At 67.5% G+C, this 57,185-nt stretch carries 50 protein-coding genes, 1 tRNA gene and 1 pseudogene (2 of these 52 cut by a window edge); 29 read left to right on the top strand and 23 right to left on the bottom strand.

What is annotated here, in order from left to right:
- Both KXD96_RS24375 and KXD96_RS24370 read left to right on the top strand, forming a co-directional pair.
- Positions 1 to 264, top strand: partial view of a zinc finger domain-containing protein gene (locus KXD96_RS24375; protein WP_260745534.1) — the 3' portion only. Its footprint begins 204 nt before the window's first position; the window shows 264 of its 468 coding nt (coding positions 205-468); its start codon lies beyond the left edge, outside the window; the stop codon is at positions 262 to 264.
- 86 nt (positions 265 to 350) lie between these two features.
- Positions 351 to 1,100 (top strand): SDR family oxidoreductase, encoded by a 750-nt coding sequence (locus KXD96_RS24370; protein WP_260740926.1) that lies wholly within the window; start codon positions 351 to 353, stop codon positions 1,098 to 1,100.
- An 85-nt stretch (positions 1,101 to 1,185) separates the two neighbouring features.
- Here KXD96_RS24370 and KXD96_RS24365 read toward each other — a convergent pair whose 3' ends face one another.
- Positions 1,186 to 2,505 carry a DUF2236 domain-containing protein gene (locus KXD96_RS24365; RefSeq protein WP_260740924.1) on the bottom strand — a complete coding sequence of 440 codons (1,320 nt, stop codon included), beginning with the start codon at positions 2,503 to 2,505 and terminating at the stop codon, positions 1,186 to 1,188.
- A gap of 91 nt (positions 2,506 to 2,596) precedes the next feature.
- Here KXD96_RS24365 and KXD96_RS24360 point away from each other — a divergent pair, with 91 nt between their 5' ends.
- On the top strand, positions 2,597 to 3,172 hold the full coding sequence (locus KXD96_RS24360; protein WP_260745533.1) for a TetR/AcrR family transcriptional regulator: 576 nt from the start codon (positions 2,597 to 2,599) through the stop codon (positions 3,170 to 3,172).
- Positions 3,173 to 3,178: 6 nt separating this feature from the next.
- Here KXD96_RS24360 and pgi read toward each other — a convergent pair whose 3' ends face one another.
- Entirely contained in the window at positions 3,179 to 4,843 is a 1,665-nt protein-coding gene (gene pgi, locus KXD96_RS24355; protein WP_260740923.1) for a glucose-6-phosphate isomerase, read from the bottom strand.
- Between the two features lie 107 nt (positions 4,844 to 4,950).
- Positions 4,951 to 5,283 carry a chorismate mutase gene (locus KXD96_RS24350; protein ID WP_260740920.1) on the bottom strand — a complete coding sequence of 111 codons (333 nt, stop codon included), beginning with the start codon at positions 5,281 to 5,283 and terminating at the stop codon, positions 4,951 to 4,953.
- Positions 5,284 to 5,837: 554 nt separating this feature from the next.
- Here KXD96_RS24350 and pcrA point away from each other — a divergent pair.
- Complete coding sequence (pcrA, locus tag KXD96_RS24345) at positions 5,838 to 8,171, top strand: DNA helicase PcrA (protein WP_260740916.1); 2,334 nt, start codon at positions 5,838 to 5,840, stop codon at positions 8,169 to 8,171.
- A gap of 97 nt (positions 8,172 to 8,268) precedes the next feature.
- Here the strand turns inward: pcrA and KXD96_RS24340 are convergent, their stop codons facing one another.
- Together KXD96_RS24340 and KXD96_RS24335 are read right to left on the bottom strand one after the other, a co-directional pair.
- Entirely contained in the window at positions 8,269 to 8,844 is a 576-nt protein-coding gene (locus tag KXD96_RS24340; protein ID WP_260740913.1) for a hypothetical protein, read from the bottom strand.
- 1 nt (position 8,845) lies between these two features.
- On the bottom strand, positions 8,846 to 9,889 hold the full coding sequence (locus KXD96_RS24335) for a M23 family metallopeptidase (protein ID WP_260740912.1): 1,044 nt from the start codon (positions 9,887 to 9,889) through the stop codon (positions 8,846 to 8,848).
- 324 nt (positions 9,890 to 10,213) lie between these two features.
- On the opposite strand from KXD96_RS24335, the gene sucC reads away from it, so the two are divergent.
- Genes sucC through KXD96_RS24320 form a run of 3 tightly spaced genes read left to right on the top strand, consistent with a single transcriptional unit; the run spans position 10,214 to position 13,873 of the window.
- On the top strand, positions 10,214 to 11,377 hold the full coding sequence (gene sucC, locus KXD96_RS24330; RefSeq protein ID WP_260740910.1) for an ADP-forming succinate--CoA ligase subunit beta: 1,164 nt from the start codon (positions 10,214 to 10,216) through the stop codon (positions 11,375 to 11,377).
- Positions 11,378 to 11,389: 12 nt separating this feature from the next.
- Positions 11,390 to 12,292, top strand: coding sequence for a succinate--CoA ligase subunit alpha (gene sucD / locus KXD96_RS24325; protein ID WP_260740907.1), 903 nt, complete (start codon positions 11,390 to 11,392; stop codon positions 12,290 to 12,292).
- Positions 12,293 to 12,352: 60 nt separating this feature from the next.
- Positions 12,353 to 13,873, top strand: coding sequence for an acetyl-CoA acetyltransferase (locus KXD96_RS24320; protein ID WP_260740903.1), 1,521 nt, complete (start codon positions 12,353 to 12,355; stop codon positions 13,871 to 13,873).
- Between the two features lie 91 nt (positions 13,874 to 13,964).
- Here KXD96_RS24320 and KXD96_RS24315 read toward each other — a convergent pair whose 3' ends face one another.
- Positions 13,965 to 14,813: an LLM class F420-dependent oxidoreductase gene (locus KXD96_RS24315; RefSeq protein WP_260740900.1), complete on the bottom strand. Its 849-nt coding sequence runs from the start codon at positions 14,811 to 14,813 to the stop codon at positions 13,965 to 13,967.
- Between the two features lie 257 nt (positions 14,814 to 15,070).
- On the opposite strand from KXD96_RS24315, the gene KXD96_RS24310 reads away from it, so the two are divergent.
- The 7 genes from KXD96_RS24310 to KXD96_RS24280 are packed head-to-tail and all read left to right on the top strand — an operon-like array spanning position 15,071 to position 23,844.
- Entirely contained in the window at positions 15,071 to 15,940 is an 870-nt protein-coding gene (locus KXD96_RS24310; protein ID WP_260740898.1) for a DUF5336 domain-containing protein, read from the top strand.
- 39 nt (positions 15,941 to 15,979) lie between these two features.
- Positions 15,980 to 17,326 (top strand): DUF6350 family protein, encoded by a 1,347-nt coding sequence (locus KXD96_RS24305; protein ID WP_260740897.1) that lies wholly within the window; start codon positions 15,980 to 15,982, stop codon positions 17,324 to 17,326.
- A gap of 21 nt (positions 17,327 to 17,347) precedes the next feature.
- Positions 17,348 to 17,995: a phosphoribosylglycinamide formyltransferase gene (gene purN, locus KXD96_RS24300; RefSeq protein ID WP_260740894.1), complete on the top strand. Its 648-nt coding sequence runs from the start codon at positions 17,348 to 17,350 to the stop codon at positions 17,993 to 17,995.
- Complete coding sequence (gene purH, locus KXD96_RS24295; protein WP_260740892.1) at positions 17,992 to 19,575, top strand: bifunctional phosphoribosylaminoimidazolecarboxamide formyltransferase/IMP cyclohydrolase; 1,584 nt, start codon at positions 17,992 to 17,994, stop codon at positions 19,573 to 19,575. The genes purN and purH overlap by 4 nt, the downstream gene beginning before the upstream one ends.
- A 40-nt stretch (positions 19,576 to 19,615) precedes the next feature.
- A complete protein-coding gene (locus KXD96_RS24290; RefSeq protein ID WP_260740889.1) occupies positions 19,616 to 21,001 on the top strand; it encodes an ATP-binding protein in 1,386 nt (461 codons plus the stop codon).
- Positions 20,994 to 22,979 carry a VWA domain-containing protein gene (locus KXD96_RS24285; protein WP_260740886.1) on the top strand — a complete coding sequence of 662 codons (1,986 nt, stop codon included), beginning with the start codon at positions 20,994 to 20,996 and terminating at the stop codon, positions 22,977 to 22,979. The genes KXD96_RS24290 and KXD96_RS24285 overlap by 8 nt, the downstream gene beginning before the upstream one ends.
- Positions 22,980 to 22,995: 16 nt before the next feature.
- Positions 22,996 to 23,844, top strand: coding sequence for an aldo/keto reductase (locus KXD96_RS24280; protein ID WP_260740883.1), 849 nt, complete (start codon positions 22,996 to 22,998; stop codon positions 23,842 to 23,844).
- Between the two features lie 14 nt (positions 23,845 to 23,858).
- On the opposite strand, the gene KXD96_RS24275 is transcribed toward KXD96_RS24280, so the two are convergent.
- The 7 genes from KXD96_RS24275 to KXD96_RS24245 form a co-directional block, all read right to left on the bottom strand.
- Positions 23,859 to 24,461 (bottom strand): DUF1707 domain-containing protein, encoded by a 603-nt coding sequence (locus KXD96_RS24275; protein WP_260740878.1) that lies wholly within the window; start codon positions 24,459 to 24,461, stop codon positions 23,859 to 23,861.
- Between the two features lie 106 nt (positions 24,462 to 24,567).
- On the bottom strand, positions 24,568 to 25,347 hold the full coding sequence (locus tag KXD96_RS24270; protein ID WP_260740876.1) for an enoyl-CoA hydratase family protein: 780 nt from the start codon (positions 25,345 to 25,347) through the stop codon (positions 24,568 to 24,570).
- Positions 25,347 to 26,513: an acyl-CoA dehydrogenase family protein gene (locus KXD96_RS24265; RefSeq protein ID WP_260740875.1), complete on the bottom strand. Its 1,167-nt coding sequence runs from the start codon at positions 26,511 to 26,513 to the stop codon at positions 25,347 to 25,349. Before KXD96_RS24265 ends, KXD96_RS24270 begins: the two co-directional genes overlap by 1 nt.
- Positions 26,510 to 28,501, bottom strand: coding sequence for a biotin carboxylase N-terminal domain-containing protein (locus KXD96_RS24260; protein WP_260740873.1), 1,992 nt, complete (start codon positions 28,499 to 28,501; stop codon positions 26,510 to 26,512). The genes KXD96_RS24265 and KXD96_RS24260 overlap by 4 nt, the downstream gene beginning before the upstream one ends.
- A 5-nt stretch (positions 28,502 to 28,506) precedes the next feature.
- On the bottom strand, positions 28,507 to 30,102 hold the full coding sequence (locus tag KXD96_RS24255) for an acyl-CoA carboxylase subunit beta (protein ID WP_260740870.1): 1,596 nt from the start codon (positions 30,100 to 30,102) through the stop codon (positions 28,507 to 28,509).
- A 73-nt stretch (positions 30,103 to 30,175) separates the two neighbouring features.
- A complete protein-coding gene (locus tag KXD96_RS24250) occupies positions 30,176 to 31,324 on the bottom strand; it encodes an acyl-CoA dehydrogenase family protein (protein ID WP_260740869.1) in 1,149 nt (382 codons plus the stop codon).
- Positions 31,321 to 33,030: an acyclic terpene utilization AtuA family protein gene (locus tag KXD96_RS24245; RefSeq protein WP_260740866.1), complete on the bottom strand. Its 1,710-nt coding sequence runs from the start codon at positions 33,028 to 33,030 to the stop codon at positions 31,321 to 31,323. Before KXD96_RS24245 ends, KXD96_RS24250 begins: the two co-directional genes overlap by 4 nt.
- Before the next feature lie 295 nt (positions 33,031 to 33,325).
- Between KXD96_RS24245 and rpmF the strand changes: the two genes are divergently transcribed.
- The 6 genes from rpmF (at position 33,326) to KXD96_RS24215 (ending at position 38,520) form a co-directional block, all read left to right on the top strand.
- Complete coding sequence (gene rpmF / locus KXD96_RS24240; protein WP_007168835.1) at positions 33,326 to 33,499, top strand: 50S ribosomal protein L32; 174 nt, start codon at positions 33,326 to 33,328, stop codon at positions 33,497 to 33,499.
- A gap of 66 nt (positions 33,500 to 33,565) precedes the next feature.
- Positions 33,566 to 34,255 carry a two-component system response regulator MprA gene (mprA, locus tag KXD96_RS24235; protein WP_260740821.1) on the top strand — a complete coding sequence of 230 codons (690 nt, stop codon included), beginning with the start codon at positions 33,566 to 33,568 and terminating at the stop codon, positions 34,253 to 34,255.
- A gap of 16 nt (positions 34,256 to 34,271) precedes the next feature.
- A complete protein-coding gene (locus tag KXD96_RS24230) occupies positions 34,272 to 35,822 on the top strand; it encodes a HAMP domain-containing sensor histidine kinase (RefSeq protein ID WP_260740819.1) in 1,551 nt (516 codons plus the stop codon).
- Between the two features lie 76 nt (positions 35,823 to 35,898).
- A complete protein-coding gene (locus KXD96_RS24225) occupies positions 35,899 to 37,368 on the top strand; it encodes a S1C family serine protease (RefSeq protein ID WP_260740816.1) in 1,470 nt (489 codons plus the stop codon).
- On the top strand, positions 37,368 to 37,925 hold the full coding sequence (locus KXD96_RS24220) for a molybdenum cofactor biosynthesis protein B (protein WP_067921405.1): 558 nt from the start codon (positions 37,368 to 37,370) through the stop codon (positions 37,923 to 37,925). Before KXD96_RS24225 ends, KXD96_RS24220 begins: the two co-directional genes overlap by 1 nt.
- A gap of 172 nt (positions 37,926 to 38,097) precedes the next feature.
- Positions 38,098 to 38,520, top strand: coding sequence for an MscL family protein (locus KXD96_RS24215; protein ID WP_260740801.1), 423 nt, complete (start codon positions 38,098 to 38,100; stop codon positions 38,518 to 38,520).
- Positions 38,521 to 38,527: 7 nt separating this feature from the next.
- On the opposite strand, the gene KXD96_RS24210 is transcribed toward KXD96_RS24215, so the two are convergent.
- The 3 genes from KXD96_RS24210 to KXD96_RS24200 all read right to left on the bottom strand — a co-directional run bounded on the left by KXD96_RS24210 (position 38,528) and on the right by KXD96_RS24200 (position 40,283).
- A complete protein-coding gene (locus KXD96_RS24210; RefSeq protein WP_260740799.1) occupies positions 38,528 to 39,193 on the bottom strand; it encodes an SAF domain-containing protein in 666 nt (221 codons plus the stop codon).
- 66 nt (positions 39,194 to 39,259) lie between these two features.
- Entirely contained in the window at positions 39,260 to 39,595 is a 336-nt protein-coding gene (locus KXD96_RS24205; protein ID WP_260740797.1) for an FmdB family zinc ribbon protein, read from the bottom strand.
- An 88-nt stretch (positions 39,596 to 39,683) separates the two neighbouring features.
- Entirely contained in the window at positions 39,684 to 40,283 is a 600-nt protein-coding gene (locus tag KXD96_RS24200; protein WP_260740793.1) for a 5-formyltetrahydrofolate cyclo-ligase, read from the bottom strand.
- Between the two features lie 89 nt (positions 40,284 to 40,372).
- Between KXD96_RS24200 and KXD96_RS24195 the strand changes: the two genes are divergently transcribed.
- The 7 genes and pseudogenes from KXD96_RS24195 (at position 40,373) to KXD96_RS24165 (ending at position 46,906) form a co-directional block, all read left to right on the top strand.
- On the top strand, positions 40,373 to 41,281 hold the full coding sequence (locus KXD96_RS24195) for a UTP--glucose-1-phosphate uridylyltransferase (protein WP_260740792.1): 909 nt from the start codon (positions 40,373 to 40,375) through the stop codon (positions 41,279 to 41,281).
- 29 nt (positions 41,282 to 41,310) lie between these two features.
- Complete coding sequence (gene glp / locus KXD96_RS24190) at positions 41,311 to 42,606, top strand: gephyrin-like molybdotransferase Glp (protein WP_260740789.1); 1,296 nt, start codon at positions 41,311 to 41,313, stop codon at positions 42,604 to 42,606.
- Positions 42,607 to 42,627: 21 nt separating this feature from the next.
- Positions 42,628 to 43,281: a GNAT family N-acetyltransferase gene (locus KXD96_RS24185; protein ID WP_260745532.1), complete on the top strand. Its 654-nt coding sequence runs from the start codon at positions 42,628 to 42,630 to the stop codon at positions 43,279 to 43,281.
- A gap of 180 nt (positions 43,282 to 43,461) precedes the next feature.
- Positions 43,462 to 44,463 (top strand): gephyrin-like molybdotransferase receptor GlpR, encoded by a 1,002-nt coding sequence (gene glpR / locus KXD96_RS24180; protein ID WP_260740788.1) that lies wholly within the window; start codon positions 43,462 to 43,464, stop codon positions 44,461 to 44,463.
- A gap of 50 nt (positions 44,464 to 44,513) precedes the next feature.
- Positions 44,514 to 44,586 (top strand) — tRNA-Ala (locus tag KXD96_RS24175).
- Positions 44,587 to 45,200: 614 nt separating this feature from the next.
- Positions 45,201 to 46,190, top strand: coding sequence for a spirocyclase AveC family protein (locus tag KXD96_RS24170; RefSeq protein WP_260740786.1), 990 nt, complete (start codon positions 45,201 to 45,203; stop codon positions 46,188 to 46,190).
- Between the two features lie 55 nt (positions 46,191 to 46,245).
- Positions 46,246 to 46,906: pseudogene (locus KXD96_RS24165) on the top strand (hypothetical protein).
- Positions 46,907 to 46,946: 40 nt separating this feature from the next.
- On the opposite strand, the gene KXD96_RS24160 reads toward KXD96_RS24165, so the two are convergent.
- The 5 genes from KXD96_RS24160 to KXD96_RS24140 all read right to left on the bottom strand — a co-directional run bounded on the left by KXD96_RS24160 (position 46,947) and on the right by KXD96_RS24140 (position 52,746).
- Entirely contained in the window at positions 46,947 to 47,492 is a 546-nt protein-coding gene (locus KXD96_RS24160; RefSeq protein ID WP_260740783.1) for a nuclear transport factor 2 family protein, read from the bottom strand.
- A 39-nt stretch (positions 47,493 to 47,531) separates the two neighbouring features.
- The gene (locus KXD96_RS24155) at positions 47,532 to 49,241 is read right to left on the bottom strand and encodes an FAD-dependent monooxygenase (protein ID WP_260740781.1); all 1,710 of its coding nucleotides are present in this window, start codon (positions 49,239 to 49,241) and stop codon (positions 47,532 to 47,534) included.
- Between the two features lie 82 nt (positions 49,242 to 49,323).
- Positions 49,324 to 51,228 carry an acetoacetate--CoA ligase gene (locus KXD96_RS24150; RefSeq protein WP_260740779.1) on the bottom strand — a complete coding sequence of 635 codons (1,905 nt, stop codon included), beginning with the start codon at positions 51,226 to 51,228 and terminating at the stop codon, positions 49,324 to 49,326.
- A gap of 74 nt (positions 51,229 to 51,302) precedes the next feature.
- Positions 51,303 to 52,157 (bottom strand): fumarylacetoacetate hydrolase family protein, encoded by an 855-nt coding sequence (locus KXD96_RS24145; RefSeq protein WP_260740776.1) that lies wholly within the window; start codon positions 52,155 to 52,157, stop codon positions 51,303 to 51,305.
- A 16-nt stretch (positions 52,158 to 52,173) separates the two neighbouring features.
- Positions 52,174 to 52,746 (bottom strand): VOC family protein, encoded by a 573-nt coding sequence (locus tag KXD96_RS24140; RefSeq protein ID WP_260740774.1) that lies wholly within the window; start codon positions 52,744 to 52,746, stop codon positions 52,174 to 52,176.
- A gap of 250 nt (positions 52,747 to 52,996) precedes the next feature.
- Between KXD96_RS24140 and KXD96_RS24135 the strand changes: the two genes are divergently transcribed.
- Both KXD96_RS24135 and KXD96_RS24130 read left to right on the top strand, forming a co-directional pair.
- Entirely contained in the window at positions 52,997 to 53,665 is a 669-nt protein-coding gene (locus KXD96_RS24135; RefSeq protein WP_260740772.1) for a TetR/AcrR family transcriptional regulator, read from the top strand.
- A 419-nt stretch (positions 53,666 to 54,084) separates the two neighbouring features.
- Positions 54,085 to 55,305, top strand: coding sequence for an acyl-CoA dehydrogenase family protein (locus KXD96_RS24130; protein ID WP_260740770.1), 1,221 nt, complete (start codon positions 54,085 to 54,087; stop codon positions 55,303 to 55,305).
- 127 nt (positions 55,306 to 55,432) lie between these two features.
- Here KXD96_RS24130 and KXD96_RS24125 read toward each other — a convergent pair whose 3' ends face one another.
- Together KXD96_RS24125 and KXD96_RS24120 are read right to left on the bottom strand one after the other, a co-directional pair.
- Complete coding sequence (locus KXD96_RS24125) at positions 55,433 to 56,680, bottom strand: HNH endonuclease signature motif containing protein (protein WP_260740769.1); 1,248 nt, start codon at positions 56,678 to 56,680, stop codon at positions 55,433 to 55,435.
- 62 nt (positions 56,681 to 56,742) lie between these two features.
- Positions 56,743 to 57,185: the final stretch of a PDR/VanB family oxidoreductase gene (locus tag KXD96_RS24120; protein ID WP_260740767.1), read on the bottom strand. It continues 532 nt past the right edge of the window; only the last 443 of its 975 coding nucleotides appear in the window; its start codon lies off the right edge, out of view — the gene reads right to left on this strand; it ends in the stop codon at positions 56,743 to 56,745.

The raw sequence follows: 57,185 nt of genomic DNA, 5'->3' as shown, positions 1-57,185 counted from the left end.
GAGCAGCTCACCACGCTGCACGACGCGATGGTCACCGTCCTGCGGGACGCGGTGAGCCGATCCGTGGGCCAGGGCGCGGCCACGCTCAAAGGCGAGAAGCGCTCCGGGCTGAGGGTGCATGCCCGCACCGGCCTGCCCTGCCCGGTGTGCGGGGACAACGTTCGCGAAGTGTCGTTCGCGGACAAGTCTTTTCAGTACTGCCCGACCTGCCAGACCGGCGGCAAGGTGCTGGCCGACCGGCGGCTGTCACGGCTGCTCAAGTAGGCGCTCGAGCGTCGACTTGTTGTGCCGAGAACCGCCTTTCCAGCCCGACAACCCGACGTTGGACCGGCACTGGATATGCTGCCCGGGTGACTCGTCAGAAGATCCTCATCACGGGCGCCAGTTCCGGCCTGGGCGCGGGCATGGCGCGCGCGTTCGCCGCCAAGGGCCGCGACCTGGCGCTGTGCGCCCGGCGCACCGACCGGCTCGATGAGCTGAAAGCCGAGCTGTTGCAACGGTATCCGGGTATCAAGGTCGCCGTGGCCGCCCTGGACGTCAACGACCACGAGCAGGTGCCGAAGGTCTTCGGCGAACTGAGCGACGAGCTTGGCGGGATCGACCGAGTCATCGTCAACGCCGGCATCGGCAAGGGCGCGAAGCTCGGCTCGGGCAAGCTGTGGGCCAACAAGGCGACCATCGAGACCAACCTGGTGGCCGCCCTGGTGCAGATCGAGACCGCGCTGGAGATGTTCCACAACAGCGGTTCGGGCCATCTGGTGCTGATCTCCTCGGTGCTCGGCAACAAGGGCGTGCCGGGCGTCAAGGCCGCCTACGCCGCGAGCAAGGCCGGCTTGAGCTCGCTGGGTGAATCACTGCGCGCCGAATACGCCAAGGGCCCCATCAAGGTTTCGGTGATCGAGCCCGGCTACATCGAGTCGGAGATGACCGCCAAGTCGAACAGCACAATGTTGATGGTTGACAACGAGACCGGCGTCAACGCGCTCGTCGCCGCCATCGAACGCGAGCCCGGCCGGGCGGCGGTGCCGTGGTGGCCGTGGGCGCCGCTGGTGCAGGTGATGCGGGTGTTGCCACCGCCGCTCACCAAGTGGTTCGCCTAGCTGTAAAGCGTTGGCCGCGAGCGTCCGTGTCTGTACACGAAACGCCGCGCGATCACGTACAACTGTGGACGCTCGCGCGCCAAGGTCAGTGCGGGACCGGTGTGTAATGCGCTGCGTCGCTGGTGAATTCGGGCTTGCCGTAGGTCGCCAGCCGTAGCTTGAGCAGCCCGATGACGTAGGCGTCGGTGATGTCCCGCAGCACGGGGACGCGGCTGGCCTGGCTCACGGCGGTGAAACGTCCGATGATGAACGGCGCGGTGAGGGCGACGCGGATGAGGTCCGTCGGGCCCATTGAGACGCCCATTGCCTCGGCGACGTCACGGTCGCCGCCGCAGAACGTGCGGACGAAGGTGAGCTTGGAAAAACTCTTCTCGACCGCCTCGGCGCAACGGTCGAACAGGGTGGTGTCGGGCCGCAGATAGGCCGCCATCGTCCCGCGGACGAGTTCGCGGCAGACGTCGTCGAATCCGTCCCGCAGCAGCGCCGAGCGCGCGTGCATGACGTGCATGATGTCCGCGGGTTCGGACGGCAGGAGTTCCTCGGGCAGGCCGAGCAGAAAGCAGCGGTACCTGGCGAATTCGACGACGGCGCGCTCTTCTTTGGTGAACTTTGTCCGGCCCTGCTGGCGCGCCTTGCGGGCCAGCAGGTACTGGCCGATCATGCCGGCCGGCATCTGGTCGACCTGCGGCACGGGCATGCCGTACACGGCGGCATCCCACTTGTCGGATTTCTTCAGCGCGTTGTAGCGCACCATCGAGTGCATCAGCCGGACCATGGCGGCGGCCTCGAAGCCCGGGCCGTAACGGTCCAGCGCACCGGGCAGGGTGGTGACGGCGAAGAAACTGGCCGTCTCGTTGACCCGCCGGGCGGCCCGCTTGCCCGAGAGCGCGCCGGTCAGGGCCATCGGCAGCGCGGCGTAGGTGTTGGTGAAGGTCGCGATGAAGGCTCCTCGCGTGATGAAGGGGGCCAGCAGGGCCGCGGGGATCCGCTCCTGGCGGGCGCCCTCGCGCACCAGGTCGAAGTCGATCCACGCCGGGGTGGCCTCCATAGCGGCGATGAACGAACCCAGCTCCGGGGGCGCGTCGGGCGCCGCCTCGATTCCCTCTCGGCAGGCCGTCTTGAGCATGTCGATCAGCTCCGCGACGCTATGCGAGGCCATCAGTGCCGCATAGGGATCGGCGACGACGTCGCCGAGCAGGGTGGCCGTGCTGATCAATTCCATGACGCGCTCGTCTTCCAGGATCGGCGCGCGGTCGGCGACCCAGGTGGGCAGGGCCGAGTCCGCGCCGGGCTCCGTGGCGAGGCGATCCGGTCGCTGGTCGAAGTCGAAGTCACCGTAGAGATCGGGCTGCAAATCGCGCTGGCTGTGGACTCGCCTGGCGAGTTCGGGGTAGTACGTGACCATCGCTGCCTCCCGTTACTAACACTTAGTGAGCAATACTCACAAGTTGTTAGTTATGCTGTCAAGCATGAGCGCGGGCAACCCGAAGCGGCGGATGACCGCCGAAGGGCGGCGCGAGCAGATCCTCGACGTCACGCACGCGATCGTCGACGCCGAGGGGTTTTACGCGGCCACACCGAACCGCATCGCCGAGGCGGCCGGCATCAATCGGTCGTTGATCTATCAGCTGTTCGGGGACCCGGCGGGACTCTTCGTCGCACTAATCGACCGCGAGGCCGCCCGGGCCGGCGCCCAGTTCGCCGAGGCGGTCTCCGGCTTGGATGCCGTCGCCGAGAATCAGTCGCTCGTGGTCGCGTTCGACGGCGTGCTGGCCGCGGTCGACGCCCACCCGGCAACCTGGCGGCTGTTCTTGTTCCCACCGCAGGGCGCTCCGCCGGAGTTGTATGCGCGGCTGGCTCAATCCCAGGCCGTCGTGCTGGAGTTCTTCGTCACCGAGCTGCTGCGCATCAATCCGTACGTGCACGATCCCGAATACACCGCGCGGATCCTGCACGCCGCCGGACGCGAACTGCTGCAGCTCCACCTCAGTGACCCGCAGACCGCGACGGTGGAACGCTTGCGCACCTTCGTACGGCGACTCGGCTCCGACGTCATGAGCCGAACCGGGTGAGGGCTACTAGCTGGTGCGCCCGCGTTCGGTCCGGTAGCGGCGGACCAGCGCGTCGGTCGAGCTGTCCGACTGCGGTGGCGGCGAGCCGTCCGACGTGATCACCGGGAGCAGCGCTTTCGCCTGCGTTTTGCCCAGTTCCACGCCCCACTGGTCGAACGAGTCGATGCCCCAGATGACGCCCTCGGTGAAGACCTGATGCTCGTAGAGCGCGATTAATTGGCCCAGCACTGACGGGGTGAGCCGATCGGCCAGGATCGACGTCGACGGCCGATTGCCGGGCATCACCTTGTGCGACACGATGTCGGCCGGCGTGCCTTCCGCGGCGATCTCCTCGGCGGTCTTACCGAACGCCAGCACTTGGGTCTGGGCGAAGAAGTTGCTCATCAGCAAGTCGTGCATGCTGCCGGTGCCGTCGGCGGTGGGCAGGTCGTCGATGGGCTGGCTGAAGCCGATGAAGTCGGCCGGCACCAGCCGGGTGCCCTGATGCAGTAATTGGTAGAAGGCATGCTGGCCGTTGGTTCCCGGCTCGCCCCAAAAGATTTCGCCGGTGTCGGTGGTGACCGGAGTGCCGTCGGCGCGCGTCGACTTGCCGTTCGATTCCATGGTCAGCTGCTGTAGGTAGGCGGCGAATCGCGCCAAGTCGTTGGAATAGGGCAGTACCGCGCGCGATTGGGCGCCCATGAAGTTGGAGTACCACAGCCCGATCAGCCCGAGCAGCACCGGCGCGTTGGCCTCCAGCGGCGCGGTCTTGAAATGCCGGTCCACGATGTGGAATCCGGACAGGAAATCGGCGAAGGCCTCCTTGCCGATCGCTGCCATCACCGAGAGGCCGATCGCCGAGTCGACGGAGTACCGTCCGCCGACCCAGTCCCAGAACCCGAACATGTTGTCGGTGTTGATGCCGAAGTCGTCGACCAGGCGCTTGTTGGTGGAGACCGCCACGAAATGCTTGGACACCGCGGCGTCACCGAGCGCATCGGTCAGCCAGCGGCGCGCCGCGGTCGCGTTGGTCAGGGTCTCCAGCGTGGAGAACGTTTTCGACGCGACGATGAAAAGCGTTGTGGCGGGGTCCAAGTCGGCCAGGGTGGCGATGAGGTCGGCCGGGTCGACGTTGGAGACGAAGCGGGCCGAAATCCCGGCGTCGGCGTAGTGGCGCAGCGCCTGGTAGACCATCACCGGACCCAGGTCCGACCCGCCGATGCCGATGTTGACCACGGTGCTGATTCTTTTTCCGGTGGCCCCGGTCCATTCACCGCTGCGTAACCGGTCGGTGAAGTCGCCCATCCGGTCCAGCACGGCGTGTACGTCCTCGACGACGTTGTGGCCGTCGACGATCAGTTCGGCGTCCCGGGGCAGACGCAGCGCGGTGTGCAAAACCGCCCGATCCTCCGAGACGTTGATGTGGGCGCCGGCGAACATCTGGTCGCGACGCTCTTCGAGGTTAGCCGTCCGCGCCAGATCGACCAGTAGCCGCAGTGTCTCTCGGGTGATGCGGTGTTTGCTGTAGTCGATGTAGAGGTCGCCGACCGAGACGGTGAGCTCACGCCCGCGGTCGGGATCCTCGTCGAAGAACTGGCGCAGATGGGTCGCGCCGATTCGGTCGTGATGCCTGCGCAGGGCGTCCCACGCTGCGGTGGCGGTGATGTCGGGGAGGCTTCGCGCGGAGGTCATAGTTCGACCCTAATGACGGTCGCAAGCGCGGCGTAGCCGGGCGCGGCGGGCCGTCACCATGGGGTCTAGCGGTCGCAAGCGCGACGCAGTCCGGCGCGACGGCCGACTCAGTGGCCGAGCCGGCCCCGGCCCAACCGCAGCAGCAGGATCGCGAGGTCCTTACCGTCGGGACCGAGCTCGCTGTAGCGTTCGATCACCTTCATTTCGCGGCTGTGGACGAGCCGCGTGCCGCCGGAGGCCATCCGTACCTTGCCGATCGCCTGCGACACCTCGGTGCGCCGCTTCACCGCGGCGAGGATCTCGGCGTCGAGCCGGTCGATCTCATGGCGCAAGTCGTCGATGCTCAACTCTTCGGCGTCGACCTTTTGTGGGGTTTGCACCGTCTCAACCTTCATCTCTGCTAACTCCGCATTCTCGGGATGTGGGGGTTGTGGTCTCATCCGGTTTCGGGCCTCACAAAAGAGAGGAGCCCCGATCTCCGGAAGCGGACCACGGGGCTCTTTTGAAGCAGCTAGACCACGGGGACCGCGAACCGGTACCCGTAAAAAAATCGGCGGCTGTTCGGGACGCCAGGCTGCCGATGGCACTGCGCGTTGAGCACCAAACGAGTGTGCCACTAAAAACGGCTCCCGCGCAAAAAGGCGTGCTTGAACTGGCCATTAGCCCGTCCGTGGCCCGGCGGGACTGTCGGTGTGTTTGGTTGCGCCGGTGCCCGTGCGGGGATCGCCCGCGGGTGTGGATTCCGTTAACGCGGGGCCGAATTCGGCGCTTATGGCGGATTGCGCGAGATTGGCGGCGACGCAAACTCGGACGCATTTATGGGCGCTTTTCGACCCGGGTGTAATAAGCGGCCATTTCCGGCCAGGTCGCGTATTGGACCGCGAAACACCCAATTTTGCAGGTGCGGATTTTCCGGGCGAAGGGCGTTCGGGGCACTAGCCTGGTCTGATGCCTGGCCGCGTGTGTCGGTGGGCGGCGGTAAGTTTGGACCAACATGAGTGTGTATGTAACCGATGCCAATCTGGCCTCCGAAGCAGACCAGCTGCTCGAAGGTCTCAACCCGCAACAGCGCAAGGCGGTGGTGCACGAGGGCTCGCCGCTGCTGATCGTGGCGGGCGCCGGCTCGGGCAAGACCGCGGTGTTGACGCGCCGCATCGCCTATCTGATCGCGGCGCGCGGCGTAGGGGTCGGCCAGATTTTGGCCATCACGTTCACCAACAAGGCCGCGGCCGAGATGCGCGAACGCGTGGTGCGGCTAGTCGGCAACCGCGCCCGCGCCATGTGGGTGTCCACCTTCCACTCGACGTGTGTCCGCATCCTGCGCAACCAGGCGTCGTTGATCGAGGGCCTCAATTCCAACTTCTCGATCTACGACGCCGACGATTCCCGCCGCCTGCTGCAGATGATCGGGCGCGACATGGGGCTCGACATCAAGCGCTATTCGCCTCGGCTGCTGGCCAACGCCATATCCAACCTGAAGAACGAATTGATCGACCCCGCCGACGCGGTGGCCAGGCTGACGGATGACTCCGACGACCTGGTTCGCACCGTGGCCTCTGTCTACGGCGAATACCAGCGACGGCTGCGGGCTGCCAACGCGCTGGACTTCGACGACCTGATCGGCGAAACGGTCGCGGTGCTGCGGGCCTTCCCGCAGATCGCCCAGCACTACCGCCGGCGATTCCGTCACGTCCTGGTCGACGAGTATCAGGACACCAACCATGCGCAGTACGTGCTGGTGCGGGAACTGGTCGGTCACGGCGCCACCGAATCTCCCGACGACGTGCCGCCGGCCGAATTGTGCGTCGTCGGCGACGCCGATCAGTCGATCTATGCCTTCCGCGGCGCCACGATTCGCAACATCGAGGACTTCGAACGCGACTATCCGGACGCGACAACCATTCTGCTGGAACAGAATTACCGTTCGACGCAAAACATCCTGTCGGCGGCCAACTCCGTGATCGCCCGCAACTCCGGGCGCCGGGACAAACGGCTGTGGACCGACGCGGGTGCCGGTGAGTTGATCGTCGGCTACGTCGCGGACAACGAGCACGACGAGGCCCGGTTCGTCGCCGAGGAAATCGACGCGCTCGCCGACCGGGGCGAGATCACCTATAACGACGTGGCCGTGTTCTATCGCACCAACAACTCGTCGCGGTCCTTCGAAGAGGTGTTCATCCGCGCCGGCATTCCCTACAAAGTCGTTGGGGGCGTGCGGTTTTACGAGCGCAAAGAGATTCGCGACATCGTGGCCTATCTGCGGGTGCTGGACAACCCCGGTGACGCGGTCAGTATGCGGCGCATCCTCAACACCCCACGCCGTGGCATCGGTGATCGTGCCGAGGCCTGCGTGGCGGTGTACGCGGAGAACACCGGCGCGAGTTTCGCCGACGCGCTGGTGGCCGCCGCCCAAGGCAAAGTGCCCATGCTCAATTCGCGCGCGGAGAAGGCGATCACCGGTTTCGTTGAACTGCTCGACGAGCTCCGGGGCCGCCTCGACGAGGATCTCGGCGATCTGGTCGAGTCGGTGCTCGAACGTACCGGCTACCGCCGCGAGTTGGAGTCCTCGACCGATCCCCAGGATCTGGCCCGCCTGGACAACCTCAACGAACTCGTGAGCGTGGCACACGAATTCAGCACCGACCGGGCCAACGCGGCCGCGTTGGACGAGTCGTTGCAGGCCCCGGACGATGAGGACGTGCCGGACACCGGCGTGCTGGCGGAATTCCTGGAACGGGTATCGCTGGTTTCCGACAGCGACGACATCCCCGACGACGGAGCCGGCATGGTCACCCTGATGACGCTGCACACCGCCAAGGGGCTGGAGTTCCCGGTGGTGTTCGTCACGGGCTGGGAGGACGGGATGTTCCCGCACATGCGTGCGCTGGACGACTCGACGGAGCTGTCCGAGGAGCGGCGGCTGGCCTACGTCGGCATCACCCGCGCCCGTCAGCGGCTGTATCTGAGCAGGGCCATCGTCCGGTCCTCCTGGGGGCAGCCGATGCTCAACCCGGAATCCCGCTTCCTGCGGGAGATTCCGCAGGAACTCATCGAGTGGCGGCGCACGGCGCCGGCCCCGTCATTCAGCGCTCCGGTGAGTGGCGCGGGCCGGTTCGGTACGCCGCGCGCGGCGCCGACGCGTTCGGGCGCGGGCAAGCGACCGCTGCTGGTGCTCGAGCCCGGCGACCGGGTGACGCACGACAAGTACGGGCTGGGCCGCGTCGAAGAGGTTTCCGGCGTCGGCGAATCGGCCATGTCGCTCATCGATTTCGGCAGCGCGGGACGGGTCAAGCTGATGCACAACCACGCGCCGATCAGCAAGCTCTAAGGAGGCGCGGCTGCGGACCATCAGACGATTCCGGAACTTGATATCGCCGGTGATATCGGATTTGAAAGTCGCCTAATGGTCTCACCCGCGGGGCGGGTCAAGCCTCCACCCAGCGTTTGGTTCGCGGGTGCATCGCCAGCACCACGCTGGCGATCGGCAGCAGCGGCAGCAGGTGCACGACCCACGCGACACGGGCACCGGCGATGAAAACACCCAGGTAGGTCAGCACCGCGACGAGGGCGCCGGTCACGATGAGGTAGCGCCCGAAGGGGCGGTGCTGCAGCAACAGGATCACGCCCGACACCGTGGCCGCGGCGAACACCAGGGCCAGGAATGCGATCGCGATGCAGAACAGCCGGTCGCTTCGCCACCAGCCGGCGATCAGGTCGGTCGCGACCACCGACGTGGCCCAACCACTGACGATGCTGACGGCGCAGGCGGCGACGGCCGTCCGGTCGCTGGGCTCAGTGGCCGGCGCACCCGGAGTTGGTTGGCGTCCCGCGCGGGGAGCGCCCTGGTACGGCGGTGGCTGGGTGGGGATGTGGGTGGTCGGGAATTCCGGCGTTATGGGGATCGCTCCGGTGGGTGCCCGGCGGATGATGCGAGTTTGCGAGTCCGATGGCGTCGACTCGGACGGCTGCGGACCGGGGGATGGTTGATTCGGCGCGGTCACCTCAACCAGCGTAGTTGCCGACCATAAGACCTCGCTTAGCCAGCCACGGCACGGGGTCGATTCGTTCGGTGCCGCCCTGGAGCACCTCGAAATGCAGGTGCGGGCCGGTGGAGTTGCCGCGGTTGCCCATGGTGGCGATCTGGTCGCCGGCCATCACGCGCTGGCCGACGCTGACCAGCGTGGTGTTGACGTGGCCGTAGAGGGTGACCGTACCGTCGGCGTGGCGCAGCTTGACCAGTGCCCCGTAGCCGGCGGCCGGGCCGGCATCGATGACGACGCCGTCGGACACGGCGTAAATGGGTGTCCCGATCGAGTTGGCCAGGTCGATGCCGGCGTGCAGCACGCCCCAGCGGTAACCGAAGTTGGAGGTGAAGATGCCCTTCGTCGGCATCACGTAGAGCGGCTGCTGCAGCCGCGCCTCACGTTGGGCTCGGTCGTTAGCGAACGCGATGCCCTTGGCGAGCTCCTGGTTGTGCAGCGCGGCGCTCGCCGCCGGCTCGAGGGCGACCACCTGGGGGCCGCGGATGGTGTTGGTGCCCGATCCACCGATGAGCGCCGACGCGTTCGCGGTGAGCACGGCCTCGGTCTTGGGCGAATCGGCGTGGCTGGTGGCCGTGTGCGCCGCCGCGGCGGCCGCGCCGGCGGCCATCGCCGAGATGAGCAGGCGGCCCCTGGCCGCGCTGGTCGGTTGCTTGCGATGCTGCCCGCGGTGTCGGGCCACACCAACGACGTCGGTGGCGTGCGGGCGACCCCGTCGCGGCTCGGGTCCGACAACCACACGCGGCAGCAGCTCGGTCACGGGTGCGGCCAGCCACAGCGGTGCCGGGTCGTCGGCCTCGTTCAGGTCATCGAGCTCGGGCGCCAGCAACACCTGCGCTTCGTTGTCGAAGGTGGAGTCGTTGCTGTAGTCGAGGTCGCCGAGGTCGCTGACCTCGTCGCGCCAATCCAGGTCGTCGAAGTTGAAGCCGTCGAGTGGGAGGATTTCGGTGACTTCGTTGCGATGCGGTTCCGTCCCCCGGCCGCCTGCCGCGCGACCAACCCTCACCACGCCTGCTGTATCAGCAGTAGAAGGAGCTAAACGGTGCTGGGACAAGCTGAAATGCCCTCGTATCGTGACCATAACGTTATCTGGACCCTAGGAAGGTATCCGCTGACTCGCGGAGCTGGCAACCTCGTCGCGCTATCCGACCCGAAATTGTGATTTGGGTCACGGACCGGGTATGCAGCTACGCCGTGAGCTGTGCCACATCGCCGGACGCGCCGGAAACAGCCGGTTGGACGGTGGATACAGTTCGTCCGTGCGAGTTGCGGAATGCGGCACCGCCCACCAAGAGGCCTAGTAGTTGAGTCGAGCGAAGACAGAGAGTCCATGGACCTTTTCGAGTATCAAGCCAAAGAATTGTTCGTCAAGCACAACGTACCGACCACGCCGGGGCGGGTGACCGACACCGCCGAGGGCGCAAGGGAAATCGCGACCGAGGTCGGCGCGCCGGTGATGGTCAAGGCGCAGGTCAAGGTCGGCGGCCGCGGCAAGGCGGGTGGCGTCAAGTACGCGGCGACACCGGAAGACGCCTACCAACACGCCAAGAACATCCTCGGTCTCGACATCAAGGGACACATCGTCAAGAAGCTGCTGGTCGCCGAGGCCAGCGACATCGCCGAGGAGTACTACATCTCCTTCCTGCTCGACCGCGCCAACCGCACGTACCTCGCGATGTGCTCGGTCGAGGGCGGCATGGAAATCGAAGAGGTCGCCGCCACCAAGCCCGAGCGGCTGGCCAAGGTCCCGGTGAACGCCGTCAAAGGTGTCGACCTGGCAACCGCGCGGTCCATCGCCGAGAAGGGGCACCTGCCGGCCGAGGTGCTCGACGCCGCCGCGGTGACCATCAGCAAGCTGTGGGAGCTCTTCGTCGCCGAGGATGCCACCCTGGTCGAGGTCAACCCGCTGGTGCGCACCCCCGACGACCAGATCCTCGCGCTGGACGGAAAGGTCACCCTGGACGCCAACGCCGACTTCCGCCAGCCCGGCCACGCCGAATTCGAGGACCGCGACTCCACCGACCCGCTCGAGCTCAAGGCCAAGGAACACGACCTCAACTACGTGAAGCTGGACGGCGCGGTCGGCATCATCGGGAACGGCGCGGGCCTGGTCATGTCCACGCTCGACGTGGTCGCCTACGCCGGCGAAAAGCACGGCGGCGTCAAGCCGGCCAACTTCCTGGACATCGGCGGCGGCGCGTCGGCCGAGGTGATGGCCGCCGGCCTCGACGTCATCCTGAACGACAAGCAGGTCAAGAGCGTGTTCGTCAACGTGTTCGGGGGTATCACCTCGTGCGACGCCGTCGCCAACGGAATCGTGACCGCGCTGAAGATGCTCGGTGACGAGGCCAACAAGCCGCTCGTGGTCCGCCTCGACGGCAACAACGTCGACGAAGGCCGACGCATCCTGGCCCAAGCCAACCACCCGCTGGTGATCCAGGCCGACACCATGGACGCCGGCGCCGACAAAGCCGCCGAGCTGGCGAGCAAGTAAGGGAGCCAAGCGATGTCGATCTTTCTGAACAAGGACTCCAAAGTCATCGTCCAGGGCATCACCGGCGGCGAGGGCACCAAGCACACCGCGCTGATGCTGAAGGCGGGCACCCAGGTGGTGGGCGGCGTCAACGCCCGCAAGGCGGGCACCACCGTCTCGCACGTCGACGCGAAAGGCAGGGACGTCGAGCTGCCGGTGTTCGGCACCGTCGCGGAAGCGATGAAGGAGACCGGCGCCAACGTGTCGGTCGGCTTCGTGCCGCCGAAATTCGCCAAGGACGCCATGATCGAGGCCATTGACGCCGAGATTCCGCTGCTGGTCGTCATCACCGAGGGAATTCCGGTGCAGGACACCGCTTATGCGTGGGCCTACAACGTCGACCAGGGCCAGAAGACGCGCATCATCGGGCCCAACTGCCCGGGCATCATCACGCCGGGCGAGGCGCTGGCCGGCATCACCCCCGCCAACATCAGTGGACCCGGCCCCGTCGGGCTGGTGTCCAAGTCAGGCACGCTGACCTACCAGATGATGTACGAGCTGCGCGATTTCGGGTTCTCCACCTCGATCGGCATCGGCGGTGACCCGGTGATCGGCACCACCCACATCGACGCCATCGAGGCCTTCGAGAAGGACCCCGACACCAAGGTCATCGTGATGATCGGTGAGATCGGCGGCGACGCCGAGGAGCGTGCGGCCGACTACATCAAGGCGAACGTCTCCAAACCGGTCGTCGGCTATGTCGCGGGATTCACTGCGCCCGAAGGCAAGACGATGGGCCACGCCGGTGCCATCGTGTCCGGCTCGTCGGGAACCGCGGCCGCCAAGAAGGAGGCCCTGGAGGCCGCCGGCGTCAAGGTCGGCAAGACTCCGTCGGCGACCGCGGCATTGGCCCGGGAGATCCTGCAGAGCCTGTAGGGGTTGCCGAGCGGGCCCCCGATTAGGCCCGGGGACGGGCCTGCGGTAGATAGTTGGTCTATGAATCTGGACCCGAACACCCCCGTCGTCGTCGGCGTGGGGCAGGCCGCCGAGCGCATCGACGACCCGACCTACCGCGGGATGTCGCCCGTCGAACTTGCCGCGGCGGCGGCTCGGGCCGCCGTCGACGACTGTGGTGCCGGGGACGTCGCGGCGGTGATCGACACCGTGGCCGGTGTCAGGCAGTTCGAGATCTCCGGCATTATCAATGCGCCGCTGGGGCGTTCGAACAACTACCCGCGATCCGTGGCCAACCGCATCGGCGCCTCGCCCGCCCGCGCGATCCTCGAGATCGTCGGCGGCCAGGGGCCTCAGCACCTGATCAGCGAGCTGGCCGGGGAGATCGCGGCGGGCCGCTCCCAGGCCGCGATGGTGTTCGGTTCGGACGCGACGTCGACGCTGCGCTACTTCGCCAAAGCCGAAGCCAGGCCCGACTTCACCGAGACGGTCGACGGTGACCTCGAAGACCGGGGCCAGGGCATCGAGAAGCTCGTGTCGCGCTACACCGTCATGCACGGGCTGACCAGCGCGCCGATCCAGTACGCGCTGTTGGAGAATGCCCGCCGGGCCGGGACCGGGTTGGGGCCGGCGGAGTACCGCCGGCGGATGGGCGAGCTCTTCGCGCCCTTCACCAAGATCGCCGCCAGCAATCCGTTCGCCGCCGCGCCGGTGGAGCGCACGGTCGAGGAGCTGATCACCGTGACCGAGCGCAACCGGATGATCGCGGAGCCGTACCCGCGGCTGATGGTCGCCCGCGACCAGGTGAACCAGGGCGCGGCCGCGCTGCTGATGTCGGTCGGCGCGGCGCGTCGCCTCGGGGTGCCCGAGGAGAACTGGGTGTACCTGCACGGCCACGCCGACCTCGAAGAGCAGGCGCTGCTGCAGCGCCCCGATCTCGGGCATGCGCCGTCGCACGTCCTGGCCGTCCGAGAGGCGCTGGCGATGGCCGGCATCGGCGTCGACGACGTCGCCACCTTCGATCTGTACAGCTGCTTTCCGGTGCCGGTGTTCAACATCTGCGACGGCATGGGCATCGCGCCCGACGATCCGCGCGGCCTGACGCTGACGGGCGGGCTGCCGTTCTTCGGCGGCGCCGGCAACAACTACTCGATGCATGCCGTCGCCGAGACCGTCGGGCAAATGCGAAGGACGCCGGGCGAATTCGGCCTCGTGGGCGCCAACGGCGGCATCCTGAGCAAGTACTCGGTCGGCGTGTACTCCACCACTCCGGCGGAATGGAAGCCCGCCCGCAGCGCGCAGGCGCAGCAGCAGGTCGCCGATTGGCCGACCGAGTCGGTGATCGAGCGGGCCGACGGCGTCGGCACCGTCGAGACCTATACGGTGCGGCGCGACGACGGCCGCCCGACCGGGATCATCATCGGCCGGCTGGACGACGGCAGCCGGTTTTTGTCCACCACCGAGGACGACGAACTGATCGCGCTGCTGATCGATGGCGACCCGCTGGGTCAATCGGTGCGGGTGCGCTCCTTCGACTACGGCAACCGCTGCACGTTGGCCTGACGCACCGTCGTTCCGCGACACGCAAACCACACACACGACACGCCGCGGTGTGCGGGCCGTGGTGGGTTATGTCTGCGGATGCGCAGTCTTGTCAGACGAGGGCGGCCAGCTTGCCCGCCAGCCGCTCGACGTAGGCGACGACCTCGTCCTCGGCGCGGTCCGGCAGGCCGAACAGCACCTCGGTCACCCCCAGCTCGGCCCATTTGGCGAGTTTCTCGGGGATCGGCTTGAGGTCCAGCGCCACGATCTGCGGGGCACCGTCACGGCCGGCGGCCGCCCAGGTGTCCTGCAGCAACTTCACCGGCTCCTCGATGTCGAAGTCGCGCGGGGTGGTGATCCAGCCGTCGGCGCTGCGGGCGATCCACTTGAAGTTCTTCTCGTTCCCGGCGGCACCCACCAGCACGGGAATATGTGGCTGCACGGGCTTGGGCCATGCCCAGCTCGGACCGAACTTGACGAACTCGCCGTCGTAGGCGGCTTCCTCTTTGGTCCACAGCTCCCGCATGGCTTCGATGTACTCGCGCAGCATGGTGCGGCGGCGCGCGGGCGGCACGCCGTGGTCGGCCAGCTCGTCGGTGTTCCAGCCGAACCCGACGCCGAGGCTGACCCGTCCACCGGACAAATGGTCAAGGGTGGCAATGCTTTTGGCCAACGTGATCGGATCGTGTTCGACGGGCAGCGCGACCGCCGTCGACAGCCGCACTCGCGACGTGACGGCGCACGCCGCGCCCAGACTTACCCATGGGTCCAGCGTCCGCATGTAGCGGTCGTCGGGAAGCGACGCGTCGCCCGTCGTGGGGTGCGCCGCCTCGCGCTTGATCGGGATGTGGGTGTGTTCGGGAACGTAAAAGGTCGTGAAGCCGTGTTCGTCGGCAAGCTTCGCGGCCGACGCCGGAGAGATGCCACGGTCGCTGGTAAAAAGCACAAGGCCGTAATCCATGGGGAGAATTAGAACGTGTTCTACCTCCGCTGGGCAAGCTGCGGTCGCGGCGGCCCGGATTGGAGCCGGTCTCGTGTCCAAGCCGGTCGCCACCGCACGGGCCTTCCGAAGTGCGCTAGCGTGGTTGATCGATCGCGTCGCAACGCAACCGCCGGGCACGGCGTTTATGGAACGGCGCGCCGCAAGCACAGCGTCGCGATGCAACCGTGGCGCCCGCACAGGCACTTCAACGGCACTGGAAGCAACAGGAGGAGCCAATGACCTACTCGCCTGGTAGCCCCGGATACCCGCCTGCGCCCCAGGGCGGCTCCTACGCGGGCGCCACTCCGTCGTTCACCAAGGACGACGACGGCGCGACGAAGCTCCCGCTCTACCTGAACATCGCGGTGGTGGTGCTCGGCCTGGGGGTGTATCTACTGAACTTCGGTCCCACGTTCACCGTCGGTGCCGATCTCGGCGCGGGCGTCGGGGGACGCGCCGGCGACGCGGGCACCGCGGTCATCGTCGCGGTCCTGGCTGCACTGCTCGCGGGGCTGAGCCTGGTGCCCAAGGCCAAGGGCTATGCCGGAATCGTCGCCGTCATCGCGGTTCTGGGCGCGTTGCTGGCCATCACCGAGACGGTCAACCTGCCCGCCGGCTTCTCGATCGGCTGGGCGATGTGGCCCCTGGTGGCGTGCAGCGTGCTCCAGGCGGTCGCCGCCGTCGTCGTCGTTCTGTTGGACGCGGGCGTGATCACTGCGCCGGCGCCGCGGCCGAAGTACGACCCCTATGCCCAGTACGGCCAGTACGGGCAATACGGCCAGTACGGCCAGCAGCCCTACTACGGTCAGCCGGGCCAGCAGCACCCGGGGTACGGCTCGCAGTACGGCGGTTATCCCAGCCAAGCCCCGACCCAAAGCGCAGTTTCGACCGGCGGTTTCGGCGCCCAGTCCGCGCCGCAGTCGGGGCCCCAGCAGGCCGCGCAGCAAGGACCGTCCACACCGCCCACGGGCTTCCCCAGCTTCAGCCCGCCGCCCGCGGCCGGTGCGGGCTCCGAGGGTTCGGCGCCCAATTACTCCGGGGGCCAGCAGTCCTACGGCCAGGAGCAGCAGCCGCCTTCGTCGCCGTCTGGTCCAGCGCCGTCCTGATCGTGCGCCCTCGCGCCTAGTCGGGACGTGCGCCAAAGAGTGAAAAGGGTGTCGGAAGGCGCGGACAGCCGGCCAGCGGGCGCTCGCCAGGCGCGTGACCTGGTCCGGGTCGCGTTCGGCCCGGCGCTGGTGGCCCTGGTGATCATCGCCGCGGTCACGCTGCTGCAGTTGCTGATCGCCAACAGCGACATGACCGGGGCGCTGGGCGCAATCGCCAGCATGTGGCTCGCCGTGCACCAGGTGCCGATTTCGATCGGCGGCCGCGAGCTGGGCGTGCTGCCGTTGCTGCCGGTGCTGTTGATGATCTGGGCTACCGCGCGCGGCACGGCCCGGGCCACCTCTGCGTATTCCTCGTGGCTGGTGGTCCGCTGGGTTGTCGCGTCGGCGCTGGGCGGCCCCCTGCTGATCGCGGCGATCGCCCTGGCGGTCATCCATGACGCGTCGTCGGTGATCACCGAGCTGCAGACGCCCAGCGCCCTGCGCGCGTTCGCCAGCGTGCTGGTTGTGCACGCCGTCGGCGCCGCCATCGGTGTGTGGTCCCGGGTGGGACGACGGGCGTTGGCGGCGTCGTCGCTGCCGTTATGGCTGGGCGATGCGCTGCGTGCGGCGTCCGCCGGTGTGCTGGCGTTGGTCGGGCTCTCCGGCATGGTCACGGCGGCCTCGTTGGTGGTGCATTGGGCGACGATGCAGGACCTCTACGGGATCACCGATTCGATATTCGGGCAGTTCAGCCTGACGGTGCTGTCGGTGCTTTACGCCCCCAACGTCATCGTCGGCACCTCGGCTATGGCGGTCGGGTCCAGCGCCCACCTGGGCTTCGCGACCTTCAGTTCGTTCACCGTCTTCGGCGGCGACATTCCGGCGCTGCCGATCCTGGCCGCGGCCCCCCGACCGCCGCTCGGGCCGGTATGGGTGGCGCTGCTCATCATCGGCGCGTCGTCCGGAGTGGCGGTCGGACAACAATGCGCCCGGCGCGCGCTGCCGCTGATCCCGGCGATGGCCAAGCTTCTGGTCGCTTCCGTCGCCGGGGCGTTGGCGATGTCCCTGCTCGCGTACGGCGGCAGCGGACGGCTGGGCAACTTCGGCGACGTCGGCGTCGACCAGGGCGCTCTGCTGATCGGGGTGTTCTTCTGGTTCTCGGTCGTGGGCGGCATCACGGTATTGATGAGCGGCGGCGTCAGGGCCAGGCCCCGGCGGCCCAAGCCCGTGCCGGCCGCGGCGGAAGAACCCGCGGACTTTGCGGAGGTCTCCGACGGGCCAGACGACGAACCGCCGGCCGAGCCGGACGACTTCCCCGGGCACGACGCGCCGGTGAGCGACGGCGGCGACGCGCCACCCCCCGAGGAGGCGGGGCCGACCGCGACCGACCGCGAGTCCGGCGAGTAGCTCCCACTAGGCTCTCTGCTTGTGGCCGAACCGCTCCATGTGCCCCCGAGTGCGCCGGCGCGGGTAGTGGTGCTGGCATCGGGTACCGGGTCGCTGCTGAGCTCCCTGCTCGACGCCGCCGTCGGCGAGTACCCCGCCCGGGTGGTGGCGGTGGGCGCCGATCGCGACTGCCTGGCCACCGAGATCGCCGCGCGGGCGGCAGTCCCGACGTTCATGGCCCGGCTCGGCGACCACCCCGACCGCGCCGCCTGGGACGCGGCCATCACCGAAGCCGCCGCCGCTTACTCGCCCGATCTGGTGGTGTCGGCGGGGTTTATGAAAATACTTGGGCCCCAATTCCTTTCGCGGTTCTACGGGCGGATCATCAATACGCATCCGGCATTGTTGCCCGCCTTCCCGGGGGCACACGGGGTGGCCGACGCGTTGGCCTACGGCGTCAAGGTCACAGGTTGTACGGTGCACCTGGTGGACGCCGGCACGGACACCGGGCCGATTCTGGCGCAGCAATCCGTGCCGGTGCTCGACGGCGACAGCGTAGAGACCCTGCACGAACGCATCAAGGTCACCGAACGGAAGCTCCTGGTGGACGTGGTGGCCGAGATCGCGACCGGCGGCCTGACCCTGGTCGGGAGAACAGCGACGATCGGACGAAAGGCGACCCAGCGATGAGCACCGACGACTGGCCGGAGACGGCGAAAAGGCCGATCCGCCGCGCGTTGATCAGCGTCTACGACAAGACCGGACTCGTCGAACTCGCCCGGGGACTGGCGGAGGCGGGCGTGGAGATCGTCTCGACCGGATCGACCGCGAAGACCATTGCCGAAAAAGGGATTCCGGTCACCCGGGTGGAGGAGCTGACCGGCTTTCCCGAGGTGCTCGACGGCCGGGTCAAGACGCTGCACCCGCGGGTGCATGCCGGCCTGCTGGCGGATCTTCGCAAACGCGAGCACGCCGCGGCGCTCGAGGAACTCGGCATCGCGGCGTTCGAACTCGTCGTCGTCAACCTGTATCCGTTCAGCGAGACCGTTGATTCCGGCGCCAGCATCGACGACTGCGTCGAGCAGATCGACATCGGCGGGCCGTCGATGGTCCGCGCGGCCGCGAAGAACCACCCGAGCGTGGCGGTGATCACCGACCCGCGCGGCTATGACGGCGTGCTGGCCGCGGTGCGCCACGGCGGATTCACGCTCGCCGAGCGCAAGAAGCTGGCCGCGCTGGCGTTTCAGCACACCGCGGAATACGACATCGCCGTGGCGGGCTGGATGGAGTCGACGCTGGCGCCCGAGCATCCGCCGACGGCGTTCCCCAAGTGGCTGGGGCGCAGCTGGAGCCGCTCGACGATGCTGCGCTACGGCGAGAACCCGCATCAGCAGGCGGCGCTCTACAGCGACCCCGGCGCCTGGCCGGGACTGGCGCAAGCCGAGCAGCTGCACGGAAAAGAGATGTCCTACAACAACTTCACCGACGCGGACGCGGCCTGGCGGGCCGCCTTCGACCACGAACAGATCTGCGTCGCCATCATCAAGCACGCCAACCCCTGTGGGATCGCCGTCTCGTCGGAATCGGTGGCCGACGCGCACCGCAAGGCCCACGAATGCGATCCGCTGAGCGCCTTCGGCGGCGTCATCGCGACCAACACCGAGGTCAGCCTCGAGATGGCCGAATACGTGAGCACCATCTTCACCGAAGTCATCGTCGCGCCCGCGTACGCGCCGGAGGCTTTAACAGCCCTGACGCGCAAGAAGAACATCCGGGTCCTGGTGGCCTCCGAGCCGCTGACCGGAGGCACCGAGCTGCGGCCGATCAGCGGTGGGCTGCTGGTCCAGCAACGTGACGAGTTCGACGCGCACGGCGACAACCCGGCCAACTGGACGCTGGCGACGGGATCACCGGCCGACCCGGCGACGCTGAGCGACCTGGTCTTCGCGTGGCGGGCGTGCCGGGCGGTCAAGTCGAACGCCATCGTGATCGCGGGCGGCGGCGCGACCATCGGCGTCGGCATGGGGCAGGTGAACCGGGTCGACGCCGCTCGGCTGGCCGTCGAACGTGGTGGCGACCGGGTCCGCGGCGCGGTCGCCGCCTCGGACGCCTTCTTCCCGTTCCCCGACGGGCTGGAAACGCTGACCGCCGCCGGGGTGAAGGCGATAGTGCACCCCGGAGGTTCCGTGCGCGACGAGGAGGTGACCGCGGCGGCGGCCAACGCCGGTGTCACGTTGTACCTCACCGGGGCCCGCCACTTCGCTCACTGAAGCTCAGCGCGTGGGGCCTTTGCGCAACGCGTAGCGTGGAGTGGTGCCATCACCCAGCAATCTGCCCCGCACCGTCGGCGAACTGCGCGCCGCCGGCCACCGTGAACGGGGAGTCAAACAAGAAATCCGGGAAAACCTGCTGACCGCGTTGGCCGAGGGCGACGAGGTTTGGCCGGGGATCCTGGGCTTCGAGGAAACCGTCCTGCCCCAGCTGGAGCGGGCGCTGATCGCCGGGCATGACTTCGTTCTGCTCGGCGAGCGTGGTCAGGGCAAGACGCGGCTGCTGCGCGCCCTGGTCGGGTTGCTCGACGAATGGACGCCGGTGATCGCCGGGGCGGAATTGGGCGAGCACCCGTACTCGCCGATCACGCCGGAGTCGATCCGCAAGGCCGCCACCCTGGGCGACGACCTGCCGGTGGAATGGAAGCACCGCAGCGAGCGCTACACCGAGAAGCTGGCTACCCCCGACACCAGCGTCGCCGACCTCGTCGGCGACATCGACCCGATCAAGGTCGCGGAGGGCCGCAGCCTCGGTGACCCGGAAACCATCGCCTACGGCCTGATCCCGCGCGCACACCGCGGCATCGTCGCGGTCAACGAGCTTCCCGACCTGGCCGAGCGCATCCAGGTGTCGATGCTCAACGTCATGGAGGAGCGCGACATCCAGGTCCGTGGATATACCCTGCGCCTGCCGCTGGACGTGTTGGTGGTCGCCAGCGCCAACCCCGAGGACTACACCAACCGGGGCCGCATCATCACCCCGCTCAAGGACCGGTTCGGTGCGGAGATCCGCACGCACTACCCGCTGGAGCTGGACGCGGAGGTGGGCGTCATCGTCCAGGAGGCGCACCTTTCCGCGCAGGTGCCCGACTACCTGATGCAGGTCATCGCCCGGTTCGCCCGTTACCTGCGGGAGTCGAGTTCGGTCGACCAACGCTCCGGGGTGTCGGCGCGGTTCGCGATCGCCGCGGCCGAAACCGTGGCGGCCGCGGCCCGGCACCGCGGCGCGGTCTTGGGCGAGACCGATCCGGTGGCCCGCGTGGTGGACCTCGGCACGGTGATCGACGTGCTGCGCGGCAAGCTGGAATTCGAGTCGGGCGAGGAGGGCCGCGAGCAGGCCGTGCTCGAACACCTGCTGCGCCGCGCGACGGCCGATACCGCGTCGCGGGTGCTGGGCGGCATCGACGTGGGGTCGCTGGTGGCCGCGGTCGAGGGCGGTTCGGCGGTCACGACGGGCGAGCGGGTGTCGGCCAAGGACGTGCTGGCCGCAATTCCCGCCCTACCGGTGGTGGACAAGATCGCCGACAAGCTCAACGCCCGGTCGGAGGGTGAGCGCGCCGCGGCGCTGGAACTCGCGCTGGAGGCCTTGTATCTGGCGAAGCGGATCGACAAGGTGTCCGGGGAAGGCCAAACCGTTTATGGCTAGAGGGCATTCGTCGCGCTACTCGGCGTATACCGGCGGGCCCGACCCGCTGGCCCCGCCGGTGGATCTGCGCGAGGCTCTCGAGCAGATCGGGCAGGACGTCATGGCCGGCACGTCGCCGCGCCGCGCGCTGTCCGAGCTGCTGCGCCGCGGCACCAATAACATGAGGGGAGCCGACCGGCTGGCGGCCGAGGCCAACAAGCGCCGACGAGAATTATTGCGCCGCAATAACTTAGATGGAACCCTGCAGGAAATCAAGAAGCTACTGGACGAGGCGGTGCTGGCCGAACGTAAAGAGCTGGCCCGCGCGCTCGACGACGACGCCCGCTTCGGTGAACTGCAGCTCGACGCTTTGCCGGCGTCGCCGGCCAAGGCCGTCCAGGAACTCTCCGACTACAACTGGCGCAGCAACGAGGCCCGCGAAAAGTACGACCAGATCAAGGATCTGCTCGGCCGCGAGATGCTGGATCAGCGTTTCGCGGGCATGAAGCAGGCACTCGAAGGCGCCACCGACGAGGACCGCCAGCGCGTCAACGACATGTTGAACGACCTCAACGAGCTGCTGGACAAGCATGCCCGCGGTGAGGACACGCAGCAGGACTTTCAAGACTTCATGAATAAGCACGGCGAGTTCTTCCCGGAGAACCCGCGCAACGTCGACGAGCTGCTGGACTCGCTGGCCAAGCGCGCCGCCGCCGCGCAACGCTTCCGCAACAGCCTGAGCCCGGACCAGCGCGCCGAGCTGGATGCGTTGGCGCAGCAGGCATTCGGGTCGCCTTCGCTGATGCAGGCGCTGAACCGGCTCGACGCGCATCTGCAGGCCGCCCGGCCGGGGGAGGACTGGACGGGCTCCGAACAGTTCTCCGGCGACAACCCGTTCGGCATGGGCGAGGGCACCCAGGCGCTGGCCGACATCGCCGAACTCGAGCAGCTCGCCGAGCAGCTGTCGCAGAGCTATCCGGGCGCCACGATGGACGACGTCGACCTCGACGCGCTGGCGCGCCAGCTCGGCGACCAGGCCGCCGTCGACGCCCGCACCCTCGCCGAATTGGAACGCGCACTGGTCAATCAGGGATTCCTTGACCGCGGTTCCGACGGGCAGTGGCGGCTCTCGCCGAAGGCCATGCGCCGGCTGGGCGAGACGGCGCTACGCGATGTGGCGCAACAGCTTTCCGGTCGCCGCGGCGAGCGAGACCATCGGCGCGCGGGAGCGGCCGGTGAGCTGACCGGCGCGACCCGGCCCTGGCAGTTCGGTGACACCGAGCCGTGGAACATCTCCCGGACGCTGACCAACGCGGTGCTGCGACAGTCGGGAACGGCCACGCTGCACGGTGGGGTCGGCCCACTGAAGATCACCGTGGACGACGTCGAGGTGTCCGAAACCGAAACGCGCACCCAGGCGGCGGTGGCCTTGCTGGTCGACACGTCGTTCTCCATGGTGATGGAGAACCGCTGGCTGCCGATGAAGCAGACGGCGCTCGCGCTGAATCACCTGGTGCGCACCCGGTTTCGCTCGGATGCCTTGCAGATCATCGCGTTCGGCCGCTACGCGCGCACAGTGACCGCCGCCGAGCTCACCGGTCTGGAGGGCGTCTACGAGCAGGGCACCAACCTGCATCACGCCCTGGCGCTGGCCGGCCGGCACCTGCGGCGGCACCCCAACGCGCAGCCCGTCGTGTTGGTGGTGACCGACGGCGAGCCCACCGCACACCTGGAAGACTTCGACGGCGAAGGCGGTTCCACGGTGTTTTTCGACTACCCCCCGCATCCGCGGACCATCGCCCACACCGTGCGCGGGTTCGACGACATGGCCCGCCTCGGTGCGCAGATCACCATCTTCCGGCTCGGCAGCGACCGCGGTCTGGCCCGGTTCATCGACCAGGTCGCCCGGCGCGTCGAGGGACGGGTCGTGGTGCCCGACGTCGACGGGCTGGGCGCGGCCGTGGTGGGAGACTACCTGCGGTCCCGGCGCCGCCGTTAGACGAGAAAGGAGACGCATGAGCAAGGTTCCGACGATCGAGCTCAACGATGGTGTCAGCATTCCGCAACTGGGCTTCGGTGTCTTCCAGATCAAGCCCGACGAGACCGCGGCGGCGGTCAAGACCGCACTTCAGATCGGCTACCGGCACATCGACACCGCCGAGATGTATGGCAACGAAAAGGAAGTCGGACAGGGCATTCGGGACGCCGGACTGGACCGCGCCGACGTGTTCGTCACCAGCAAGCTCAACAACGGCTTTCACAAACCCGACGACGCGCGCCGCGCCTTCGACCAAACACTGAAGGCCTTGGACTCCGACTACGTCGACCTGTTTCTCATCCACTGGCCGCTGCCCACGCTCTACGACGGCGACTTCGTCTCGACCTGGAAGGTCTTCGAAGAGTTCGCCCGCGACGGGCGCGCCCGCAGCATCGGCGTCTCGAATTTCCAAGTAGCACACCTGGATCGGCTCGCCAATGAGACGGACACCGTCCCGTCGGTCAACCAGATCGAGGTTCATCCTTTCTTCGGCAACGAGCAGGTCCGGTCGTACGGACGCGGGCACGGCATCGCCACCGAGGCGTGGGCACCCATCGCACAGGGCAAGGTGCTCGATGATCCGGTGATCAACCGCGTCGCCGATGCACGGGGCAAGTCCGCGGCGCAGGTGGTGCTGCGCTGGCACATTCAGCGGGGCGACATCGTCTTCCCCAAGTCGGTGACCCCGCAGCGGGTCAAAGAAAACTTCGAGCTATTCGACTTCGAATTGGACGACTCGGACATGGCCGCGATCTCAGGCCTGGACAAGGGTGAGGCGGGAAGGAACGGGCCCAACCCGGAGACCTTCGACTACGTGCCCGGCTGACGCTCGCGCCGCGGCTATCCCGATCGCCTGCGCGCCCGGCGCTTGATCCCCACACCGCCCCATAGTGACCAGCCGTGAATTCTCACCTTCGGTGCGCCCGGGGTGCCCTGGCCGAGGACGCTGCGGTCGAAGTTGCCCATGACGCCGCGGCCGTGAATTTCGACGTTGACTTCCGGCGGCAGCAAAATGTTTGTCATCCCCATGATCGACATCGCGTGGATGTCGACCTCGGTCGAGGTGAAGTCGGCGTAACGCAGATCCACCACCCCGTTGCCCCACAACGTGAACGTGGTCAGCTTCTTGGGCACGTTCCAGCGGCCCCGCCGCTCGAAGCCGCTCAACAGAGCCAGCAGCAGTGTGGACGGGGCCGGGTTCGGCGTGCCGCCGCGGCGCGGGTTGATCGGCGAACCCGGCAGATCGGCCCGTAGCTGGTCCAACTCTTCGTACGTCGTCGCCGCGTAGGCCCTGGCCAGGCGGTCTTCGTAGTCCTTCAGCTGCAGGCGGCCCTGCTCGACCGCGTAGGCCAGCAACTGTGCGAGCTGTATGCGATCGGTGTCGGCGGCGCGCGACGATTCGTCGCTCGTGTCCTTCGCGTCGCGTTGCGCAGAGTTACTCATTACCCACGAGCCTACGACGTCCAGCTTTTGCTGCAAAAGGATTGGTCAAACCGCAACGTTGCGCCGCGCCGGGTGGTTGAGTCGATAGCTGTTGTTTGACATCTGGCTAACTCACCCAGCTGGGTGCGCGCTTCTGCAGGAACGCCAGCATCCCTTCACGCGCTTCGTCGGATACGAAGAGCCGGGCCGATTCTTCGGCGAGCCGCTCGGCGTCGCGGTCGAACCCTTCCAGCACCGCGGCCGTGGTCAGCGCCTTGGAGGCCGCGAGGCCCTGGGGCGAACCGCGGCCCAGGTCGGCGAGCAGTGCTGCCACGGCCGTGTCCACGTCATCGGCTGCCATCGTGATCAGCCCGATGTTCGCCGCTTCGCCGGCACCGAAAGTCTCGCCGGTCAGGTAGTAGCGCGCCGCGGCGCGGGGCGACAGTTTCGGCAGCAGCGTCAGCGAGATGATCGCCGGTGCGACGCCGATCCGGGCCTCGGTCAGCGCGAAGCTGCTGCGCGGACCGGCGACGGCGATATCGCATGCGCCGACGAGTCCGAACCCGCCCGCGCGGACGTGCCCGTCGATGGCGGCGATCACCGGCAGCGGCGAGGAGACGATGGCCCGCAACACCGTCGTCAGTTCGCGGCCCCGGGCGACGGCCATGTCGTAGGGGTCGCCCGCGCCTGCCTCGCCGAGGTCCGCGCCGGCGCAGAAGGTGTTGCCGGTATGCGCCAACACCACCGCTCGCACGGCCGGGTCCGCCGCGGCGTCACGCAGCCCTTGATGCAACTGCTCGACGAGCGCGGTCGAAAGCGCGTTGCGGTTGTGTGGCGAGTTCAGCGTCAGCCGCGCGAACGGGCCGCCGGTATCGGCGGCGCCGGCGTATTCGACCAGCGTTTCCATCAGTAAGACCGGGGGAGGCCCAGTGATGTCTGCGCCACGAAGTTGAGCACCATCTCCCGGCTGACCGGGGCGATCCGCCCGAGCCTGGCCGAGGCGAGCATGGCGGCGACGCCGTACTCCTTGGTCAGCCCGTTGCCGCCCATCGACTGCACGGCCTGGTCGACCGAGCGGGTAGCCGCCTCGGCCGCAGCGTATTTGGCCATGTTGGCGGCCTCCGCCGCACCGGCGTCGTCACCGCTGTCGTAGAGCGTGGCGGCCTTCTGCATCATCAGCTTGGCCAGTTGCACTTCGATGTGGCACTGCGCCAACGGATGTGAGAGCCCGTGATGCGCGCCGATCGGCGTGCCCCACACCTGGCGTGTCTTGACGTAGTCGGCGGCCTTTTGCAGAGCGAACCGTCCCATCCCGACCGAGCTGGCGGCGCCCATGATTCGCTCAGGGTTCAGGCCCGCGAACAGCTGGGCGATGGCGGCGTCCTCGGAACCGACCAGCGCGTCGGCGGGAAGCCGGACGTCGTCCAGGAAGACCTGGAACTGCCGTTCGGGGCTGACGAGCTCCATTTCGATTGGGGTGTAGGTGAATCCGGGGGCATCGGTGGGCACCACGAACAGTGCCGGGCGCAGCTTTCCGGTCTTTGCCTCCTCGGTGCGGCCCACCACCAGGACGGCCTGCGCCTGGTCGATGCCGGAGATGTAGACCTTCTGGCCCTTGAGGATCCAGTCGTTGCCGTCGCGGCGCGCGGTCGTGGTGATCTTGTGCGAGTTGGAGCCGGCGTCCGGCTCGGTGATCGCGAAGGCCATCGTCAGCGTCCCGTCGGCGATGCCGGGAATCCAGCGCTTCTTCTGCTCCTCGGTGCCGAACTTGCTGATGATGGTGCCGTTGATCGCCGGCGACACCACCATCAGCAGCAGCGCGCTGCCCGCCGCCGCCATTTCCTCCATCACCAGTGACAGCTCGTACATGCCGGCGCCGCCGCCGCCGTACTCCTCGGGCAGGTTCACCCCCAGAAAGCCGAGTTTGCCCGCTTCCGACCACAATTCGTCGGTGTGCTCGTGCGCGCGGGCCTTCTTCAGGTAATACTCGCTGCCGTAGTTGGCGGCCCACGCGGCCACCGACTTGCGCAGGGCCTGCCGCTCCTCGCTCTCGATGAAGCTGGTGTCGGTCATTGCGAATCTCCTTCTGCTTGGGGCGCTTCCACGCGCGCTAGGACGGTGCCCACTTCGACTTGCTGGCCGGTGGTGACATTGAGTTCGACGAGCACGCCGTCGGTCGGCGCGGTGAGGGTGTGTTCCATCTTCATCGCCTCGAGCCAGATCAACGCCTGGCCCGCGTCGACGGTGTCGCCGACCGCGGCGCCGATCCGGATCACGTTGCCGGGCATGGGCGCTACCAGCGAACCCTGTTCGACGGCCGAACCCGGCTCCGGGAAGCGCGGCAGCGCGACCAGGTGAACGGGCCCGCGCGCCGAGTCGACGTAGACGTCTTGAGTGTCGGGGCCGTATCGCGCGACCGCGAATCCGCACGACACCCCGGAGCCGTCGGCCAGCACGACCTCATCCGGTGTGGCCGAGACCAACCGGACCTGCTCGTCGTCGGCCATCAGCAATCCCGTTCTGGCAAAACGGTATTCGACCCGGTGCTCCACGCCGTCGGCGTCGCGGTAGCTCTTCACCTGGTAGCCGGACGGCAGGTTGCGCCAACCGTTGGGGATTGAGCCCAGGACGGGGGCGGCCGCGCGGTTGCCCGCGGCGTCGGCGAGCGCGGCGGCGATCGCGGAGAGCCGGACGGTGGCGGTGTCGGCCAGGGGCGCCGCCAGTTCCGGCAGGCCGTGCGTGTCGAAAAACGCCGTGTCGGTGGCACCGTCGAGAAATGCGGGGTGGCGCAGCACGTTGACCAGCAGCTCGCGGTTGGTGCGAACGCCGTGCAGCCGGGTGCGGGCGAGCGCGTCGGCGAGCACCAGCGCGGCCCGGCGGCGCGTCGGCGCGTAGGAGATGACCTTGGCCAGCATCGGGTCGTAGTGAATCGATACGGTGGAACCGGCGAGGATGCCCGAATCGAGCCGGATGCCGGTCCGGTGGCCCAGCGTGGTGAACTGCGCCTGGACCGCCGGCACCTCGACGCGGTGCACGCGCCCGGCCTGCGGCTGCCAGCCCTGGGCGGGGTCCTCCGCGTAGAGGCGGGCCTCGATCGAATGCCCCTGCGCGACGGGCGGTTCGGCGTCGAGCCGGTCGCCGTCGGCGACGGCGATCTGCAGCTCGACGAGGTCGAGCCCGGTGGTCTCCTCGGTCACCGGGTGCTCGACCTGCAGCCGGGTGTTCATCTCCAGGAAGTAGAACTCGCCGTGATCGTCGGCGAGGAATTCGACGGTCCCGGCGCCGGTGTAGCCGATCGCCGCGGCGGCCAGCCGGGCCGCGTCGAATAGCTTGTCGCGCATGCCCGGTGTGCGCTCGACCAGCGGGGAGGGGGCCTCCTCGATGATCTTCTGGTGTCGGCGCTGAATGGAGCATTCGCGTTCCCCGACGGCCCACACGGTGCCGTGGGTGTCGGCCAGGACCTGCACTTCGATGTGGTGCCCGGTGGGCAGGTAGCGTTCGCAAAACACGGTCGGGTCGCCGAATGCGGACTGCGCCTCGCGGCGGGCCGCTTCCACTTCGCGGGCGAGAGCGGGCAATTCGCGCACCACCCGCATCCCGCGACCACCGCCGCCGGCGGAGGCCTTGACCAGCACCGGAAGCTGCGCCTGGGTGACCGTCTCGGGGTCGAGCTCGTCGAGCACCGGGACTCCGGCGGCGGCCATCAGCTTCTTCGATTCGATCTTGGAACCCATCGCCCGCACCGCGTCCACCGGCGGCCCGATCCAGGCCAGGCCCGCGCCCTGCACGGCCGCCGCGAAATCGGGGTTCTCCGAGAGGAATCCGTATCCGGGATGCACCGCGTCGGCGCCGGCGGCGCGGGCGGCGGCGATGATGGCCTCGGCGTTGAGGTAGTCGATGGTCTTGGGCAGCCGCACCCGGGCGTCGGCCTCGGCCACGTGCGGCGCAGTGGCGTCGGGGTCGGTGTAGACGGCGACGGTGCCCAGGCCCAGCCGCCGGCAGGTGGCGAACACCCGTCGGGCGATCTCGCCCCGGTTGGCGACCAGCACTCGAGTGACCATGGGGCTCACATCCGGAAGACGCCGAAGTTCGACGTCCCCTTGATCGGGCCATTGGCGATGGCGGACAAACACATTCCCAACACCGTACGGGTGTCGCGCGGGTCGATCACCCCGTCGTCGTAGAGCATCCCGGACAGGACCAACGGCAGCGACTCGGCCTCGATCTGCCCCTCGACCGCCGCGCGCATCGCGGCGTCGGCCTCCTCGTCGACCTGCTGGCCGCGGGCCTCGGCGGCGGCACGGGCCACGATCGACAAGACGCCCGCGAGCTGAGCGCCGCCCATCACCGCGGACTTGGCGCTGGGCCAGGCGAACAGGAACCTGGGGTCGTAGGCCCGACCGCACATCCCGTAGTGGCCGGCGCCGTAGGAGGCGCCGATCAACAGCGAGATGTGCGGGACGGTCGAGTTGGAGACGGCGTTGATCATCATCGAGCCGTGCTTGATCATTCCGCCTTCCTCGTAGTCCTTGCCCACCATGTAGCCGGTGGTGTTGTGCAGGAACAACAGTGGCGTGTTGGAACGGTTCGCCAGCTGGATGAACTGGGTCGCCTTCTGCGACTCCTCGCTGAACAGCACCCCGCGCGAGTTGGCCAGGATGCCGAGCGGGTAGCCGTGCAGCCGGGCCCACCCGGTCACCAGCGACGAGCCGTACATGGCCTTGAATTCGTCGAATTCGGAGCCGTCGACGATGCGGGCGATGACTTCTCGCGGGTCGAACGGGATGCGCAGGTCCGCGGGCACGATGCCGATCAGCTCCTCGGCGTCGAACAGCGGCTCGGTCACGGGTCCGGGGACCGGCCCCTGCTTGACCCAGTTCAGCCGGGCCACGATGCGGCGCCCGATCCGGATGGCGTCGAGTTCGTCGACGGCGAAGTAGTCCGCCAAACCCGATATGCGGGCGTGCATTTCGGCGCCACCCAGCGACTCGTCGTCGGATTCCTCCCCGGTGGCCATCTTGACCAGCGGGGGACCGGCCAGGAACACCTTCGAACGTTCCTTGATCATCACGACGTGATCGGACATGCCGGGAATGTAGGCGCCGCCGGCGGTGGAGTTGCCGAAAACGAGGGCGATCGTGGGGATCCCGGCCGCCGACAGGCGGGTCAGGTCGCGGAACATCCGCCCACCGGGGATGAAGATCTCCTTCTGGGTGGGCAGGTCCGCACCGCCGGATTCCACCAGCGAAATGACGGGAAGCCGGTTTTCGAATGCGATCTGGTTGGCCCGCAGTATCTTTTTCAGGGTCCACGGGTTGCTGGTGCCGCCCTTGACCGTCGGGTCGTTGGCGACGATCAGGCATTCCACGCCCGACACCACCCCGATGCCGGCGACCGTGCTGGCGCCGACGGTGAACGCGCTGCCGTACGCCGCCAGCGGGCTGAGTTCGAGGAACGGGGAGTCGGGGTCGACGAGCAGTTCGATGCGTTCCCGGGCGGTGAGTTTGCCGCGGCCGTGGTGGCGTTCGACGTACTTGGGCCCGCCGCCCGCAAGCGCTTTGGCGAGCTCGGCGTCGATCTCGGAGAGCCGCGAGATCGCCGTCGACGCCGCGTCGGTGTAGGCGGCGGATCGCGGGTCCAGCGTGGACTGCAGGACGGTCATGACCACCGCCGACGATGCAGAGGGGAGCGATGAGGTGGGGGTACCTCCCGCGAGCGGGGGAGAGGCGGTGCCATCATGACTGGAATCCGAGGGATTTCGCGGCCAGCGCGGTCAGGATTTCGGTCGTGCCGCCGCCGATGCCGAGGATCCGCATGTCCCGGTACTGGCGTTCGACTTCGGATTCGGCCATGTAGCCCATGCCGCCGAACAACTGGACGGCCTGGTTGGCCACCCACTCGCCGGCCTCGACGGCGGTGTTCTTGGCGAAACACACCTCGGCGATCAGGTTGGTCTCGCCGGCCAGCTGGCGCTCGACCACGCTGCGGGAGTAGACCCGGGCGACTTCGATGCGCCGGGCCATCTCGGCCAGCGTGTTCTGCACCGACTGCCGCGAGATCAGCGGCCGGCCAAAGGTTTCCCGGTCGCGGCACCACTGCACCGTCAGGTCCAGGCAGCGCTGGGCGCTCGAATAGGCCTGCGCGGCAAGGCCGATGCGCTCCGAAACAAAGGCCTGGGCGATCTGGGCGAATCCGCTGTTCTCGGCGCCGACCAGGTTGGCCGCCGGCACCCGCGCGTCGACGAAGGACAGCTCGGCGGTGTCCGAGGACCGCCACCCCATCTTGGCCAGCTTGCGGCTCACCTCGAAACCCGGCGTGCCCTTCTCGACCACCAAGAGTGACACGCCCGCCGCGCCGGGACCACCGGTGCGCACCGCCGTGACGACGTAGTCGGCGCGGACCCCCGAGGTGATATAGGTCTTGGCGCCGTTGACCACGTAGTGATCCCCGTCCCGCACCGCCGAGGTCCGCAGGTGCCCGACGTCCGAACCGCCGCCGGGTTCGGTGATGGCCAGCGCCCCGATCTTGTCGCCCGCCAGCGTCGGCCGGACGAACTCGTCGATCAGCCGCCGGTCGCCGGAGGCGATCATGTGCGGCACCGCGATGCCGCAGGTGAACAGCGACGCGAAGACCCCTCCCGGAGCGCCGGCCTGGTGTACCTCCTCGCAGATGATCACCGCGTCGGCGCCGTCGCCGCCGCCCCCGCCGACCGCCTCGGGAAAGCCGGCTCCGAGCAGGCCGGCATCCCCGGCGCGCCGGTGCAGGTCGCGCGGCAGCTCACCGATGCGCTCCCACTCGTCAGCGTGGGGCAGGATCTCGCGTTCGGTGAAGGAGCGCACCGTCTTTCGCAATTGTTCGCGCTCGGGCGTCGTCCACAGATTCATAGCAGCCTTTCGGGGATGTCGACGTGACGGCCGCGCAACCATTCGCCCAGCCCTTTGGCCTGCGGATCGAACCGCGCCTGGTAGGCGACGCCCTGGCCCAGGATGCCGTCGATGACGAAGTTGACCGCGCGCAGGTTCGGCAGCACGTGGCGGGTGACGTCGAACTCGGCCGCTTCGGGCAGCAGCTCGGTGAGCAGCTCGACGGTCAGCGTGTTGGCCAGCCAGCGCCATTGTTCGTCGGTGCGGACCCAGACCCCGACGTTGGCCGAGCCGCCCTTGTCACCGCTGCGGGCGCCGGCGATGCGGCCCAGCGGAACACGGCGCGTCGGGCCTCCCGGAAGCGGCTCGGGCAAGGGCGGGGGGTCGGCGGGCGACAGCACCAAAGTCTCGGTGGGGCAGGGAATCTCGGTGCGTGTGCCGTCGGCGTGTACCGCGACGTGCGGCACCTCGGCGGCGTCGACGTAACCCGCGGTGAACACGCCGTAGACTTGGCCGTCGCCCGGCGGGGCGGTCACGTGAAAACCCGGATAACTGGCCAGTGCCAATTCCACTGCGGCCGAGGAGAACTGGCGCCCGACGTTGGCGGGATCGGGGTCGCGGACCACGCAGTGCAGCAGCGCGCTGGCGGCCTCCTCGGTGTCGGCGTCGGTGTGGTCGGTGCGGGCGAGTGACCACTGCAGCTCCGCCGGCTTGACGGTCAACGCGGCCTCGAGCTGCCGGCGCACCAGGCCGGCCTTGGCCTCGATGTCCAGCCCGGTCAGCACGAAGGTCATGGAGTTGCGGAAGCCGCCGATGCTGTTCAGCGACACCTTGTAGGTGGGCGGCGGCGGTTCGCCGCGCACGCCGCTGATGCGCACCCGGTCGGGCCCCTCGGCGGACAGCTCGATGGTGTCCATCCGGGTGGTGACGTCGGGGTTGGCGTAGCGGGCGCCGGTGATCTCGTAGAGCAGCTGCGCGGTGACGGTATCGACGCTGACCAGGCCGCCGGTGCCGGGGTGCTTGGTGATCACCGAGGACCCGTCGGCGTACACCTCGGCCAGCGGGAACCCGGCGTGGGTCAGGTCCGGGATTTCCGTGAAGAAGGAGTAGTTGCCGCCGGTGGCCTGCACCCCGCACTCGATGACGTGGCCGGCGACCACGGCGCCGGCGAGCCGGTCGTAGTCGGTGCGGCCCCAGCCGAAGTGCGCCGCGGCCGCCCCCACGATCACCGAGGCGTCGGTGACCCGTCCGGTGACGACGACGTCGGCGCCGTCACCCAGGCAATCGACGATGCCCCAGGCCCCCAGGTAGGCGTTCGCGGTCAGGGGCGTGCCCAGCCCGAGTTCGGCGGCGCGCCCCAGCAGGTCATCACCTTCGACGTGGGCGATCCTTGCCGGGATGCCGAGGCGCTCGGCCAGGGCGCGGATCGCCTCGGCCAGCCCGGCCGGGTTGAGGCCGCCGGCGTTGGCGACGATGCGGACGCCGCGGTCGCGGGCCTCGCCCAGGCAGTCCTCGAGCTGGGTCAAGAAGGTCTTGGCGTAGCCGCGCTCGGGATGCTTCATGCGGTCGCGGCCCAGGATCAGCATGGTCAGTTCGGCCAGGTAGTCGCCGGTGAGGAAGTCGACGTCGCCGCCGGTGAGCATCTCGCGCATCGCCGACAGCCGGTCGCCGTAGAACCCCGAGCAGTTCGCGATCCGGACCGGCTCGCGACCAGGTGCAGAGGCCATGCAGTCCTCCAATCTGCGATTCACCGGTGAGCGCAAACCAACCAACCAACCAACCGGTAGGTTAGCGGGTCGCGCCGGTGCCCCGTCAAGGACGCCCGCCCGGGTCCCGCGCCGAGATTGCCGCCATGGTCGTCGACGGCGGTGCCCGGATCCCAGCCGTCACGGCAATCTCGGCGGCAGCGGGCGTCGTTTTGGTGCCCAGCAGGCCACCGACTATCCTGGTAGCAATCGTCGCACGTTCGGCCCCATCGGCCACGTCGCGTCAAGCCCCCGACACGAGGAGTTAGGCCCGACCATGGCCGTACCCAAGCGCAGGATGTCGCGCGCGAACACCCGTAGCCGTCGCGCGCAGTGGAAGGCCACCAAGACCGAGCTCGTCGGTGTGACGGTCGCCGGCCAGAAGCACAAGGTGCCCCGCCGGCTGCTCAAGGCGGCCCGGCTCGGTCTCATCGACCTGGACCGGCGTTAGTTAATCTCGGCAAATACCCGGCGCGCCTCTCAGCCCGCTCTCAGGCGTTCGGACGACACTAAGGCCGTGCGGATACTGGTCGTCGACGACGACCGCGCAGTGCGTGAATCGCTGCGCCGGTCGCTGTCCTTCAATGGATACTCGGTCGAGTTGGCCCACGACGGGGTGGAGGCGCTCGACATGATCGCCAGCGACCGTCCCGACGCGCTCGTGCTCGATGTGATGATGCCGCGGCTGGACGGCCTCGAGGTTTGCCGTCAGCTCCGCAGCACCGGCGACGACCTGCCGATCCTTGTGCTCACCGCCCGCGATTCGGTCTCCGAGCGGGTCGCCGGGCTGGACGCCGGCGCGGACGACTACCTGCCGAAGCCGTTCGCGCTGGAGGAACTGTTGGCCCGGATGCGCGCGCTGCTGCGGCGCACCAAGCCGGACGACGATGAGGCCGAGTCGGTGGCCATGACGTTCTCCGACCTGACGTTGGACCCGGTGACCCGCGAAGTCACTCGCGGGCAACGCCAAATCAGCCTCACCCGCACCGAATTCGCCTTGCTGGAAATGCTGATCGCCAATCCGCGCCGCGTGCTCACCCGCAGCCGGATCCTGGAAGAGGTATGGGGATTCGACTTTCCCACCTCCGGCAACGCGCTGGAGGTCTACGTCGGCTACCTGCGCCGCAAGACCGAGGCCGGCGGTGAGCCACGACTGATCCACACGGTGCGCGGCGTGGGCTACGTCCTTCGGGAGACGCCGCCGTGACGAGTCGCATTCCACGATGATCCGGCCCCAACGGCCCCAACGCGTGCCGCTGCATGCCACCAGCTCGTTGTCCCTGCGGTGGCGCGTCATGCTGCTGGCGATGTCGATGGTGGCGATGGTCGTCGTGCTGATGGCATTCGCCGTGTATGCGGTGATTTCGGCTGCGCTGTATAGCGATATCGACAACCAGCTGCAAAGCCGGGCGCAGCTGCTGATCGCCAGCGGTTCACTGGCGGCCGACCCCGGAAAGGCCATCGAAGGCACTGCCTATTCGGACGTCAACGCGATGCTGGTGAACCCGGGCCACGCGATCTACACCGCCCAGCAGCCGGGCCAGACGCTGCCGGTCGGCGCCCCGGAAAAGGCGGTGATCCGCGGTGACCTGTTCATGTCCCGGCGCACCGCCCTGGACCAACGAGTCCTGGCCATCCACCTGCCCAACGGCTGCACGCTGTTGATCTCCAAAAGCCTCAAGCCGACCGAGGCGGTGATGACCAAGCTGCGCTGGGTGCTGCTGATCGTCGGTGGGATCGGCGTCGCGGTCGCCGCGGTGGCGGGTGGCATGGTCACCAGGGCGGGGCTACGTCCGGTGGCTCGCCTCACCGAGGCGGCCGAACGGGTGGCCCGCACCGATGACCTGCGGCCCATTCCGGTGTTCGGTAGCGACGAATTGGCCAGGCTCACCGAGGCATTCAACTTGATGCTGCGGGCGTTGGCCGAGTCCCGCGAGCGGCAGGCGCGGCTGGTCACGGACGCCGGACACGAATTGCGCACCCCGCTGACGTCGCTGCGCACCAACGTCGAGCTGCTGATGGCTTCGATGGAGCCGGGCGCGCCGCGGCTGCCCGAGCAGGAGATGGTCGAGCTCCGCGCCGACGTGCTGGCGCAGATCGAGGAATTGTCCACGCTGGTGGGCGACCTGGTGGACCTCACCCGGGACGACGCCGGCCAGGTGGTGCACGAACCCGTCGACATGTCCGACGTGCTCGACCGCAGCCTCGAGCGAGTCCGGCGGCGCCGCAACGACATTCACTTCGACGTCGACGTAATCCCTTGGCAGATGTACGGCGACGCCGCGGGGCTTTCGCGCGCGGTGCTGAACCTGTTGGACAACGCGGCCAAGTGGAGCCCGCCGGGCGGCCACGTCGGCGTCAGGATGCGCCAACTCGACCCGTCGCACGCAGAGTTGGTGGTGTCCGACTATGGCCCGGGCATTCCGCCGCACGAACGCCGCCTGGTGTTCGAGCGGTTCTACCGTTCGACGACCGCACGCGCTATGCCGGGTTCGGGACTTGGCCTGGCGATTGTCAAAAAGGTCGTGCTCAATCACGGTGGATTGCTTCGTGTCGAGGACACGGTTCCCGGCGGGCAGCCGCCGGGAACCTCGTTCTACGTACTGCTGCCCGGCCGGCCCATGCCGCCGTCGGCGTTTCCGACAGCCACCGCGGGCAATCCCGAGGAAGAATCCGTGACCGACCCGAATGTTCCCGTGACCGGCGATCAGGCGAACTCACGGGAACCGGCGAACGTTATCTCAGTGGACTCTCAGTCCACGCGGGCAACGTAGGTGTGCAGCTACTGTTGAAGCACCCAGTCGAGTCGACGAGCCGAACACTGAGATAGAGGAAGAGCGACCTAGCGACATGACGAATGACCCGAGGTATTCGCCACCGCCGCAGCAGCCGGGATACCGTCCCGCGCCGAGTCAGCCTGCGCCCGGGACCTCTGCTTACGGCCAGGGGCCTCAGCAGGCGTACGGCCAGCCATTCGATTGGCGGCATCAATCGCAGACGAACCAATTCCGCCAGCCCTATGACCCATTCGGCGGCACCGGTCCGGGCCGGATACCGGGGGGCACCGGGGTAGGCCCCGTGCCCGGGGGCTCCGGGACGGGCCCGATCCCGGGCATGTTGCCGCCGATGCCGCCGCCGGGGCACCAAAAACGACCCCGCGCAGGCCTGTTGGCCGTCGGCGCAGTGACCATCGCGGTGGTGTCGGCCGGTATCGGCGGGGTCGCGGCGACGGCGGTCGAGCTGGGCACGCACACCAGCAATGGCAATGGGCACAGCGTCATCAGCGGCGGGGCGCCGAGCGTCCCCGCGGCGAACATGCCGCCGGGCAGCGTTGAACAGGTCGCCTCCAAGGTGGTGCCCAGCGTCGTCATGCTGGAGACGGATCTGGGCCGCCAGTCCGAGGAGGGCTCTGGCATCATCCTTTCCGCCGACGGGCTCATCCTGACCAACAATCACGTGGTCGCGGCGGCCGCGGGGCCGCCGAAGGCGCCCGGCGCGCCCGGGCTGCCCCCCGGCGGCCCGCCGGGAGCTCCCGGCGGACCGGGCAGTCCGGCTCCGAAGACGACGGTGACCTTCGCCGACGGCCGCACCGCACCGTTCACGGTCGTCGGTACCGATCCCACCAGTGACATCGCCGTGATCCGCGTGCAGGGCGTCTCCGGCCTCACCCCGATTTCCCTGGGCTCCTCGGCGGATCTGCGCGTCGGCCAGCCGGTGGTGGCCATCGGGTCGCCGCTGGGTCTGTCGGGCACGGTCACCACCGGGATCGTCAGCGCGCTGAACCGGCCGGTGTCCACCACCGGTGAGTCGGGCAACCAGAACACGGTGCTGGACGCGATTCAGACCGACGCCGCCATCAACCCCGGTAACTCCGGCGGCGCGTTGGTCAACATGAATGGCCAGCTGGTCGGCGTGAACTCGGCGATCGCCACCTTGGGTGCGGACTCGCCGGACGCCCAGACCGGTTCGATCGGCCTGGGTTTCGCGATCCCGGTCGATCAGGCCAAGCGCATCGCCGACGAGCTGATCAGCAGTGGCAAGGCGTCCCACGCCTCGCTCGGCGTCCAGGTGACCAATGACAAGGGCACCCCGGGCGCCAAGGTCGTCGACGTGGTGGCGGGCGGTGCGGCCGCTGCCGCCGGAGTGCCCAAGAACGTGATCGTCACCAAGGTCGATGACCGCCCGATCAACAGCGCCGACGCCTTGGTCGCCGCGGTGCGCTCCAAGGCGCCCGGCGACAAGATTTCGCTGACCTTCTCCGATCCCGCTGGTGGTGGCAGCCGAACCGTGCCGGTGACCCTGGGGAAGGCGGATCAGTAATGCGAGTCGAAGAACCCTCCGCAGCGGGGTTGTCGGAGCTCGGTTATACGGTGGCACCCATGGAAACGGGTGCGGAGTTGGTGGTTGGCCGGGCCCTGGTGGTGGTGGTCGACGATCGCACCGCCCACGGGGATGAGGACCACAGCGGGCCGCTGGTCACCGAGCTGCTGACCGAGGCGGGCTTCGTCGTCGACGGCGTGGTCGCGGTCGCGGCGGACGAGGTCGAGATCCGCAACGCGCTCAACACCGCGGTGATCGGCGGGGTGGACCTGGTGGTCTCCGTCGGGGGGACTGGGGTCACGCCGCGCGACGTCACCCCCGAAGCCACCCGGGAGATCCTGGACCGCGAAATCCTCGGCATCGCCGAAGCCATCCGGGCCTCGGGGCTTTCCGCCGGGATCATCGACGCCGGATTGTCACGCGGCCTGGCCGGGGTGTCCGGAAGCACGCTGGTGGTCAACCTGGCCGGCTCCCGTTATGCGGTGCGCGACGGGATGGCGACGCTCAACCCGCTGGCCGCTCAGATCATCGGGCAGCTGTCGAGCCTGGAGATCTGACCGCCCGCGGGGTCTGGCTGTGACCAGACCTTTCTGTTTTGCGGCGTCACGACGCGGTCAACTTTTGGTGGCTAATTGCCCGCGGAATGTGGGCTAGCGCACAAACCTGGCATAGCGTTTTCTCGGGCGGCGGCGCGTTGCCCTGAAAGTCGGCGCTACGGGAGGTCTGCGCATGTTCAAGGGATTCAAGAGTTTTGTGATGCGCGGTGACGTGATCACCGTCGCCATCGGTCTGGTCGTGGCCCTGGCCTTCTCGAACCTCGTCAAGGCCTTCACCGATAGCGTGATCAACCCGCTGGTCGCGGCCGCGCAGCCCGGCACCCAGTTCGGATTGGGTTGGCAGCTCGGCGATGCCGGCAACAAGGCGACCTTCCTCGACATCGGATCGTTCATCTCGGCGATCATCTATTTCGTCGTCTTCATGGCGGCCGTCTACTTCATGATCGTGCTGCCCTACAAGCACATCCAGGCCCGCCGCGGGGTCACCGTGTTCGGCGAGGAGCCGGCGACGAAGGCTTGCCCGGAGTGCAAGTCCGACATCCCCGAGGCCGCGCGCAAGTGCAAATACTGCGCCAGCCTCCAGACGTCCGCCTGATCGTGACTCAGTGCAGGGTGAGCGTCACCGCCTGACCCAGCGCCGAGCCCGCCGCCGCGTTCGCCACGCGAGCCGGCAGCGCCACCAGCACTACGCGGTCGCCGTCGCCGGCCTGGACCTTCGGCTTGGCCGACACGAGCACCACCACGGCGTCGGTGGCCACCACTTTGGGGGCGGGCAGGGGAGTCTCCGGTGACGGGGTTGCCGGTGCGGCCAGCACGTCGACGACGTCGCCGACGCGGACCAGGTCGATCAGGGCGCCGTCGGCCAGACGCAGCGGCACGATCCGCGCGCCGGGTCCCGCGGTCGACTCGGCCAGCCGGCTGCCGAGCAACCGCACGTCGGTAAGCACTTCGCCGCGCCTGGTCGGGCCGGCCAGCGTCGAACCGGCCACGGCGCTCACGTCGGTTAATGATCCGTCGGGAATGGTTGCAGCCAAACGCTTTTCGAGGCGAACATCATCTGGAGTCAATGCGGCGCCGGGCCGCAGGTCGTGGTCGGCGACCAGCACCTCGGCGTAGTCACCGGCCGGGTTGGAGCGCAGCGCCGCGAAGCCGGCCAGCACGACAAGCCCGCCCGCGACGACCCGTCGCGCCAGCACGGTCCGGGTCCAATCCGGACGCAGCATCGACAGGCGGCCGTACAGGCTTGGATTCAGCGACGATTCGCCCACGCCGCAACGGTAAGCGCAGCGGCGTCAGCGGTAATGCCGGCGGCGCAGGTGTCTGTGGATAGCCCGTTAGCTCGAGGCCGCCGCGGTGGACGCCGTGGCGCTGCTGTTGGACTTCTCGCCCGATCCGGACTTCTCGCTCGGCGCGGACTTCTCGCTCGAGCCCGAGCTTGATCCCGAGTCGCTCGACGACGACCCATTGGTCGAACTCGTCGACTTCTTACCGGACTCGCGGCTGTCGGTGCGGTAGAAGCCGCTGCCCTTGAACACCACGCCGACGGAGTTGAAGCGCTTGCGCAACCGGCCGGTGCAGCGCTTGCAGGTGGTCAGCGCGTCGTCGGTGAAGGCCTGCACGATGTCGAAGCGATCGTCGCACTCGGTGCACTGATAGCTGTAAGTCGGCACGAAAACCTCCGGATGATTGCGAAGCCTGTTAGCACTCTAGCGTCTCAAGTGCTAGAACCGCCACGTGGCGTCACTCATTCCCGATCTGTTACCGCGGATTGAGGGCGACCAGTCCCGCCCGCGGTGTGAGCGCGTCGGTCATCAGGATGTCGTGCGGCTCGGCGGGCAGCTTGTCCACCAGTTCCGCGTCGCGCACCACCGCCACCAGCCGCGCACGGGGGTCCCGGCCGCCCAGCGAGCGATCGTAGAAACCGCTGCCGCGGCCCAGTCGCACGCCGGAGCGGTCGACGGCCAGTGAGGGCACCAGGATCAGGCTCGCCTCCGCGATCGCCGACGCCGGCAGCCACGGCTCCGGCGGCTCCAGCAATCCCCATCGTGCGGATCTCAATGTGCCGGGCCGGTATTCGCCCCAGCGCAACGGCAGCGGCGCGTTGTGGGCGGTGGTGCGTGCAACCGGCAGCAGCACTCGGCGGGCCCGCCGCAGCAACATATCCACGATCTCGATCGAGCCGGGTTCGGCGCCCACCGGCACGTAGGCGCATACCGTGTTGTCGCTGCTCAGGATGCTTTCCGCGGCCCGTAGTTGCTCGCACAACATTCGCGCCTCGTCGGCCCGAACGGTGTCGGCAACGCGGCGCCGCGCCGCCTGCAGCTGCGCCCGCAACGCGGCCTTGCTGGTGGTCGCCATGAGACAACCATGACAGCAGGCCATGACAGCAGGGTTATTGCCCGCGCCAGATCGACTCGGCGCGCCGCGTTCGGGTTATCGTGTGAACGATGTCAGGCCCAAAAGTGGTGGTCCCACACACGGCGATCGTGCCCGCTGCCGGTCTTGGTACTCGCTTCTTGCCCGCGACGAAAACGGTGCCCAAGGAGCTGCTGCCGGTAGTCGATACCCCCGGCATCGAGCTGGTCGCCGCCGAAGCGGCTGAGGCGGGCGCCGATCGCCTGGTGATCATCACCTCCGAGGGCAAGGACGGCGTCGTCGCGCATTTCGTCGAGGACCTGGTCCTCGAGGGAACGCTGGAGGCCCGCGGCAAAAAGGCAATGCTCGACAAGGTGCGGCGCGCGCCGCAGCTGATCAAGGTCGAGTCCGTGGTGCAGGCCGAACCGCTCGGCCTGGGACACGCGATCAGCTGCGTGGAGCCCACTCTCACGCCCGACGACGACGCCGTGATGGTGCTGCTGCCCGACGACCTGGTGCTGCCGACCGGCGTCCTGGAGACGATGTCGAAGGTGCGGGCGAAGCACGGTGGCACGGTGCTGTGCGCCATCGAGGTGGCGCCCGAAGAGGTCAGCGCCTACGGGGTTTTCGATGTCGAGCCGGTGCCCGGCGAGGACCCCGACGTGCTGAGGGTCAAGGGCATGGTCGAGAAGCCCAAGCGCGAGGAGGCTCCGTCGAGGCTGGCCGCGGCGGGCCGTTACGTGCTCGACCGCGCCGTCTTCGACGCGCTGCGCCGCGTCGAGCGCGGGGTGGGCGGCGAACTACAGCTCACGGATGCGATCGCATTGCTCATCGCCGAGGGCCACCCCGTGCATGTCGTCGTGCATCGCGGATCTCGACACGACTTGGGAAATCCCGGCGGCTACCTCAAGGCTGCGGTTGACTTTGCATTGGATCGTGACGACTACGGCCCCGATTTGCGGCGATGGTTGGTGGCGCGGTTAGGCCTGGCCGAGGGGTAGCGGCCGATTAGAGGGCAGAGAGGCGCGCTGTGCGTTCTGTGGAAGAGCAGCAGGCCCGGATAACCGCTGCCGCGGTCGCCCCGCGGCCCATCCGGGTGGCCATCGCCGAGGCGCAGGGCCTGATGTGTGCCGAGGAAGTAGTCACCGAACGCCCCATGCCCGGCTTCGATCAAGCCGCGATCGACGGCTATGCGGTGCGCAGCGTCGACGTGCTCGGCGTCGGCGAAGTGGGTGCAGAAAGCCTGGGTGAGCCGCCGCGCGGCGACGCGGAGCTCGACGAAGACCGCCGCGACGGCCTGGTCCTGCCCGTGATGGGAACCATCGAGGCCGGCGCGCGCACGCCCAGCCGCCTGCAGCCCCGCCAGGCGGCCCGGGTGCATACGGGAGCTCCGTTACCGACGCTGGCCGACGCCGTCATCCCGTTGCGCTGGACCGACGGCGGAAGCACGAGGGTGCGGATCCTGCGGGGGGCGCCGTCGGGTGCGTATGTGCGCCGCACCGGCGACGACGTGCAGCCCGGTGACGTCGCGGTGCGCGCCGGCACGGTCATCGGCGCGGCGCAGGTAGGCCTGCTGGCGGCGGTCGGCCGCGAACGGGTGCTGGTGCATCCGCGGCCCCGGGTGACGGTGATGGCCGTCGGCGGCGAACTGGTCGACATCTCGCGCACCCCGGGAAACGGCCAAGTGTATGACGTCAACTCCTACGCGTTGGCGGCGGCGGCGCGGGACGCCGGCGCGGAGGTCAACCGCGTCGGCATCGTCAGCAACGACCCCCAGGAATTCCGGGAAACCGTCGAGGGCCAGATCAACCGGGCCGAGGTGGTGGTGATCGCCGGCAGTGTCGGGGGCGCCGCGGCCGAGAGGGTGCGGTCGGTGCTTTCGGAGCTCGGGGAGATGGAGGTCGTCCGCGTCGCCATGCACCCCGGCTCCGTCCAAGGCTTCGGACAGCTGGGCCGCGACGCCGTCCCGACGTTCCTGCTGCCCGCCAACCCGGTCAGCGCGCTGGTGGTGTTCGAGGTGATGGTGCGCCCGTTGATCCGGCTTTCGCTGGGCAAGCGCCAGCCGATGCGCCGGATCGTGCAGGCCCGCACGCTGTCGCCGATCACGTCGGTCGTCGGGCGCAAGGGCTACCTGCGCGGCCAGTTGATGCGCGACCAGGAGACCGGCGAATACCTGGTGCAGGCGCTGGGCGGGGCCCCCGGAGCGTCCTCGCACCTGCTGGCCACCCTCGCCGAAGCGAACTGCCTCGTGGTGGTGCCCAGCGGCGCCGAACAGATACGCACCGGCGAGATCGTCGACGTCGCCTTCCTGGCTCAGCGCGGTTAAGTGCGACAACTCCGCAAGCTCGTGAACCTGTTGCGTACCAACGCCCGTCATCCGGGTTGGCCGCTGGACGTCGGGCCGTTGCGGGTGACCGCGGGGGTTGTCCGGTTGCGTGCGGTGCGGATGCGCGACGGCGCCCAGTGGAGCCGCATCCGGCTGGCCGACCGCGCGCACCTCGAGCCGTGGGAACCCAGCGCGGAAGGCGATTGGGTGAGTCGGCACACGGTCGCCGCGTGGCCGGCTCTGTGCTCCGGCCTGCGCGCCGAGGCCCGCGCGGGCCGCATGCTGCCCTATGTCATCGAACTCGACGGGCAGTTCTGCGGCCAGTTGACCATCGGCAACGTCACCCACGGGGCGCTGCGGTCGGCATGGATCGGCTACTGGGTGCCGCAGTCGGCGACCGGCGGCGGGGTGGCCACGGCGGCGTTGGCGCTGGGCCTGGACCACTGCTTCGGGCCGGTGATGCTGCATCGCGTGGAGGCCACCGTGCGGCCCGAGAACGCCGCCAGCCGGGCCGTATTGGCAAAAGTCGGCTTCCGCCAGGAGGGGTTGTTGAAGCGCTACCTCGAGGTCGACAGGGCGTGGCGGGACCACCTGTTGATGGCGATCACGGCGGAAGAGGTGTCCGGATCGGTGGCATCGACCCTGGTCCGTGGCGGGCACGCCAGCTGGGTCTGACCGACCGCCTATCGATGCCCCCGCCCGGCCCTGAGGGCCCGATTGGGGTGTGGCTATCGCGACACGAGTGACTCGTGGTGCTTGTGAGAGGCAAATTACAGGTGTGTAATTGTCCTGGTCGCTAAGACTCGGCCGCGGGTGGGCCTCGCGGGGATCGGAACCGAAGAGAGCAGGTCAGTCATGCCAAGCATTCCGCAGTCACTGTTGTGGATTTCGCTCGTAGTGCTCTGGCTGTTCGTCTTGGTGCCGATGCTCGTCAGCAAACGCGATGCCGTGCGCCGCACCAGCGACGTCGCGCTGGCGACCCGCGTCCTCAACGGCGGCGCGAATTCCCGCCTGGTCAAGCGCAGCGGCCCGGCCGCCGGTCACCGCAGCGACCCCGACTGGACGCCGCCGGAAGAGTCGGCCGACAGCGAGTTGGACGTTGCCGAGGATGAGGACGAAGAGCACGACACCGAGGAGCTACGGGCCGCGCGCCCCGTCGTCATGAAGATCGCGACACCCGAGCGCGCCGAGCCGGACTATCTCGACGTCGACGTCGTCGAGGATTCCCAGGCGCTGCCGGCGGGCGTCGAAGCGGCGGTCGAGGAGGAAGCCGACGCCGACGACGATTCCGACACCGACGTGGTCGCCAAACAGGGCGACGAAGACGACGAGGGCTTCGAATACGTCGAGGACTCTTCCGGTTTGGAGCCGGAAGCCGAAGCCGACGACGAGCCGGCGCCCGTCCCGCGGAACGCGTCGCGACGGCGCCGGTTCGACACCAAGACCGCCGCCGCGGTCAGCGCCCGCAAGTACGCCTTCCGCAAGCGCGTGTTGATGGTGATGGCGGTCGTGCTGGTCGGCACGGCCACTGCCGCGTTCAAGATTTCGCCAACCGCGTGGTGGGCGTGCGGCGGCGCCACCGCCGTGACGCTGCTGTACCTGGCATACCTGCGGCGCCAGACCCGCATCGAGGAGAAGGTGCGTCGCCGCCGGATGCAGCGGATGGCGCGGGCGCGCATGGGCGTCGAGAACGCCTACGACCGCGACTACGACGTCGTCCCCTCGCGGCTGCGGCGCCCGGGAGCGGTGGTCCTGGAGATCGACGACGAGGACCCGATCTTCGAGCACCTGGACTATGCGATGCCGATGCGCAACTACGGTTGGCCCAGGGACTTGCCGCGCGCCGTCGGCGAGTAGTGCTCGCATTTCGGCGGTCCGGCCCGCGGCTGGTAGCCTGCTAGCGATCAGGGGCTATGGCGCAGTTGGTAGCGCGACTCGTTCGCATCGAGTAGGTCAGGGGTTCGAATCCCCTTAGCTCCACCCGAGAAAATGTTGCTGAACCTGACTGCGGCGGGTTGCGGTCATCGCATTCCAGCGTCTGACGAGGCACGCCCTGGCATGGGAGCGGGAATACGCCGCGACGCCGGCGACAACAGGCGTGCGGGGCAGGCCCGACCGGCTGGATCATTCGCCCCGAGCGACGCCTGTGAAGCCACTTTCGTGAGGTGTCGCCGCCGTTCTCCTGCGGCTTGCCGGCCGAACACTCGACATCGACTGGGCCGGAACGGCATGGGCTCGGCAGGTCGCTGTCAGCGGCCGCGAGGGATTACAAATTGACTTTCGGTCATTGATATTCAGTCAGCACTCGGTATACCCTGAGCGGCGATTACGAATTCGAACCGGCTCTCAATTTTTTCGTCGGCACCGTGAAGACGGCCCGTAGCAGCCGTCCACAACCCGAGCGAAGGGAATCGTGATGGCTCAGGGCGCCATTCAAACCGGACTGTCGACAGCGGGCCCGAATGAGCCGGCACAGCTGCCTGACATCTTCACCGGGCGTGTTTGCCGACGAAGTTCGCAGCGATGCCGGATAACCAGTGAGGCCGATGGCCTCCCGCCGCATGCATGAGTCTGCACAACCGAAGGAGTTGACGGTGACGAGCGAATCGATCCTGCGCCCCGCCCGGCCGCGGCGGGAAATGATGACAGGCCCCGCACGTTCGGGCGCGGTGACGGTATGGGCCGCAATCGCGTTGGTGTGGTTGGTTATCGCGGTGCAAGCGCTGTTGCGCTGGATCGCCTCAGACGATTTCGGGCCCGCGCCGCTGATCGGCACCGACCGGATGCCCGTGTGGAATTTGGTGGCGCTGAGGGTCTTTGAGGGCATCAGTACGACGTTACTAGCCTTCCTGGTCTGGTTCTGCGTCATCAAGCCGTGGCGCAGGACGGGTGTGTTGAGCCTGGACGGCAAATTCGTCATCGGGGGACTGGCGGCTTTCGTCGCCGACGCATTCCTCAACTGCTACACGTACTTGTTCGCTTGGAATGCACACAACGTCAATCTGGGTGTCTGGACGGCGTTCTTGCCGTTCCACAACCCGGCCGCCTCGTCGCGCTACGGCGAGTCCCTGCTGTGGGGACCACCGATGTATGTGTACTTCTGCGCGGGCGTCGCGATCGTGGGCTGCTATGCCTATTCCGCGCTGCGGTCGCGCTGGGCACGGCTGTCCAACGTATCGTTGTTCGCGATTGTGTTTCTCGGCGAATTCGTTTTCGACTTCGTCGTCGAGAATCTGGCGATCCGACTGACGCACGGTTATGCGTATGCCCGAACGTACGGGCCGCTGACGCTGTGGGCGGGCAGTCAATTCCAGTTCCCGCTCTATGAGTCGTTTTTGGTGGCCGCGCTCGGGCTGTTCTACACGTGGATGCGGCTGCAGTCCATTTGGTCGACCGACGGCCTATCGCCGGTGGAGCGTGGATTCGAACGCTGGCACCCGGCGTTACAGCCGACCGTGCGCACCTTGGCAGCTATCGGATTTTGCTGCGCGGCAACGATATTGATCTATCATCTGCCCTTCAACTGGCTTGGCATTGTCGGCGCGTCGACGGCGCACCTGCCGACCTACATGTGGCCTGGCTGATGCGAGCCGCGGCATCCGATGCAAGGCGTTGAGTCGACAGAAAGGTCGGTACTCGATGAGTTCGATGGTCACTCCCAGTTGGTGGCCGCTGGTCGACGATCAAGGGTGGCCGCCCAATATCAAGCCCAGCCCCGGCGACTTCGTCGCCAGCGCCCCCGCGCAGATCACGTTTTTCTTCATCGCCGGCGCCGCTGTGGTCATCTTCGCGCTGCCGTGGGCGATTAGGGCGGCCGTGCGAAGCAGGAATTACACCCCGCTGCTGGTAATCGGCAGTGCCGCGCCTTAAGGGGGCGCAGAAGCTGTGGTTGCTGCTGGTGGCACCGACCGGCATGATGTTCGCCTACTTCGGGGTGGGCTGGGTGCACATTCTCGCGCACAACTCGACCCTGCCGGCGGCCGCGCGCTGGGTTGCGGCGGCAATCATGATGGCGCTGATGGTCGCCTGGATGTTCGTGCTGCATCATCTCGTCGGCCGGCCCCAGTCGCTGCGGGCGCCGCACTGGACCTTGTGGCGCATCTTCGCCTACGGAAAGGTGACACCGAGCCGCGGGATTCGGATGGCCATGTGGCAGAAGATGTGTGAGGAAGGCGGCGTGCGGCCTGACGACGGGATCGCGACCAATCCCGAGGCTCCGGCTCAGGCGCTTGTGGTCGGACCAGTCGTGGTCGCGAGCGGTGCGGGCGCGGTGGCTCCCCGAGATCAGGCCACCGTCTGAGCCGTTGCCGACGGCTTTGGGCGGCGATAGCCGAAGGCGTTCAGCCGCCGGCTAACTCCGGGCTGACCGTCCAGGGCTGTGGCCGCCGGGGCATCTCGAAGTCGACTTCCCAGGAGTCCGGGTGCTTGGCTTGTGGTGCGGCTCCGAAGGACAGGTGGGTGTGCAGGATCTTCCACTTGCCGTCGATCTTTTGCACCACGTCGGTTTGACGCATCTTCCAGAAGAAGTGCTTCCCGTCGTCCAACTTGCCCTCGTAAGTCTGATTCATGTAGACGAAACCGACTCCGTCCTTGGCGAAGATCCGCATGTTGATCAGGCCCAGCTCGCCCACGAATTGGGGTCCGATGTAGTTAAACCAGTTGCGAACATCTGGCCCGAAGTAGTGGCCGGGAGCCAGTATGTCGATAAAGCTCACGTCGGGGTGTTCGATGTAGTGCTCTAGGGGCGCGTCGGGATCGTCGAGGAACTGGTGGTTGTAGTTGGATTCGACGGCCTTTTCCATGGCGGCGATTTCTTTCACCGCCTCGGGGTCGCTGCCGAAAAGGGCGATGGGGTCCGCGAAGTCGGCGCTTGCTTTGGAGCTCATATCGGTCGCTCTCCTGTGATCTAGTGGATGGGAAACTTCTCAGCGGTGCAATACGGTGGCGACGGCCTCGGTGAGTGTGCCGACGGCGTCGCCAGCTGACGTCATGCTGCGCCAGGCGACGTAGTTGTCCGGACGGACGAGAATCGCTCCATCGTCACCGATTTCGCTGACCGCAGCCCACTGGCCATCCGCGTCTCGGTAGTCCTTCCCGATGGTTGCCACTTGGATCTCGACCCCGAAGCTCTCCGCGGCGGCGGCCGCCGCCGCAGCCCACGCTTGGCCGTTAGGCCCGGTGATCAACACGAATCGGCCGTCGTTGGAGGTCAGGTCGTGGGTGGACAGCCGGGTCCCATCGAATTCGAGCCATGCGTGCGGCAACCGATGACCGGGCCGCGTCGTCGGGTAATAGATCGATCCCATCGGATCCGTTGGCGGCGGTTGCGATTCGTCCGGCACCAAGGCCCCTGCGGGGTAGGAGTAGCCAATCTCGAGATCGTGGGCTTGGAACTCGGTGCGCTGAGTCTTGACGACTTCGCCGAACCGGGCCCGGCGCGCCGCCCCCATCGGAGTATCGGAGAAGAAGATCTCGAACACGGCGCGATGCATCTCGGGCGGAACGGGAACGGGCAGCAGCCCGATCCCGGCGTCGACGACGAAGTGGTTCTGCATGGTGAACAACGCCCAGTCCACGATGCGCATCCCGACGGGCTGGCGTTCGACGGCGTAGGTGTCCAGCAACGCCGGGTCGGCCTGGCCCTTGATGACCGCGGCCAGCTTCCAGGCGAGGTTGTGCGCGTCCTGCACGCAGGTGTTCATGCCCAGGCCGGTTGTCGGCGGATGCCGGTGAACGGAGTCCCCGACCAGGAAAACCCGTCCATCGGAGTACTTGTCGGCAATCGAACCCTGCACCGACCAGTGGCTGATCCGCAGGATCTCGATCGGAATCTCACCGCCGCCGAGCAGTTCGCGGATCTTGACCACCATCGCGGCCTCGTCGAGGTCCGAGTCATCGGTGGGAAGGAAAGCGAAGTGAAACGCCCATTCCTCCGAATGCTTGCCCCAGGTCGGGCCCATCGGCACCATGTTGCCGCCCGAGGGGTACGAACCCGCCTCCGGATTGATGAAATGAGCGATGAGAACGTCATCGTCCCACCACTGGGAGAAGTCGGCCTTGAGGTGGGCGGTGACGATGTCGAGCAAGTCGTGGGCGCCGACCATGGTCGCGCCGATCATCGCCCCGATGGTCTTTCCGCCGTCGGCACCCACCAGATAGTCGGCGGTCACGGTGAACTCGTCCCCGGTGGCCCGGTTTCGGATGCTCGCGGTCACCGCAGAGGCGCTCTGTGCGAGCGCGGTGAGCTCGTGATTGAACAGGATCCTGCCCGGGGCACGCTTCTCGGCGTGCTGGCGCATGATCGGTTCCAGGCGTAGCTGTGGGTAGTTCGTCGACGGGCACGGGCTGTCGCGCTGGTAGCGCTCGGTGAGCGCGCCGCCACCGAAGCAGTCCATCTTATGAAACGTCTTGCGCTGCAATGGACCATCACCGGCCAGCGTGGTCTGCCACACAACCGAGGACATATTGGCCAGTGGTGTTCCCACTGCGTAGACGTCGTCGGCCAGCTCGAACTGGCGAAACAGTTCCATGGCGCGCTGGTTGAGGTAGTGTGCCTTCGGCAGTATCGACGTGCTCTCGTGGCGTTCGACCAGGATGTGGTCGATGCCGTAACACGACAAGATGATTGACGTCATCAGCCCCGATGCGCCTCCACCAACGATGAGTACTGGAATCGTGGTTTCTGACATGGTTTTTCGCCTCCTGGAAAACTGTGGATCAAGAACGCACTGGGGCGTACCGGCCGGCCAACTCTTCGAAAGCGTCCAGGGCGTGCGGATTCCTGACCGCACCGTCGGAGACGACGGTGGCGCGTGGCGCGCCTAGGAGCAGGCGTTTGACCGGGACCTCGAGCTTTTTGCCGGTGAGGTTGTAGGGAACCTCAGGTATCGCGATGATGTCGTCGGGCGTATGCCGCGGTGAGAGCCGCATCCGCAGTTGCCGGTTGATCTGTGCGCGAAGTGCGTCGTCCAGGTGCGCACCGGGCGCGAGCTGAACGAAGAGCAGCAGTGAGCCCACGCCGCCCGACGGGTCGTCGAGGTGAATGACCAGACCGTCGTGGATCTGATCGATGTCTTGAAGCGCCGAGTAGAACTCACTGGTGCCCAGGCGAACTCCTCCCCGGTTCAGGGTGCCGTCGGATCGCCCGCTGATGACGCAGCCACCGCGGGGGTTGAAGACGACCCAGTCACCGTGCCGCCACTGTCCCGGATAACGCTCGAAGTATGCGGCGCGGTACTTGCTGCCGTCGGGGTCGTTCCAGAAGTACACGGGCATCGACGGCATCGGTGCGGAGATGACAAGTTCTCCCGGTTCGCCGACGACAGGATTGCCGTCGGCGTCCAACGCGCGGGCCAGCACCCCCAGCGCGGGCGCGGTAATCTCGCCGGCACGCACCGGAAGAAGGGGGGTGCCGCCGACGAAGGAGGTGCAGACGTCGGTTCCTCCGCTGGTGGACTGGAGATAGATGTGAGAGCCGACGGCGTCGTAGACCCACCGGAATCCTTCGGCCGGCAACGGGGAGCCGGTCGAGATCATGGCCCGCAACCGACTCAGGTCCAACAGCTCGCCCGGCCGCATCCCGGACCTGCGGCACCCCATGAGGAATGCCGCCCCGGCGCCGAACACCGTCACGCGGGTCCGCTCCACAATTCGCCACAACTCATCCGGCCCTGGGAAGGCGGGGTCTCCGTCAAACAGGACAATCGCGGCGCCCAACAGCAACCCGGATACCTGGATGTTCCACATCACCCAGGTCGTCGTGCAGTACACGAAATACGTGTCGTGCTGACTCAGATCCGAGTGCAGGCCGAGCGCTTTCTGTAGCTCCAAGACGATTCCGCCATGGGAATGAACGATCGCCTTCGGCAGGCCGGTGGTCCCGGAGGAGAAGAGCACCCAGAGCGGGTGGTTGAAGGCCACCCGCTCGTATCGCGGCGTCGCCGGCTCCGATAACAGCTCACGCCAACTGGTTTCGCCGGTCACCCCAGACCCGAGATAGGGCAGGCTGACGGTGGCGGACACGGTCGGCAGGCCGGCCCGGATGGCAGACACCTGATCGGCGAGGTCGATGGCTTTGTCGCCGTACCGATAGCCGTCGATGGCGATCAACACCTTGGGCTCAAGCTGCTGCAGGCGGTCCAGCACGCTGCGGACGCCCAGTTCCGGCGCGCAGACCGCCCAGATCGCCCCGATACTCGTGGTGGCCAGCATCGCGATCAACGCTTCGGGGATGTTGGGTAGGAAGGCCGCGACCCGGTCGCCTGGGCCGACACCGAGCCGGCGCAGGCCGGCGGCCGCTCGCGCGACCTGATCGCGTAGTTCGCGACGGGTCATACTAATAGGTTCCCGGGTCTGGGACAGGGCGGTCAGAACCGTCTGGCCATCATCCCCGCGCAACATGTTCTCGGCGTAGTTGAGGCGCACGTCCGGGAACCACCGTGTGCCAGGCATCGATTCATCCACGAGCACCCGGCTGGGATCGCCGTCGGCGACGACGACGAAGTAGTCCCAGACCGACCGCCAGAACGCCGGTAAGTCGTGCGTCGACCAACGCCACAAGTCGTGGTACCCCGAAAAGGTCAACTGTCGCTGTCGTGCCAGCCAACGCACGTACCGGGCCATTCGGTAATCACCGGGCGAATGTTGCGTTGGTTCCCAGAGGATCTCGCTGTCACTCACCGGTGATGGCGGCAGGCTCACCGGTGTTCCCGCCGGGCGACCATCCGATGGCGCATGATTCCGATGCCTTCGACGAACGTGCTCAACTCGTCGTTCGGCTGCAGGTATCGGGGGGGCGACAGCGCGAACCCGACCCCGGCGGGCGTGCCGGTGAAGATGAGGTCTCCGGGAAACAATGTCAGGATGCCCGAGAGGTACGAAATCAATTCCGGGACGGGGAAAATCAGGTCTTCGGTGCGGGCGTGCTGAACCTGTTCTGCACCGATCGAGCACCCGATCTCGAGGTCGTCCGGGTTGGCGAGTTCGTCCGGAGTCACCAGGGCCGGGCCCAGCGGGGCAAACCCCGGATACGATTTGGCGAGGCTGAACTGTTGGGGGGCCGGCGGTTTGACCTGCAGGTCGCGTTCGGACAAGTCTTGGCCGACCGTCAAGCCCGCCACATATTCCCATCCCCGCCCCGTCGGGACATTCTCGGCTCGTCGGCCGACAACGGCGACCAGTTCCGCTTCCCAGTCGACCGACCCAGGCGGCATGACGATCTCGCCATACGGTCCGGTGATCGACGACGCGAACTTGGTGAACACCATCGGGGTGTCCGGGATATCGATTCCGGTCTCGGCGGCGTGGCCGCGGTAGTTCAACCCGATTGCGAAAATCTGCCGGGGGGTTCCCACCGGCGCGCCGAGGTCGGCGGCCTCGAATTCTTCTCCAGCGATGTCGCCGAGGTCGTCGGCCCAGCTCCGGAAGTCGTCCCAACGCTCGAAGGCCTCCTGAAAACTCCCGGAGAACTCGCCGGCGCTGGCGCGCTCGACGTCGACCGCCCGCCCGCCACGTTCGAGGGCAAGGCGGCCGCCGAGATTGATCAACCGCATGGCGTCAGCTCCTCGTTCAGGCGGTGGTCAGCAGCTCGAATGGGTTGACCTGGGTGGTCGTCTTTGCCCATGTGCGCGTGGTGAGTTCGGCAACCGGGGTCCCCGCTCTGTAGGCCTTGACGAGTTCGTCGGCGTCGAAACTGGGGCCGATGGGGTCGGCGGCATACTCGGGGCCGTTCATGTAGTCGGTGGCCTCGCCCGGGGTGGCGAAGTTGTCGATCTGCAGCTCGACCATGTTCCCGTCGGGATCGCGGTAGTAGATCGACGTGGTGACGCCGTGCTGGACCGGCACCCGCGGCTCGATGCCGACCTCCCTGAGCTCTTGGTACTTGTCGAGCAGATCGCCGAGCGAGGGAAAGGTGAACGCCGAATGCGCCATGCCGGTGGTCAGCGGCGTCCGCTCGCCGAGCACGCCGGGCGGCAACCCCAGCAGGGCGAGCCGGTGATGCTCATCGTCGAAGGTCAGAAAGCACATTGCGGCGTTTTCGTAGACAGCGTGTGCACCAAGGACTTTCAGATACCAATCGCGCATCGTCGGCAGTTGACTGGTCTGCAGCACAAAATGGGCCAGACGGGGGCGTGCGGTCATCGTCTTCTCCGAATGGTGGTGGCCGGTCCTCGGCGTACATCGCCGGATCCTGCGACGCGGCGAGCCGACGGGCAGCAGACCGGGGGTATGGCCGAGGCCTGCCGCCGACGACTCGACGTGCGCAGGCTCACACTAGGGCCATATTGATTTCCAGTCAATGACTTGAAGTCGGATAAATGCCTCGATAGGCAATAATCTGTGGTGGTATATCGATGTCGGGTGATGCAGGGCAACCAAAAAGGGGCCGCGTGTGAGCACCAAGTCGGACTTAGCGCCTCGAAAGATTCAGGCTGAAGAGACCCGCCGCCGGATTCTCGATGTCGCCGTCGAGGCGTTCTCCGCCCAGCACTACGACGACGTCGCGGTCAGCGACATCGCCACCGCCGCCGGCGTCGCTCATGGGCTGCTCTTCCACTACTTCAAGAACAAGCGCGGCCTGTACCTCGCGGCGATGGAGGATGCGGCCCGAGAGTTCGACGCAGCGCACCAGGTTGACCCCGAGCAGCCCCCGGGCGCACAGATGCGGCAGCGCTACTACAACCAGTTCGCCTATCTGGCCAGGCATCGCGGCCTCGCCACCCGATTGGTCCTCGGCGGCCGGGGCGCCGACCCGGAGGCATGGGCCTTCTTCGAGGAGCAGCGTTGGCGAGAGATCGATCGCGGGTGCACCGCCCTCGGCCTGGATCCGCAAAAGCCGGCCTTGAGGATGATGCTTCGCGCGGCGACAGCCGCCGTTGACGCTGTCGCCGCCTTCTGGCACCAAAATGACCAGCCCTTCGATGTCACCGCGCTGACCGATGTGCTGTTCGAGCAGACGATTGCGGCTCTGCGCGGTGCCGCCCAACTTGATCCCTCGCTGAAAAAGCCGGTCGACAAAGCGATCCGTCAGCTGCGCGAAGGGACTGAACAGGCCCGGTGATCGAGGGCTTTGTCCACGAAATCCGGCTCGACTGAACTGTTGCGCGTCGGATCGGCGCGCGGCGGGGGGATGGCGCGCACAAATTCGTCGACTTCAAGTCATTGACAATCAGTCAAAGACAGCTACTCTTTGACGGGCACCACCTGGCCACTATCTGTGGTCAGGTGGTGCGTCCAGAGCTGGCCTCACACCGGCTCGCCGACAAGCACAGACTTGGGAGGCGCAATGGGAATGCCGAGCCGCTCGCTACAGGAATCGATGCCAATTGTGACCACCGAGGAAGGTGCGGGCGCGAAAGCCCTTCGCGGAGCGGCGCCTTCGCAGTCAAGAGCGACTCCACGTGCCTTCATGCCGTTCCGCAGGCGACCGCCCGTTGGCCTGATCCGACGGTCCTCCCTTACCTAGAAAGGTATTTGTCCATGTCTATCGACCAAGACACTCGCCCCGGGCAACAGGCCGAGTTCTTTTCGTTCCAGGACGAGCTGGCCGACGAACTCATCGCCAGGGCCAAATCCGTGCGCCCGCTATTGGAAAGCAAAGCGGCAGAGCACGAACAGAACAGCGAGTTGAGCCGCGAGGTCGTCGACAAGCTCACTGAAATCGGCGTCTTCTCGATGGCCGGGCCCCGGCGGGTGGGCGGGCTGGCGCAGTCGAGCCGCTCGATGGCCAGGGTCGCAGCGGAACTGGCCAAGGGATGTCCGTCGACCGCCTGGGTTTACACCATCTACAACTCCTGCCTGTGGTTCGCCTCGAAGTTGCCGGCGGCTATCCAGGAGCACGTCTTCGCCGACGGCGTTCCTCTTATTTGTTCACCGCAGAACGGAATTGGCCACCTGGTGGCCGACGGGAACGGCTATCGACTCACCGGACGGTGGAGCTATGCGACGGGGTCGCACCACGCCGCCTGGACGATGGTGCCTGCGGTCTCGCCCGAGCAGCTGCCCGTGCTCGCGGTGATGCCCATGTCCGACGTCGCGCTGGACTACACGTGGCAGGTCTCCGGAATGAAGGGCACCGGGTCGGACACCGTGGTAGCCAACGACGTAACCGTGCCGGCAGGCATGATTGCCGCCTTTTCCGACATCGCGGTCTCACCGCCGGCCACCGTCGACGAAGCCGTTCGCGTTGCCAGCGACTACTGGGTCAACTACCCGATCCTGCGAGCAAAGGCATTGGGCGTTCTGGTCGGATGCGCGGAGGGGTTGCTCGAGGTGATCGCCGCCAAGAGCGCGGGGCCCATCATCTATAGCAGCTACGCGCACAAGAGCGATTCGGCGGCGTATCACGCCTCCATCGGTGAAGCCGTTACCCAGATTCAAGCGGCGCGGCGCATGGTGGAGGACTCGTGCGCCCGCATCGACGCCGCGGCATCCGAGGGCCGGGTGCAGTCGGTTGAGGAACGCACCGAAGCCCGCGGCGAGGGTGCTCTAGTGATCCGACTGCTGCATGACGCCATCGAGCGGCTGCTGGATCTAGGGGGATCCTCCGGATTCGCAACAACTGCGGCCGCACAACGCTATTGGCGCGACTTCGCTATCGGGTCGCGGCACGTGATCTTCAACGCACAGATCAGCTACGAGCAGGCTGGCCGCCACTTGTTGGGCATCGAACCCGGAGTCGTGGAACCGGACATGCTGTGACCCGAAGGCCGACTGGGCTCAAATCGGCATGCATGTCAGCGCCGCTGCGGCCCGGTTGTCGGCGTTGATTATCGCGATCCGTTAGCAGCGGATGACGCGAACGGAACTCTCTGTGTCCCAACCTGTTCTAGTTGTTGCTAGGTGGTGGTTGGGGTTGGAAGGGTGTGTACCACCACCAGTCGGCGCGTTCGCCGAGGGGCCCGGGCCACGGCGGCACGGCCGGCGGGGGCAGTTTGGGTGGGCGTGCGAGCGGTCCGGGGTGCAGTGGTTGTCCGTCCTCGTCGGTGACGGTGAGATTGTCTGGGGGCCCGGTGATGGTGATGAGGCCTTGGTGGTGTAGCCGGTGGTGATAGGGGCAGACCAGCACCAGGTTGGCCAGCTCGGTGGCACCGCCGTCTTCCCAGTGGACGATGTGGTGGGCGTGCAGGCCGCGGGTGGCCTCACAGCCGGGGACCGCGCAGCTGGGCTGGCGGTGCTCGAGAGCGCGGCGCAGCCGCCGGTTGATCACCCGGCTCGCCCGCCCGGCGCCGATGACCTGGCCGTCGCGTTCGAACCAGACTTCACAGCTGGCATCACAAGTCACATAGCGGCGTTCGGCGTCGGACAGCAGCGGACCCAGGTGCAGCGCAGCCGCGTGTGCGGCCACGTCGAGGTGGGCCACCACTGTGGTGTGCTGCCCGTGGGGGCGCCGTACCGCCTCGACATCCCAGCCGGTCTCGATCAGGCGCATAAACGCCTCGAGGTCGCCGGGCATCGGCGCCGCGGCCTCAGCTGGGGGCTGGCCGGGGGCGCGCTCGTGTTTCCACTGGGCGATCAGCGCCTCACGATGAGCCGCCAGAGCGGCCTCGAACTTCGCCGCATCCAGCTTTGAGAGGGTGATCCGCCAACGGCTGAACTCCTCACCGGGGGTCTTGGTGATCGAGGGCTGCGGTGCCGGCCGAGGATCGGGAGCCGGTCGCGGTTCGAGCTTGACCGCGGTGCGCAGCTGGCTGACCGTGGCGACCCCGGCCAACTGCGCATAATGCTCATCAGATCCCTGCCCGGCGCGGGCGGCGATGACCCCGATTTGATCCAGCGACAGCCGACCTGCCCGCATGTCCGCCGCGCAGCGCGGAAACTCCTCCAGCCGGTGCGCCACGGTGGCGATGGTGTGGGCGTTGGCCGAGGACGAGCCCAGCTTCCAGGCCACCAGCGCCGCCACCGAACGTGCCCCCGTCATCCCGCACAGCCCGTCGCGATCGATCTCGGCCACGATCTCTACGAGGCGCCCATCAATGGCGTTGCGCTGACCGGCCAACTCCGCCAACTCCGCAAAGAGCACCGCCAGGCGCTCTTTAGGGCTCACCACCACCGGAGGAGATGCGATCGAAGACATAACCACATCATCGCAACCGGGTACGACAAAAACCGGCCGTCGACGTTAGGGCGCGGATCAGTTCACAGATCGAGAACGAGGCGCTTGCCAAGGCAGCGCGAAACGCAGATCATCATCGACTCGCCGGCCTTGCGTTCTTCGGGGGTCAAAAATGAATCGCGATGATCCGGTACCCCTTCGAGTACGTCCGTCTCGCAGGTCCCGCAGGTGCCCTCCGAGCACGAGCTCAGGACCTCGATGCCCGCCTTGCGAACCTCGGCGAGGATCGTCGAATCCGCCGGCACCGTCAGCGTTATGCCCGATTGTGCGCACACGAGCTCGAACTCCTCGTTGGGGCCGGCGTCGGTGACCGGCTTCGGCGCGAAGCGTTCGACGTGCAGGGCGAGTGATTCGGTTGCGCAGACGTTTTCCATCGCGGTGATCAACGGCTCGGGCCCGCAGCAATAAACGGCGGTGTCTTTGTCGGCGTCGCGGACAAAGGCCGCTAGATCGAGCAGGCCGAACT

It is taken from the genome of Mycobacterium sp. SMC-2, assembly GCF_025263485.1.
Classification (GTDB): domain Bacteria; phylum Actinomycetota; class Actinomycetes; order Mycobacteriales; family Mycobacteriaceae; genus Mycobacterium.
Note: the sequence above shows the minus strand (reverse complement) of the source record. Positions and strands in the feature narration are given on the sequence as shown.

What these genes read in the sequence shown, in the direction of transcription:
- KXD96_RS24360 (WP_260745533.1), top strand. Translation starts at nt 2,597, where the DNA reads ATGACCGCCGAAGGGCGGCGCGAGCAGATCCTCGACGTCACGCACGCG.
- glpR (WP_260740788.1), top strand. Translation starts at nt 43,462, where the DNA reads ATGCCAAGCATTCCGCAGTCACTGTTGTGGATTTCGCTCGTAGTGCTC.
- KXD96_RS24350 (WP_260740920.1), bottom strand. Translation starts at nt 5,283, where the DNA reads ATGAGACCACAACCCCCACATCCCGAGAATGCGGAGTTAGCAGAGATG.
- KXD96_RS24155 (WP_260740781.1), bottom strand. Translation starts at nt 49,241, where the DNA reads ATGACGTCAATCATCTTGTCGTGTTACGGCATCGACCACATCCTGGTC.
- KXD96_RS24230 (WP_260740819.1), top strand. Translation starts at nt 34,272, where the DNA reads ATGATCCGGCCCCAACGGCCCCAACGCGTGCCGCTGCATGCCACCAGC.
- KXD96_RS24320 (WP_260740903.1), top strand. Translation starts at nt 12,353, where the DNA reads ATGAATCTGGACCCGAACACCCCCGTCGTCGTCGGCGTGGGGCAGGCC.
- KXD96_RS24255 (WP_260740870.1), bottom strand. Translation starts at nt 30,102, where the DNA reads ATGACCGTCCTGCAGTCCACGCTGGACCCGCGATCCGCCGCCTACACC.
- pgi (WP_260740923.1), bottom strand. Translation starts at nt 4,843, where the DNA reads ATGACCTCCGCGCGAAGCCTCCCCGACATCACCGCCACCGCAGCGTGG.
- KXD96_RS24145 (WP_260740776.1), bottom strand. Translation starts at nt 52,157, where the DNA reads ATGCGGTTGATCAATCTCGGCGGCCGCCTTGCCCTCGAACGTGGCGGG.
- KXD96_RS24140 (WP_260740774.1), bottom strand. Translation starts at nt 52,746, where the DNA reads ATGACCGCACGCCCCCGTCTGGCCCATTTTGTGCTGCAGACCAGTCAA.
- KXD96_RS24200 (WP_260740793.1), bottom strand. Translation starts at nt 40,283, where the DNA reads ATGGCGACCACCAGCAAGGCCGCGTTGCGGGCGCAGCTGCAGGCGGCG.
- KXD96_RS24215 (WP_260740801.1), top strand. Translation starts at nt 38,098, where the DNA reads ATGTTCAAGGGATTCAAGAGTTTTGTGATGCGCGGTGACGTGATCACC.
- KXD96_RS24160 (WP_260740783.1), bottom strand. Translation starts at nt 47,492, where the DNA reads ATGAGCTCCAAAGCAAGCGCCGACTTCGCGGACCCCATCGCCCTTTTC.
- KXD96_RS24275 (WP_260740878.1), bottom strand. Translation starts at nt 24,461, where the DNA reads ATGAGTAACTCTGCGCAACGCGACGCGAAGGACACGAGCGACGAATCG.
- KXD96_RS24195 (WP_260740792.1), top strand. Translation starts at nt 40,373, where the DNA reads ATGTCAGGCCCAAAAGTGGTGGTCCCACACACGGCGATCGTGCCCGCT.
- KXD96_RS24150 (WP_260740779.1), bottom strand. Translation starts at nt 51,228, where the DNA reads ATGGCCCGGTACGTGCGTTGGCTGGCACGACAGCGACAGTTGACCTTT.
- rpmF (WP_007168835.1), top strand. Translation starts at nt 33,326, where the DNA reads ATGGCCGTACCCAAGCGCAGGATGTCGCGCGCGAACACCCGTAGCCGT.
- purH (WP_260740892.1), top strand. Translation starts at nt 17,992, where the DNA reads ATGAGCACCGACGACTGGCCGGAGACGGCGAAAAGGCCGATCCGCCGC.
- KXD96_RS24285 (WP_260740886.1), top strand. Translation starts at nt 20,994, where the DNA reads ATGGCTAGAGGGCATTCGTCGCGCTACTCGGCGTATACCGGCGGGCCC.
- KXD96_RS24315 (WP_260740900.1), bottom strand. Translation starts at nt 14,813, where the DNA reads ATGGATTACGGCCTTGTGCTTTTTACCAGCGACCGTGGCATCTCTCCG.
- KXD96_RS24220 (WP_067921405.1), top strand. Translation starts at nt 37,368, where the DNA reads ATGCGAGTCGAAGAACCCTCCGCAGCGGGGTTGTCGGAGCTCGGTTAT.
- KXD96_RS24310 (WP_260740898.1), top strand. Translation starts at nt 15,071, where the DNA reads ATGACCTACTCGCCTGGTAGCCCCGGATACCCGCCTGCGCCCCAGGGC.
- KXD96_RS24270 (WP_260740876.1), bottom strand. Translation starts at nt 25,347, where the DNA reads ATGGAAACGCTGGTCGAATACGCCGGCGCCGCCGATACCGGCGGCCCG.
- sucD (WP_260740907.1), top strand. Translation starts at nt 11,390, where the DNA reads ATGTCGATCTTTCTGAACAAGGACTCCAAAGTCATCGTCCAGGGCATC.
- KXD96_RS24130 (WP_260740770.1), top strand. Translation starts at nt 54,085, where the DNA reads ATGTCTATCGACCAAGACACTCGCCCCGGGCAACAGGCCGAGTTCTTT.
- KXD96_RS24280 (WP_260740883.1), top strand. Translation starts at nt 22,996, where the DNA reads ATGAGCAAGGTTCCGACGATCGAGCTCAACGATGGTGTCAGCATTCCG.
- KXD96_RS24125 (WP_260740769.1), bottom strand. Translation starts at nt 56,680, where the DNA reads ATGTCTTCGATCGCATCTCCTCCGGTGGTGGTGAGCCCTAAAGAGCGC.
- KXD96_RS24260 (WP_260740873.1), bottom strand. Translation starts at nt 28,501, where the DNA reads ATGGTCACTCGAGTGCTGGTCGCCAACCGGGGCGAGATCGCCCGACGG.
- KXD96_RS24245 (WP_260740866.1), bottom strand. Translation starts at nt 33,030, where the DNA reads ATGGCCTCTGCACCTGGTCGCGAGCCGGTCCGGATCGCGAACTGCTCG.
- sucC (WP_260740910.1), top strand. Translation starts at nt 10,214, where the DNA reads ATGGACCTTTTCGAGTATCAAGCCAAAGAATTGTTCGTCAAGCACAAC.
- pcrA (WP_260740916.1), top strand. Translation starts at nt 5,838, where the DNA reads ATGAGTGTGTATGTAACCGATGCCAATCTGGCCTCCGAAGCAGACCAG.
- KXD96_RS24250 (WP_260740869.1), bottom strand. Translation starts at nt 31,324, where the DNA reads ATGAATCTGTGGACGACGCCCGAGCGCGAACAATTGCGAAAGACGGTG.
- KXD96_RS24225 (WP_260740816.1), top strand. Translation starts at nt 35,899, where the DNA reads ATGACGAATGACCCGAGGTATTCGCCACCGCCGCAGCAGCCGGGATAC.
- KXD96_RS24265 (WP_260740875.1), bottom strand. Translation starts at nt 26,513, where the DNA reads ATGACCGACACCAGCTTCATCGAGAGCGAGGAGCGGCAGGCCCTGCGC.
- KXD96_RS24365 (WP_260740924.1), bottom strand. Translation starts at nt 2,505, where the DNA reads ATGGTCACGTACTACCCCGAACTCGCCAGGCGAGTCCACAGCCAGCGC.